The organism is Anaerovibrio lipolyticus (assembly GCF_021531495.1).
GTDB lineage: Bacteria > Bacillota > Negativicutes > Selenomonadales > Selenomonadaceae > Anaerovibrio.
In genome coordinates this window covers 1-57,671 of sequence record NZ_JADYTY010000001.1, presented here as the reverse complement: position 1 = coordinate 57,671, position 57,671 = coordinate 1, and the positions used below count along the sequence as shown (strand labels likewise).

48 protein-coding genes and 1 riboswitch (1 of these 49 running past the window's edge) are annotated in these 57,671 nt (G+C 44.6%); all 48 genes read right to left on the bottom strand.

The annotated features are described in order from the left end of the window. Positions 1-132: the 5' end (the start) of an ABC transporter ATP-binding protein gene (locus I6E26_RS00245; RefSeq protein WP_235319814.1), read on the bottom strand. The gene continues 636 nt to the left of window position 1, outside the view; only the first 132 of its 768 coding nucleotides appear in the window; its start codon is at positions 130-132; its stop codon lies off the left edge, out of view. A gap of 4 nt (positions 133-136) precedes the next feature. Further along, positions 137-1,075, bottom strand: coding sequence for an ABC transporter substrate-binding protein (locus I6E26_RS00240; RefSeq protein ID WP_235319813.1), 939 nt, complete (start codon positions 1,073-1,075; stop codon positions 137-139). 49 nt (positions 1,076-1,124) lie between these two features. After that, positions 1,125-1,985: a hypothetical protein gene (locus I6E26_RS00235; RefSeq protein ID WP_235319812.1), complete on the bottom strand. Its 861-nt coding sequence runs from the start codon at positions 1,983-1,985 to the stop codon at positions 1,125-1,127. Positions 1,986-1,997: 12 nt separating this feature from the next. Next, a complete protein-coding gene (locus tag I6E26_RS00230) occupies positions 1,998-3,050 on the bottom strand; it encodes a hypothetical protein (RefSeq protein ID WP_235319811.1) in 1,053 nt (350 codons plus the stop codon). Between the two features lie 33 nt (positions 3,051-3,083). Beyond that, positions 3,084-4,130 carry a tRNA 2-thiouridine(34) synthase MnmA gene (mnmA, locus tag I6E26_RS00225; RefSeq protein ID WP_235319810.1) on the bottom strand — a complete coding sequence of 349 codons (1,047 nt, stop codon included), beginning with the start codon at positions 4,128-4,130 and terminating at the stop codon, positions 3,084-3,086. Positions 4,131-4,337: 207 nt separating this feature from the next. After that, entirely contained in the window at positions 4,338-4,760 is a 423-nt protein-coding gene (gene ruvX, locus I6E26_RS00220; protein WP_235319809.1) for a Holliday junction resolvase RuvX, read from the bottom strand. Further along, the gene (locus I6E26_RS00215) at positions 4,760-5,008 is read right to left on the bottom strand and encodes an IreB family regulatory phosphoprotein (RefSeq protein ID WP_328227910.1); all 249 of its coding nucleotides are present in this window, start codon (positions 5,006-5,008) and stop codon (positions 4,760-4,762) included. The genes ruvX and I6E26_RS00215 overlap by 1 nt, the downstream gene beginning before the upstream one ends. Positions 5,009-5,182: 174 nt before the next feature. Continuing rightward, on the bottom strand, positions 5,183-6,988 hold the full coding sequence (aspS, locus tag I6E26_RS00210) for an aspartate--tRNA ligase (protein ID WP_235319808.1): 1,806 nt from the start codon (positions 6,986-6,988) through the stop codon (positions 5,183-5,185). A 141-nt stretch (positions 6,989-7,129) separates the two neighbouring features. After that, positions 7,130-8,383 carry a histidine--tRNA ligase gene (gene hisS, locus I6E26_RS00205; RefSeq protein ID WP_235319807.1) on the bottom strand — a complete coding sequence of 418 codons (1,254 nt, stop codon included), beginning with the start codon at positions 8,381-8,383 and terminating at the stop codon, positions 7,130-7,132. A 38-nt stretch (positions 8,384-8,421) separates the two neighbouring features. Beyond that, the gene (hemZ, locus tag I6E26_RS00200; RefSeq protein WP_235319806.1) at positions 8,422-9,990 is read right to left on the bottom strand and encodes a coproporphyrinogen dehydrogenase HemZ; all 1,569 of its coding nucleotides are present in this window, start codon (positions 9,988-9,990) and stop codon (positions 8,422-8,424) included. Beyond that, a complete protein-coding gene (locus I6E26_RS00195; RefSeq protein ID WP_235319805.1) occupies positions 9,980-10,444 on the bottom strand; it encodes a Fur family transcriptional regulator in 465 nt (154 codons plus the stop codon). The genes hemZ and I6E26_RS00195 overlap by 11 nt, the downstream gene beginning before the upstream one ends. Before the next feature lie 81 nt (positions 10,445-10,525). Beyond that, positions 10,526-11,158: an MBL fold metallo-hydrolase gene (locus tag I6E26_RS00190; protein ID WP_235319804.1), complete on the bottom strand. Its 633-nt coding sequence runs from the start codon at positions 11,156-11,158 to the stop codon at positions 10,526-10,528. Between the two features lie 65 nt (positions 11,159-11,223). Then, positions 11,224-13,515 carry a RelA/SpoT family protein gene (locus tag I6E26_RS00185; protein ID WP_235320071.1) on the bottom strand — a complete coding sequence of 764 codons (2,292 nt, stop codon included), beginning with the start codon at positions 13,513-13,515 and terminating at the stop codon, positions 11,224-11,226. Between the two features lie 115 nt (positions 13,516-13,630). Continuing rightward, on the bottom strand, positions 13,631-15,619 hold the full coding sequence (gene recJ / locus I6E26_RS00180) for a single-stranded-DNA-specific exonuclease RecJ (RefSeq protein WP_235319803.1): 1,989 nt from the start codon (positions 15,617-15,619) through the stop codon (positions 13,631-13,633). Positions 15,620-15,826: 207 nt separating this feature from the next. Then, a complete protein-coding gene (locus I6E26_RS00175) occupies positions 15,827-16,210 on the bottom strand; it encodes an addiction module toxin RelE (RefSeq protein WP_235319802.1) in 384 nt (127 codons plus the stop codon). 158 nt (positions 16,211-16,368) lie between these two features. Then, positions 16,369-17,037 carry a tRNA (N6-threonylcarbamoyladenosine(37)-N6)-methyltransferase TrmO gene (tsaA, locus tag I6E26_RS00170; RefSeq protein ID WP_235319801.1) on the bottom strand — a complete coding sequence of 223 codons (669 nt, stop codon included), beginning with the start codon at positions 17,035-17,037 and terminating at the stop codon, positions 16,369-16,371. After that, positions 17,034-17,831 carry an S-methyl-5'-thioadenosine phosphorylase gene (gene mtnP, locus I6E26_RS00165; protein WP_235319800.1) on the bottom strand — a complete coding sequence of 266 codons (798 nt, stop codon included), beginning with the start codon at positions 17,829-17,831 and terminating at the stop codon, positions 17,034-17,036. Before mtnP ends, tsaA begins: the two co-directional genes overlap by 4 nt. A 590-nt stretch (positions 17,832-18,421) precedes the next feature. Further along, complete coding sequence (locus tag I6E26_RS00160; protein WP_235320070.1) at positions 18,422-19,429, bottom strand: asparaginase; 1,008 nt, start codon at positions 19,427-19,429, stop codon at positions 18,422-18,424. A 255-nt stretch (positions 19,430-19,684) separates the two neighbouring features. Continuing rightward, a complete protein-coding gene (locus I6E26_RS00155; RefSeq protein ID WP_235320069.1) occupies positions 19,685-20,359 on the bottom strand; it encodes a DNA alkylation repair protein in 675 nt (224 codons plus the stop codon). A gap of 142 nt (positions 20,360-20,501) precedes the next feature. After that, positions 20,502-21,533, bottom strand: a complete 1,032-nt coding sequence (locus I6E26_RS00150; RefSeq protein WP_235319799.1) for an aspartate-semialdehyde dehydrogenase — start codon at positions 21,531-21,533, stop codon at positions 20,502-20,504. Between the two features lie 31 nt (positions 21,534-21,564). Continuing rightward, positions 21,565-22,356, bottom strand: coding sequence for a 4-hydroxy-tetrahydrodipicolinate reductase (dapB, locus tag I6E26_RS00145; RefSeq protein WP_235319798.1), 792 nt, complete (start codon positions 22,354-22,356; stop codon positions 21,565-21,567). A 225-nt stretch (positions 22,357-22,581) separates the two neighbouring features. Next, on the bottom strand, positions 22,582-24,918 hold the full coding sequence (locus tag I6E26_RS00140; RefSeq protein WP_235319797.1) for a bifunctional diguanylate cyclase/phosphodiesterase: 2,337 nt from the start codon (positions 24,916-24,918) through the stop codon (positions 22,582-22,584). Continuing rightward, on the bottom strand, positions 24,902-26,044 hold the full coding sequence (locus I6E26_RS00135; RefSeq protein WP_235319796.1) for a BMP family ABC transporter substrate-binding protein: 1,143 nt from the start codon (positions 26,042-26,044) through the stop codon (positions 24,902-24,904). Before I6E26_RS00135 ends, I6E26_RS00140 begins: the two co-directional genes overlap by 17 nt. A 157-nt stretch (positions 26,045-26,201) precedes the next feature. Then, positions 26,202-26,951 carry a tRNA 2-thiocytidine biosynthesis TtcA family protein gene (locus I6E26_RS00130; protein WP_235320068.1) on the bottom strand — a complete coding sequence of 250 codons (750 nt, stop codon included), beginning with the start codon at positions 26,949-26,951 and terminating at the stop codon, positions 26,202-26,204. Positions 26,952-27,005: 54 nt separating this feature from the next. Then, a complete protein-coding gene (locus I6E26_RS00125) occupies positions 27,006-27,305 on the bottom strand; it encodes a DUF1292 domain-containing protein (RefSeq protein WP_235319795.1) in 300 nt (99 codons plus the stop codon). A 69-nt stretch (positions 27,306-27,374) separates the two neighbouring features. Then, positions 27,375-28,334, bottom strand: coding sequence for an Abi family protein (locus tag I6E26_RS00120; RefSeq protein ID WP_235319794.1), 960 nt, complete (start codon positions 28,332-28,334; stop codon positions 27,375-27,377). A gap of 34 nt (positions 28,335-28,368) precedes the next feature. Then, positions 28,369-29,127 carry an NADH-quinone oxidoreductase subunit NuoB gene (gene nuoB / locus I6E26_RS00115; RefSeq protein WP_235319793.1) on the bottom strand — a complete coding sequence of 253 codons (759 nt, stop codon included), beginning with the start codon at positions 29,125-29,127 and terminating at the stop codon, positions 28,369-28,371. Between the two features lie 11 nt (positions 29,128-29,138). Next, positions 29,139-30,641 (bottom strand): hydrogenase large subunit, encoded by a 1,503-nt coding sequence (locus I6E26_RS00110; protein ID WP_328227888.1) that lies wholly within the window; start codon positions 30,639-30,641, stop codon positions 29,139-29,141. Then, positions 30,641-32,143, bottom strand: coding sequence for a proton-conducting transporter transmembrane domain-containing protein (locus I6E26_RS00100; RefSeq protein WP_235319792.1), 1,503 nt, complete (start codon positions 32,141-32,143; stop codon positions 30,641-30,643). Before I6E26_RS00100 ends, I6E26_RS00110 begins: the two co-directional genes overlap by 1 nt. A 4-nt stretch (positions 32,144-32,147) precedes the next feature. Further along, positions 32,148-32,777 (bottom strand): hydrogenase, encoded by a 630-nt coding sequence (locus I6E26_RS00095; protein ID WP_235319791.1) that lies wholly within the window; start codon positions 32,775-32,777, stop codon positions 32,148-32,150. 15 nt (positions 32,778-32,792) lie between these two features. Beyond that, positions 32,793-33,677 (bottom strand): respiratory chain complex I subunit 1 family protein, encoded by an 885-nt coding sequence (locus tag I6E26_RS00090; protein ID WP_235319790.1) that lies wholly within the window; start codon positions 33,675-33,677, stop codon positions 32,793-32,795. Next, complete coding sequence (locus I6E26_RS00085; protein WP_235319789.1) at positions 33,677-35,665, bottom strand: proton-conducting transporter transmembrane domain-containing protein; 1,989 nt, start codon at positions 35,663-35,665, stop codon at positions 33,677-33,679. The genes I6E26_RS00090 and I6E26_RS00085 overlap by 1 nt, the downstream gene beginning before the upstream one ends. Positions 35,666-35,689: 24 nt before the next feature. Continuing rightward, positions 35,690-37,027 carry a D-serine ammonia-lyase gene (locus tag I6E26_RS00080; RefSeq protein ID WP_235319788.1) on the bottom strand — a complete coding sequence of 446 codons (1,338 nt, stop codon included), beginning with the start codon at positions 37,025-37,027 and terminating at the stop codon, positions 35,690-35,692. Positions 37,028-37,129: 102 nt separating this feature from the next. Continuing rightward, positions 37,130-39,268: an EAL domain-containing protein gene (locus I6E26_RS00075; RefSeq protein ID WP_235319787.1), complete on the bottom strand. Its 2,139-nt coding sequence runs from the start codon at positions 39,266-39,268 to the stop codon at positions 37,130-37,132. A gap of 211 nt (positions 39,269-39,479) precedes the next feature. Beyond that, entirely contained in the window at positions 39,480-40,472 is a 993-nt protein-coding gene (locus I6E26_RS00070) for a sirohydrochlorin cobaltochelatase (RefSeq protein ID WP_235319786.1), read from the bottom strand. A gap of 92 nt (positions 40,473-40,564) precedes the next feature. Next, complete coding sequence (locus tag I6E26_RS00065) at positions 40,565-41,593, bottom strand: FecCD family ABC transporter permease (RefSeq protein ID WP_235319785.1); 1,029 nt, start codon at positions 41,591-41,593, stop codon at positions 40,565-40,567. After that, positions 41,590-42,447, bottom strand: coding sequence for an ABC transporter ATP-binding protein (locus I6E26_RS00060; RefSeq protein WP_235319784.1), 858 nt, complete (start codon positions 42,445-42,447; stop codon positions 41,590-41,592). The genes I6E26_RS00065 and I6E26_RS00060 overlap by 4 nt, the downstream gene beginning before the upstream one ends. Before the next feature lie 33 nt (positions 42,448-42,480). After that, positions 42,481-43,482, bottom strand: a complete 1,002-nt coding sequence (locus tag I6E26_RS00055) for an ABC transporter substrate-binding protein (RefSeq protein ID WP_235319783.1) — start codon at positions 43,480-43,482, stop codon at positions 42,481-42,483. Positions 43,483-43,632: 150 nt separating this feature from the next. Further along, positions 43,633-43,830: riboswitch (cobalamin riboswitch) on the bottom strand. A 210-nt stretch (positions 43,831-44,040) separates the two neighbouring features. After that, positions 44,041-45,642, bottom strand: a complete 1,602-nt coding sequence (pckA, locus tag I6E26_RS00050; RefSeq protein ID WP_235319782.1) for a phosphoenolpyruvate carboxykinase (ATP) — start codon at positions 45,640-45,642, stop codon at positions 44,041-44,043. A gap of 248 nt (positions 45,643-45,890) precedes the next feature. After that, positions 45,891-47,378 carry a threonine synthase gene (gene thrC / locus I6E26_RS00045; protein ID WP_235319781.1) on the bottom strand — a complete coding sequence of 496 codons (1,488 nt, stop codon included), beginning with the start codon at positions 47,376-47,378 and terminating at the stop codon, positions 45,891-45,893. A 57-nt stretch (positions 47,379-47,435) separates the two neighbouring features. Then, entirely contained in the window at positions 47,436-47,912 is a 477-nt protein-coding gene (gene ybaK / locus I6E26_RS00040) for a Cys-tRNA(Pro) deacylase (RefSeq protein WP_235319780.1), read from the bottom strand. A 178-nt stretch (positions 47,913-48,090) separates the two neighbouring features. After that, positions 48,091-49,434, bottom strand: coding sequence for a hypothetical protein (locus tag I6E26_RS00035; RefSeq protein WP_235319779.1), 1,344 nt, complete (start codon positions 49,432-49,434; stop codon positions 48,091-48,093). Positions 49,435-49,565: 131 nt separating this feature from the next. Continuing rightward, positions 49,566-50,987: a sodium:solute symporter family protein gene (locus I6E26_RS00030; RefSeq protein WP_235319778.1), complete on the bottom strand. Its 1,422-nt coding sequence runs from the start codon at positions 50,985-50,987 to the stop codon at positions 49,566-49,568. 38 nt (positions 50,988-51,025) lie between these two features. Then, the gene (nadE, locus tag I6E26_RS00025; RefSeq protein ID WP_235319777.1) at positions 51,026-52,915 is read right to left on the bottom strand and encodes an NAD(+) synthase; all 1,890 of its coding nucleotides are present in this window, start codon (positions 52,913-52,915) and stop codon (positions 51,026-51,028) included. 121 nt (positions 52,916-53,036) lie between these two features. Next, a complete protein-coding gene (locus I6E26_RS00020) occupies positions 53,037-53,240 on the bottom strand; it encodes a ferredoxin-thioredoxin reductase catalytic domain-containing protein (protein WP_235319776.1) in 204 nt (67 codons plus the stop codon). A 26-nt stretch (positions 53,241-53,266) separates the two neighbouring features. Further along, entirely contained in the window at positions 53,267-54,931 is a 1,665-nt protein-coding gene (locus I6E26_RS00015; RefSeq protein WP_328227883.1) for a ribonuclease J, read from the bottom strand. 290 nt (positions 54,932-55,221) lie between these two features. Then, the gene (locus I6E26_RS00010) at positions 55,222-55,743 is read right to left on the bottom strand and encodes a nitroreductase family protein (protein ID WP_235319775.1); all 522 of its coding nucleotides are present in this window, start codon (positions 55,741-55,743) and stop codon (positions 55,222-55,224) included. Between the two features lie 189 nt (positions 55,744-55,932). Next, positions 55,933-57,324 carry an MATE family efflux transporter gene (locus I6E26_RS00005; RefSeq protein WP_235319774.1) on the bottom strand — a complete coding sequence of 464 codons (1,392 nt, stop codon included), beginning with the start codon at positions 57,322-57,324 and terminating at the stop codon, positions 55,933-55,935. Positions 57,325-57,671: the final 347 nt, after the last annotated feature.

The following is a 57,671-nucleotide window of genomic DNA, read 5'->3' as shown; positions in this document are numbered from 1 at the left end:
TTTACCACAGCCAGATGGGCCAATAACCGCACAGGTGCCTCCATCAGGAATCTCCAGATTCACATTGGCAATGGCAGTGTACATATCACTGTCGGTTTTGTACTTTACTGATACATTTTCAACCTTAATCATAAGCTTACTTATTCAAATCTACAACAAGCTCAGCATAGCTGTAATTGCTCTTAATCAAGCCCTTCTGCTGCATCCAGTTCAGGCACTCAGTAACATCCTTTTCCTCTGGCAGACCAGCCTCCCGATATTTAGGGAATTTCAAAGCTGTCTTAGCTGCTGCTGGGAAACCACTCTTCTCAATTACCAAATCCATATATTCATCCTGTGGATGGTCATTGAGATACTGCACGGCCTTGTTATAGGCGCGATAAAAAGCTTGCAGCTCAGCCTTCTTTTCATCAACAGCCTTAGCAGTAAACATCATTACACCAGGATTAATGCCCATGGCCTCAGAATCAGTAACAAAATGACAACCGCTGGCAATGGCAATAGAGCCCATAGGCTCTGGCAAGGTAGCTGCTGCCAGCTTGCCGTTCTGCAGCATTTCCAAGCGGGTAGGAATCTGAGGAATTACCACTTTGTTCAGACTGCCCTCTGGCATATTCTGACCAGCAGTAATTCTATCCGTTACATATTCAATAATGGTATTCTTGGATACAGCCACATCCTTGCCTGCCAGGTCCTGTGGCTTCTGAGCCTTTTCATCCTTGCCAGCAATCAGCTTATAAGTACCATCGGTATAGGAAGTAACCTTTACATCAAAACCGCCGGACTTAGCAAAAGCTACCGCCAGCATATCGGAAATGGCTCCATCCAGATTACCGCTCTGAAGGGCTGCATCTCTATCCATAGCGCTCTTAAACTTCTGAATATCTACCTTCAGGCCTTCCTCAGCAAAATAGCCCTTTTCCTGGGCAATGATAATTGGCACAGAATCAATATCTGGCATAACGCCAATAGAAACCTCCTGCAACTCCTTCTTGTCCTGAGCCTGATTGCCACAGCCTGCCAAAGTGCCAAAAGCCAACAGCATGGCCATAGCCATTATTAAATACTTCTTCATAAAAAAATTTTCCTCCTTGTAGCATCGCTTATTATTCTCAGCCAAAGCCTTATTTTGCCAATAATCCCTTAAAGGATTCCAGTCCCAGAGAAGCATAATGCAAAAGGCTGTCCACCATATCCTTGTTTTCATTATAAGCCTTGCTGACATCATCCTTCATGGACTGAGCCTGCTGGCGAATGGAATCCAGATTCTCCATCTGAGCATTAACCTCATCAATAGCTGCCCCTGCAGCCTGTACTGACTGATTCAGCTCATCCAGCTTCTGCTGAGCCTGGCTGGCCTTGGCATCTGTCTCCGCAGCCTCCTTTTTCTGCTTGCCTGCATCCCCGGTAATTTTGTCTATAACCTTGCCGGCAGCAGATTTGTCCTGAGTTGTCTTACTTTGCTGTTCCTGCTGCCCCTTTAGCTTGTCCGCCAAAGACTGGGCTTCCTTCTGCTGGGCCAACAGATTTTGGTATTTTTCTTCCAAATCTGCTTTTTGCTGTTGCAAAGACTGCTTCTGACTATCTGCATCCCGCAATTGGCGAGTGGCCTGCTGATGCTGATTATCCAAAGCATCCTTCTTGGCCTGCTGTTCACTCATATAGCCAGAAAGAGCTGCACCGAAAAAGGCTGCCAGTACAAAACCAACGACCAGCAAAGCTGCCATTTTTCCTTTCCCATGAGAGCCAGTAGTTTCCACAGGCTTTTGGGGTTGATTATTATATGGTTGGTTATTGTAGGGCGGAACATTACCGTGTCTTTCCCCATTTTCAGCATATTCCTGATGGGGATTCACTACCTTGATTGGTTCCAATTCCCGTACCTTCTTGGTGTTTAACAGCTGAGTCCGCTGATCATCCATATCAGGACTAACACGAGGCAGGGGCTGAGTATGCTCCAAATTGTTCATTTTTTCATCATTCATATATATACTTCCTTATTTCACATGGGCATTAACCTGCTTGGTAAGCAGTTCTGCATCCTTTTCCAAGGTTTTGGCAATTTTCATGCTATTATCTGAAGCCCTAATGGTAGCGGCTTTTTTATCATCCATCCACTTGGCATAGTTTGCCGACGCTTCAATGTGGGCATCACAGATTTTCAATCTTAATCTGTGGAGACTGCCTGCTGCATCTGGCACCTCCATAGCCTCCAGCTCAGTCTTACGGCTTTGCCAATCTGCCACCTGCTCCTCAGAAACCTTCTTTACCTGACTGCGAATACTGTCATTTCCCAGAGTGCCCTCTGCCAAAATAGCAGTTATTTTCTGCTGGCTTTCGGCAATAACAGCATCATGCTGAGCCATAAGCTGAGAGGACTCCTCCAAATAGGTCTTAACCTGTTGCTGGCGGATGTTTTGCAGCTTTTCTATGAAATCCTTGAAATTAACAATTTCATATACCTGCCACAAGCCATCCTGCTGCTGACATAGTTCCACATCAAGGACAAATTCCTCATTGGAATCTGTCTGCAACACCCTGACCTTGGCCAGAGCTGTGCCATCTTCCTTATCCACGGCCATAGAATCCAGCTTTTGGAACTCTATAGATGGCAGACCTATCCGATTGACAATCATGTCTGCATCCACCAAGCCATTTACAGAATTATCATCGCTTTTCTGATTGATCCAGCTTCCATATTCCACATAGTTCATAACCGCTGTCCGCAGGCTTGTTACCACAGGAGTCTTGAACATTCTGCTAAGATTGCTTACAGCCTCTCTAGTATCTCCTGTAGCTGGCACCATAGCCTGAATCAAGCCATCCAGCATGTCATCACTGGCTGTATCCAGCAAATGGTCCACCGCCACGTACTTGTCCAGCTTTTCCTTGTTGTGATCACTAACAGCTTCCTGCACCATCTTTAGGGTATATTCCGGTGTTTTAGTATATATATCCACATACCAATAACCGCCGGCTGCTGCCAGCAGTACCAATACTACACCTAAAGCAATAAGACGTTTTTTTATTGATTGCATAAATCCATTCATAACAATCACCCTTTACAACACAGAACAGTATAATTAAAAACCGCCCTCAATAATGCCGCCTCCCAGTACCCGCTGGTCAATATAAAAAACTGCAGACTGACCAGGGGTAATAGCCCTGGCTGGCTCTCGGAACTCCACCTTCACCTTGCCATCTTCCTGGGGATAAAGCGTGGCTGCTGCTTCTCTGGCTCCATAGCGAATCTTTACCTTGGCTTCCATTGGCTCCCGAAGATTATCTATGGCCACCCAATTAAGCTTATCTGCTATCAAGCCCTTGGCAAAGACCTGACTGTTGTTGCCAACAATTACCTGATTTTTTTCAGCATCCAAAGCAATAACATAAAGAGGCTCCTCTGCCGCAATGCCCAAGCCCTTGCGCTGGCCCACGGTATATTGGACAATCCCTTGATGGGTGCCTAATACGTGGCCCTCTGTATCCACAATATCCCCTTTTTTGCGCAAATCTGGGCGATGCTCTAGCAAATAATCTTTATAGTTATCGGGAACAAAACAGATTTCCTGACTTTCAGGCTTATTAGCCACTGGCAGATTCCGGACTGCAGCCTCCCGGCGGGTATCTGTCTTTACCCAGCCTCCCAGGGGGGTCATAATATGAGCCAGTTGCTCCTGAGTCAGCCGGTACAGGGCATAGGCCTGATCCTTATGATCATCAGTACCCTTAGATATATCATACCTTCCTGTAGCCTCATTGTAGCCAATCTGAGCATAATGACCTGTAGCCAGATAATCACAGCCCAATTCCTTGGCCCTGCCTATCAAGCCTCCAAATTTTACATTGGGATTGCAGGCTACACAAGGATTCGGAGTTCTTCCTCTGCCGTATTCCGCAAAAAAGTAATCTATTACCTTCTGCTGAAAAAGCTCTCGAAAATTGGCAACATAATGAGGTATTGCCAAAAAATCTGCTACAGCCTTGGCATCCTGAATAGCTCCTGCCGAACAGTCGCTAAGCTCCATAGTAATACCTATAACTTCGTGGCCCTGTTCCTTCAACAAAGCCGCTGTCAGAGAACTATCTACGCCGCCGCTCATGGCAACAGCAATCTTTTTTTTCTCCATTTTTCTACCTCTACTCATATACAAATATTCACTCTATATTATACTATCAAAACAAACAATCGTCAAAAATCCCTGCATAATTTTAAAAAAAACATTCAAAGGCAATAAAAAAGGCATCCTTTTGTACAGAATGCCTAAATTATTGCAGCAATATGCTATTTTCCCCATGTTAACGGGTGCTAAGGCTCCCACTGAATAAATCTCATTTTACAATTGAGGATGGCTATCCAGCCAACCCTGGAGAATAAACACCGCTGCCATTTTGTCTACAACCTTTTTCCTTTTCTTACGGCTCATATCTGCCTCAATCAAGGAACGGGTAGCAGCCACAGTAGATAGTCGCTCATCCCAAAAAATAATCTTGGCCTCTGGCTCGATTTTTTGAATCTCGCTGCAAAATTCCTTAACAAATTCACAGCGAGGCCCCTCTGTGCCGTTCATATTTCTAGGATAGCCTGAAACAAGAATCTTTGTTTCGTAAATAGCCATCAGCTCCTGCAGTCGCTGCAAATCCGCCTCCATAGTAGTCCGACGGATGGTTTCTACCCCCTGGGCGGTCATCCCCAAAAGGTCGCTGACAGCTATGCCAATGGTTCTATCGCCTATATCAAGGCCCAATGCTCTTTCCATTAATGTTTCTCCAAATAGGAACGAACCAGCTCCTCCAAAATCTCATCCCGTTCCAGACTGCGAATCTTCTTCCTTGCATCTTCAAAGCTGGTTACATAGGTAGGATCACCACTTAGCAAATAACCAACCAGCTGGTTAATAGGATTGTAGCCCTTCTTTTCCATAGATGAACAGGTACTGCGAATAATATTCTCAGCCTTGCTTTCCTCTGTTCCAAAACGGAACATCATTGTTTCCTCGCCAACCATAGCCATCTCACCTTTCATATCATATACTTGCTCTTTCTATTATATTAACAGACTTGACTGAAAATTAACAGAAAATCTTACATTATTTTTGCTAAAGTCAGAAAAACTGCCTAATCTTATTAAAATACCCTGCCAGCAATGCCAGCAGGGTATCGTATCCCCAAGGACAGGATATTACTCCTTGTCCTCCTTATTCTTTTTCTTTACATGAGTGCGGATGGACAGCTCACGCAGCTGCTTCTCATCAACCTCAGAAGGTGCCTGAGACATAACATCAGATGCACTCTGAGTCTTAGGGAAAGCAATAACGTCGCGGATGGACTTTCTCTTTGCCATAAGCATAATGAGACGATCCAAACCAAAGGCCAAGCCGCCATGTGGTGGAGCACCATACTTAAAGGCATCCAGCATAAAGCCGAACTTGCTCTGGGCAGCCTCTGGTGTCAGGCCAATAGCCTCAAATACCTTCTCCTGTACATCGTTCTGATAGATACGGAGAGAACCGCCGCCTACCTCAACACCGTTGAGAACCATATCGTAAGCAATAGCCTTTACCCTGCCAGGATCACTGGTAAGATACTGCATATCCTCCTCACGAGGTGCAGTAAATGGATGATGCATAGCCTTCCAGCGCTTGTCCTCCTCGCTGTACTCGAACATTGGGAAGTCAACAACCCACAGGAAGCACAGCTTATCTGGATCTATCAGGCCACGACGACGACCCATCTCCAGACGAAGCTCACCCAAAGCCTGAGCCACAACCAATGGCTTATCGGCAATAACCAACAGCAAGTCGCCAGTCTTAGCACCGGTAGCCTGCTTGATATTCTCGAAAGTCTCATCAGAATAGAACTTCTTGAATGGAGATTTAATGCCTTCCTCAGTGTACTGAATCCAAGCCAAGCCCTTGGCACCATAGCCCTGTACATACTGAACCAGGCCATCAAGCTCACGACGAGGAATATTAGCATAGCCCTCTACATTGATAACCTTTACCTGACCGCCATTCTCCAGAACAGACTTGAATACTTTGAAATCAGAGCCTTTTACATGCTCGGAAATATCCATCAACTCCATGCCGAAACGCAAATCTGGCTTATCGGAACCATAGCGCTCCATAGCCTCATCCCAGGTCATACGCAGGAACTTAGCAGGAATCTCTCTATCCAGAGCCTTCTGGAAAATCTCACCCATCATACCTTCCATCATGGTGAGAATGGTTTCCTGATCTACGAAGGACATCTCAATATCCAGCTGAGTAAACTCAGGCTGACGATCTGCACGAAGATCCTCGTCACGGAAGCAGCGTACAATCTGGAAATACTTCTCCATACCAGAAATCATCAGAATCTGCTTGTAAATCTGTGGAGACTGTGGCAAAGCGTAGAACTCACCTGGATTCAAACGGCTTGGTACCAGGAAGTCACGGGCCCCCTCTGGAGTGGACTTACAAAGCATAGGAGTCTCAATCTCCAGGAAGCCATTGCGGTCAAAGTAGTCACGCATAATCTTGGTAACACGATGACGGAGCATGAGATTCCTCTGCATCTCTGGACGACGGAGATCCAGATAACGATACTTCAGACGAAGCATCTCATCAACCTCAATACCATCCTGAATGTAGAATGGAGGAGTCTTGGCAGAGTTCAGAATACGCAGCTCCTCTACCACGATCTCAATCATACCGGTTTCCATATTAGGATTTACAGTTTCCTGAGAACGGGCTCTTACATTACCACGAACAGCTACAACAAACTCATTACGAATGGTTTCAGCCTTGTGGAAAGCCTCCTCACCAATAGCTGCCTCGTCAATAACAACCTGCACCAGACCAGAGCGATCACGGAGATCCACAAAAATCAATCCACCGTGGTCACGACGACGGGAAACCCAGCCGCACAGAACTACCTCACTGCCTACATGGTCAGCTCTCAGCTCACCGCAATGATGGGAACGCTTCAAACCTTCTAAAGTATCCATCTAACTTATTCACCTCATAAAGAAATAATCTTCAAAAAATCGCGACTATTATTATATCAAATGTACATAGTCTATTACAAGATTTTTATAACAAAAATCATTAAAAGAATAAACATCTGTGCAAATGAAGGTTAAATTCCCTTAAGCCTTAATCTTCTCTGCCACCTGATTCATAGGCACCTTTGCCTGAGAACTATCCTCCATACTGCGGAGCATAACTACGCCCTCGGAGATTTCATCCTCACCAAGAATAACGCTGTACTTAGCTCCCAGTTTATTAGCCTGCTTCATCTGAGCCTTCATACTGCGGCCAGCAAAGTCCATAGCTGCAGACAAGCCCTGCTGACGCAAGCTATTCAACAGCTTGAAGCCTTCAGCCTGAGCCGTCTCTCCCAGTGCTACCACATAGGCATCTACAGAACGGTTCTTCTCTGGCAGGAGATTCTGACTTTCCAAGGCCAGCAGCAAACGCTCCAACCCGGTAGCAAAGCCAACTGCCGGCGTAGGATTGCCACCCATTTCCTCAATCAAGCCATCATAACGGCCACCGCCAGCTATCGCACTCTGAGCACCTAGAGGAGGATATTTGATTTCAAAAGCAGTCTTGGTGTAGTAATCCAAACCTCTTACTAATCTAGGATCATGAGTAAAGCTGATACCTGCACTGGTCAACAGCTCCTTCAGCTTGGCAAAATGCTCTGCACATTCCTCACAAAGACAGTCTGTAATCTTTGGTGCATCTGCCATATACGGCTTGTCGCTATCCTTCTTGCAGTCCAAAATCCGCAAAGGACTTCTCTCAAAACGGCTGCGGCAATCCTCACAAAGATCCTCCAGCTTATCCCGGAAGAAATCCTGCAGCATAGTTCTATACTTGCTGCGACACTTTGGACAGCCTACAGAATTAATGGACAATTCCAAATCCTTTAAGCCTAAGCCTTCCAGTAGGTTCATAGCCAGCAGAATAACCTCCGCATCTACAGCTGGATTGGCCTCGCCCAAAGCCTCCACACCAAATTGATGGAACTCCCGCATACGGCCAGCCTGTGGGCGGTCGTAACGGAACATGGAACCAATATAAAACAGCTTTACCAGGTTGGACTGAGCATAAAGCTTGTTCTGAAGATAGGCCCGCACAGCAGAGGCAGTATTTTCTGGCCGCAAAGTAATACTTCTCTCACCTCTATCAGTAAAGGTATACATTTCCTTGTCTACTACATCGGTACCCTCACCTATACCACGCTGAAACAGCTCTGTATGCTCAAAAATCGGCGTGCGAATCTCACTGTAGCCAAAACGACGGCACAGCTCCCGAATCTCTCCCTCCACATAATTCCAATCGCCTACTGTATCAGGCAGTATATCCTTGGTTCCACGAGGTGCATTTGTCAACATTCCTCAAATTCCTCCTGTATCTATCTATATATTATATCTTATGCTTCCCTAACAGGCTTGCCATAGGTTTCCTCCACCAAAGCCCGCCTTTTGGCCACATATATGTCTATATCCCGCTCATAGGTAAGTAAATCCTTGGCATTAAAGGCGGATTTCAGCCTATTCTCCCGAAAATCCACTACCTTGCTGGTGGCGGCACCGCCAATACCTAAGATGGTCTGATGCTCCTCCATAATCTGGATATTATACATACTTTCAGCCCCTGGCCTGCTGCAGCCTACATTCTCCATCTGTCCCCGCATATAGCCCTGACGGTAGAGATAATAAGGCTTCAATCCAGCCTGTCTTACATAATCCATAGCCACGCCGAACATTTCCCGACAGGTATCATCATCAGGCAGTTCATATTCATGGAGATTCATCTTTAACCTGGAACCTCGCTTCAAGGCCAAGGAATGAAGGGTAATATCATCCGGTGCTAAAGCCACAATCTGCTTCATGGTATCCCGAATATCCTCCACACCCTCGCCAGGCAGACCAATAATCAAATCCATATTGATTTCTGGAATACCAGCCTGACGCAAATCATGGAACATTTCCACAATGGCCTCTGGACTGTGATTACGGCCTATGCGCTTCAAGGTCTTTGGCTGCATGGTTTGAGGATTACAGCTAACTCTGGTTACACCGCAGTCCACCATAGCCTGCAGCTTGGCAGGAGACATACTATCCGGCCGCCCAGCCTCCACCGTAAACTCCACCGTATCCTGACAACGGAAGCTCTGATTAACCAGCTCCAGCATTTCCCGGAAATACATATCCGGCAAGCTGGTAGGTGTACCTCCACCTACATAGATGGATTGCACCTTGAAGCCATAATCAGCCACTATGTCCACAACCCCCTGCAAATCCTTACGAAAGGCTGTCATAAACTTGTCTATGCCCCCTCTATCCGGCAAAATATTTGCTGGAAAAGAGCAATACAGACAGCGAGTCAGACAAAAGGGAATACCTACATAAATGCTAATGGTTTTTTCATCGGTTCGAGCCAAAAAAGGCTGCTGACGAATGGCCATATCCACAATGGTAGCAGCCTTTTCCTCACTAGCCTCATAATCCTGCCGAAGACGAGCCACTACCTCATCACGGCTTAAGCCCTCTGCCAGCATCCGGTGCACAATCTTAGTAGGCCGAACCCCATGCAAAATCCCCCAAGGAGCCTCTGGAAAGTCAAATTCCTGTCTAAACAAATGGTATAGATTCAGCTTGATCAGACGATGCTTGCCTGCTTCAAAGCGCTCACTGCCTCGTCCCACCGCCTCTATTTCCATCTGATGCCTCTGACCATCCCTAGCCACATAGCTTACCTTGGTATGTACCACAGGCCATTGACCTGGCCGTTCTGTTTGAGGCAAGGTTGTTTCTCCCGCCACACTGTCTACGGTGTTTTCAATATTTAGTTCCAGTAAATCATAATCAGTCTCAACATATTCCACAGGCTCCTTGGCCAAAGCAGGCACCTCCATAGCAAAGAGATTCAGAATCTCCCGAACCACCTTTACTACCACCTGATGAGAACTGTTTAGTGTAAAATTTTTAATCAGCAAGCTTTTTCCGGCACTCCTCGCACAGGCCAAAGAACTTTACCTGATGGTCAGTTACCTTGAACCCGCATTTTTCCATAATATCTGCCTCCAAGGTATCCAGCATATCCTCAGAAAACTCCATTACCTTTTTGCATTTGGTACAAATCAGATGATGATGCTGATGGGTATTTGGCTCCGTCACATTCAGCTCATATCTGGAGCAGCCATCCCCAAATTCGATCTTCTGTAGAATATCAATATCCTTGGCACTCAATAGCTCCAATGAACGATATACGGTAGCTAGACCAATATCAGCTGACTTCTGCTTAAGAATATCATGAACCTCCTCAGCGCTTAAATGACAGCCTGGGTTATCCACAAAAACTTCCAGAACCACCTTCCGCTGATGAGTCAGCTTATAAGAACTATCTTGCAGCCTCTTTTTTAAATCATCCAATGAATACGATGATGGCATAGGGCCACCTCCTCTATCCCTAATAAAATACTTATTATTATAGCAAACTTTTCCGCTAAAAGCAAAAAGCCTCTACCTACGCTATCTTTCCTGCAAATAAGGATTGCAGCGCCGTTCTCTTCCCATACTAGTAGCTGGCCCATGACCAGGATATACCTTGGTATCATCAACCACAGACTTCAGCTTGCTCCGCACGGATTCCAGCATCTCCCGATAATCGCCCCCAGGCAAATCTGTTCTGCCTACACTGCCAGCAAAAAGAGTATCACCGCTAAAGAGACAGCCTCCTCCATATAGACAAATCCCTCCCTTGGTATGGCCAGGAGTATGCATAACCTGCAAGGAGCAGTGGCCGAATTTCACCGTATCTCCATCTTTCAACAATATTTCTGCCGGTCTTTTCCCACCAGCAAAGATACTATAAGCCGCCATTTCCTCTCTGGTAGCAGTCAGCATGGAAGCATCCTCCCCATGTATAGCCAGCTTCACCTGCAATGCATCCCGCAGAAAATCTACCGCACCTATATGATCCCAATGGCCGTGGGTATTTACAATCAAATCTACCTCAATATGATTATCACGAACATAAGCCAGAATTTCCTGACCATTATCTCCCGGATCAATAATCAAACCATGTCCAGTTTCCTCATCTTTTAGGACATAGCAATTCTCCTCAATAGGGCCTACCACCAATGTTTCAACTGAAAAACCCATTATCTCACCTCTTATTTTCCAATCTCCTGCCACCTATAAGGGCAGAAATATCCAACACTTGATTATCAGCGTCCATGCTTGGTATTGCTATTATTGTCAGTAGCAGCAAACAAAGCACGGCCTACGCTGTAAATATCCTTCAAACGACGAATCTTGGCCATTACCATAGAAATCTGAGCCGCATTATTTACCTCCAGCCCCATAATAATAGTGGAAGTCTTATTGCCCTTGTTTGCTTTGGCATTTACAGAGGATACATTTATCTTCATTTCCGCTGGCACAGACAAAATACTTGTCAGTACACCTGTGGTATCATTACAGTTGATTTCAATTTCCACTGTATAAGTCTTGTCCAAACCAACATCCCAGTTTACATCTATAACTCTGGTAGTATCCCCATCGTCAGACAGTACATTTGGACAATCTGCTCTATGAACAGACACACCTCTCCCCTTGGTAATATAACCGATAATAGGATCTCCCGGTATAGGGTTGCAACATCTAGCCAAACGAACCAGCATACCGGATTCACCCTCTACCAGAATGCCATGACTGGCCTTATTCTTCTTGGAGTTCCGGTGCTGCTGCTTGATACCCTCCAACATCTGGGTAACATCTGGAGGGGTAGCTGCCTTGATGGCCTTTTTGTGATGCTCAATGAGCTTGGCCATAACACCATTAATTGCAATACCGCCATAACCAATAGCCGCCAGCATATCTGCATCATTATTGATATTGAAGCGGAGACAGACAGAATTCAGCCATTCATCCCGCAGCAAATCCTTTGGCTCATAGCCCAGGCGCTTAGCCTCCTTTTCCAGCATATCCCGGCCTCGGATAATATTCTCTTCCCGCTTTTCTTTCTTGAACCAGGAACGAATCTTTGCTCTAGTATCAGAGGAGGCTACAATATTCAGCCAGTCCCGGCTAGGCCCATTGTTGGCTTTATTGGTAATAATAGCTACCTGATCGCCGTTCTGCAGCTTGTACTCCAAAGGTACAATCTTGCCATTAACCTTAGCACCCACACAGTGATGCCCCACTTCGGTATGAATGCGATAAGCAAAATCAATAGGCACAGAGCCCTTAGGCAGGTCTATAACATCACCATTAGGAGTAAAGACAAATACTTCATCAGAGAAAATATCCATCTTCAAGGCTTCCAAATACTCGCTAGGATCATTTACCTCATGCTGCAGATTCACCATCTGCCGCAGCCAGGAAATTTTCTTTTCATAATCATTGCCTGCTCCCACACTGCGGCCTGTCTCCTTGTATTTCCAATGAGCAGCCACACCATATTCAGAGATTTTGTGCATGGCAAAGGTACGAATCTGAATTTCCAGAGGATAACCTCTGGTCATAACCGTGGTATGGAGGGATTGATAGCCGTTGGATTTTGGCATAGCAATATAATCCTTAAACCGCCCAGGAATAGGCTTCCACATAGCGTGAATTACACCCAGTACCGCATAACAATCCTTCACATTGTGCACCAGTACCCGCACTGCAGACAAATCATAAATTTCACTAATATCCTTGTTATCTCGCTTCATTTTGCGGTAAATGCTGTAAAAATGCTTGGCTCTGCCACTAATCTCCGCCTTGATACCACTGCGTATCAACTTGGTGTGAATCTGCAAAATGGAATCCTCAATAAAACGCTGTCTTTCCTGTCGCTTCTGCTTTACCTTTTCTACCAAATCATAGTAAAACTCTGGCTCAAGATAGCGAAGGCACAAATCCTCCAGCTCCCATTTAATATTAGAAATACCCAGACGATTGGCCAACGGTGCATAAACCTCAATGGTTTCCTTGGCAATCCGCTTCTGCTTTTCCTCCTTGACAAATTTCAGGGTACGCATATTATGCAGGCGGTCAGCCAGCTTAATCATAATAACCCGAATATCCTTGGCCATAGCCAAAAACAGCTTGCGGTAATTCTCAGACTGTTGCTCCACCTTGGACTGATATTTGATTTTACCCAGCTTGGTAACTCCATCAATCAGCATGGCTACTTCTTGCCCAAAAATATCCTCCATCTGGCTCTGGGAATAGGTAGTATCCTCCACCACATCATGAAGCAGAGCCGCTGTAATGGTAGTGGCATCAATCTGTAATTCTGTAAGAATCTTGGCTACACACAGCGGATGAATAATATAATCCTCTCCTGAAGCCCGCTTCTGGCCAGCATGGGCTGCGTTAGCCAAATCATAAGCTTTCCGTATCAGTTTTACATCAGCATGGGGCTGATACTTTACCACAGCATTTATAACATCATCAATAGTAACCTCAGCCGTAGCCGATGCTACCTCCGGTATGTAGATGTTGACATTATTTTGACCTTTTTGTTCCATCATTTGAACCACCACCAACTATAACAATATATGTAGAGTATAGCACATTTATCGCCCATATGCCCTGTTTTTTCATTTTACTAGACTATGCTGCCTCCATATTAGCCAAATACAGCTAATTTTCCAACCCATTCAGCTGTCTGTAGGTAGGAGAATCCTCCAGCTTCATAGGTCCGCTGGACTGATTTAATTCCAAATATCCCTTACCATCATCCACTAATAAGCCCAGCTCCAAAAATATTTGCAAAGCTGCCTCCACATTTTCCAGTGTTGCCCGACAGCCCTGGCCTCTAGCCTGCATAGCCACCCAGGTCAAATCTGAGGACATTTTCCGCCCAGATTTCACTCTGCCCAACAAAAAGCCATATATTCCCTTAAGGAACTCCCGATTAGGCTGCATCTCCTGCTGTGCTGGCACAGGAGACTCCAAACAGCGAACCACACATTGCAGATTCCGCATATCCCGCCATTCATTAATGCCCACAGCATACACCATATCAAATCTGCTCTGGTTCACCTTGTTCAGCATTTCCGGCATATTAAAGGCAATGGCCTCCACCAAATGCCCCTTGTCTGCCACAGAGAACTTAAGATGATTGGCATCTGTTCCCTTTAGCTCACCATTAACTCCACGCAAGCCCTTACAAGCAAATAGGGGACTTTCATTGGCCATACCGCAAGGCTCCAGCAGAGAAAGCTCCTCCACCATAGACATGGTCATATCCCCAGGGGAAATCTCCATATCAATATTAAAGCTAGGAATAAACTGCTCCGGCTCCATTTGCCGCAGAGTTTCCTTGCTTAACTCTTCTCTAAAGGCATCAATCTGATTCTCCGCCACCGTCAAGCCTGCTGCCATAGCATGACCGCCAAATTGCAGTAAATGCTGTTGGCAATTCCCCAAGGCCTCAAAAAGATTAAAGCCGGGAATACTGCGGCAGGAGCCTTTACCAATCCCATCCTTAATGCTGATAACCACTGTAGGCAAATAGTATTTTTCCTGCAAAGAGGAAGCCACCAAGCCCAGAACACCATGATGCCAACCCTGACCAGCCACTACAATCACTCTGGCATTATCCATATCCACCTTGGCCAGCTGTTCCTCCGCCGCAGCCTGTATCCGATTCTTTAGCTCCTTGCGGGTATGATTCAGCTCATTGAGCCGTTCCGCCATTTGGGCAGCCTGCTCTGAGTCCTGACACAAAAGCAATTCCACACTAAGGCGGGCACTTTCCAGCCTGCCTGCCACATTGATACGAGGAGCCAGAATAAAACCTATGGCGGTACTATCAATATCCCTGCCTGCCAAGCCTGTAATATCAATCAAGGCCTTCAAGCCCACACTTTGGGTGGTGGACATTCTTTTTAGACCAGCTGCCACAATTTTGCGGTTTTCGTCTACCAGAGGCACTGCATCTGCCACCGTACCCAAGGCCACAATTTCCAGAGCCGCCTCCTCACAGGCTGGATTTGCCATTTCCTTGCCTAGAGCCTGACATAGCTTAAAGGCAATGCCTACCCCAGCCAACTCCTTGCAGGGATAAACAGAATCCTGCCTATGGGCATCCACCACAGCTACGGCCTTGGGCAGCTCCTCCCCCGGCAAATGGTGATCTGTAACTATAAAATCAATTTTCCCTGACATGGATGCAATCTCCTGCAGGGATTTGATACCGCAATCCACAGTTATAATCAGAGAAATTCCCAGATTATACAGTTTTTCCAGAGCCTCCTGATTAATGCCATAGCCTTCGGTAAATCTATTTGGTATATAGTAATCCACCAAAGCCCCCATTTTTTTCAGACATTTTAGCAATATCGTAGTGGCCGTAATACCATCAGCATCGTAGTCGCCATAAACAACTATCTGTTCCCGACTGTCTATAGCCTGACGAATCCGCTTAACCGCAGCCGCCATATCCGGCAAGAGATAAGGATCATGATAGTCCCATTTCTCTGGATGAAGGAACTCCTCCACCTTTTCCCGATTATCAATGCCCCTATTCAGCAGAACTCCTGCCAACAAAGTAGAGATACCTGTTTCTGCCGCCAAAGCCGCCGCCTGCCCTGCATCACATTTTTTTACATTCCATATCTTACGCATACAATCTCAATCCTCTATCAGACCATATTTATCAACTAAACCTTCTGAGAAAATATATTCTATATAATCTTGAAAAATCCTGCTTATTTAATAAAAAATGTAAAATTTTTCTTATGTAAGCAACAAAAAAGGAGAATTCCAGTCCAAGCTCTGCAAAATTCTCCTTTTAGATCCAGCAACTGCCTTGTGCCATTCGATAGTAATCAATTACTCTATTTCTCTAAAACCCTGGGCGCTGACATAATCATAAACCACGCCGTACTGCAGCCAATAATCCACACACTTAATAATAACATTCATCATATTGTGGGTATTCATGGCAAAATTGCTAATATCGCAAATAAGCTTTACTTCGCCAGTTCTCACATGCTGGAACTGTACAGTAACGCTATAGCGGTTGATAGACAGATGATAAACATTGTCTGTAGCCTTCTCCGCCAAGACTAATTTAGTAGGATTATCAGGATCTGGCTGCATAAAACCAAATTCCTTTAATCTCTCTATCAACTGTGGCTTGGTAGCCTTGTGAAACTCTGCATTGACTTTATCACGCTCTGCTTCCAGTTCTTTAAATAAGGGAAAACTTCTCATGACAATACATCTCCTTTTGCTTTGCATGGGGTATCAGTAAAAAACACCTAGAAAAAAAGAACATGCAACAAAAGCCTATGCTCCGTTGCATGTTCTATGGTTGTATTATATAACTGACAAACTAATTTGTCAACAAGGTTCCTTGCTAGCAGAAAAGATTATCCTTCTACGGCTACCACCTGCAAGATACCATCTGACACCTGGAATTTGATTTCCTGCCCTCCAAAGGACATACCATAAATCCGTTGGGCATCCTCCTGATAGGTAGGCCGGGGATCATTTTCCAGCACACCTAATAGGCCTGCCTGTTTTTCTGGTGGAATCTTCACCAAAAGCTCTGGAGGAAAATTTACCTGCAGCTTCCGGTTCCAGCCCTGGCCTCGAAAACCCTGAGCAGCCTCTGGATGGCTGTCCACATAGGCAAGATAAGGCTTAATATCCAATATAGGCGTACCGTTCATCAGATCCGCCCCGCTAATATGCAATACAGGTCCCTCTGGGGTATGAAGCTCTACCTTCTCCAGCTTCACACTGGACAGACCAATGGCGTTGGGACGAAAGGGAGAGCGGGTAGCAAATACCCCTACTCTGGTATTTCCGCCTAAAATAGGAGGCCTTACCGTAGGGGACCATTTGTCCCGCACTGCCTCAGAAAACTGCCAAATCAGCCATAGGTAATCAAAGCCTTCAATGCCCCGCAGAGCTGCTTCATTGCGATATTCTGGCTCAAAGACAATCCGTCCCTTCAACTCCTGTACCACATTGCTTTGGCGGGGAATGCCAAATTTGCTGTCAAAATCATTGTGCATACGGGCTATGATTTTCATAGCTTGAAACCGCCTACCCCTTCCAAGACATGGGCGCAGTCACAATTGTCCTCATCAGGATCCAATTCAGCCAGAAGAGTCATAATCAGCTTGCGGAAATTATCGCTGTTGGCAGCCATAGCATCCATAACTTCCTGATGTGTCAGCTTGGTTTCAGAAATCCCCGCAGCCATATTAGTGACCATGGAAATGGTGGCATAGCACATTTCTGCCTCCTGAGCCAAAGTAACCTCTGGTACATTGGTCATACCAGCCAAATCACCACCCAGCATAGCAAACATCTTTATCTCCGCTGGAGTTTCATAGCGAGGGCCATTGGTGCACACATAGGTGCCACCATTAATCACATGAATACCCAATCTCTTGCCAATCTCTGTAATCTGCTTTCTCAGTTCAGGGCAATATGGATCGGTAACATCCACATGAACTACCCCACGCTCACCACCTTCGTAGAAGGTGCAGACTCTATCTCTGGTAAAATCCAGGAACTGATTTGGCAGGACAAAATCTCCCAACTGCATGGCTTTATTCAAGGAACCAACAGCAGTGGTGGAAATAATTTTCCGTACCCCAAGCTTTTTCAAGGCATAAATATTGGCTCTGTAATTAATCTTATGAGGTGCAATAGAGTGATGACTGCCGTGACGAGCCAAAAAAGCCACTTCCTTACCGGCATAGGTGCCGATCTGCAAAGGCACCTCACCATAAGGAGTCTCTACAACCTCCTGTCTTACATTCTCCAACATATCTGGATCATAAACACCAGAACCACCAATAACTGCGATCTTTACCATAAAAATCCCCTTTCCTAACGCTGGTACATGGTTAATATAAAATAACCCTCTACGCTACTCTAATAAGTAAATTCTATCAAAACAGTGCATATATTGCAAACTAACATGATATTTGTGCTAAATTCTGATTTGCCGAGTTACCTATCTCCCTATGGATGTAAATATAATTCGATATGTCAAAGTTTTTCGATATACAGCCTGCGGTCATAACGACTTTTGCTCTGTCCGACTTAATGGCCCTGCCTGATAGTTTATCATGACGCAAAAGTGTCATGCCCCTCCGGCTGTTGCCGAATCATCGTGATTTTTCGATTATAAATCCCTCAATAGCGGTAATATGAACTAAATATCGCTCAGCTAGTTTTTTCTTAGGGTACTATCATTTGCTGTTCTATTTCAGTAAATACGTCAAAATTACAAACAGTGCCAAAGCGAGAAAGTGCGATGAATACACAAAATAGAAGGCATGACATATACTCTTAACAGGTATATCGATGTGCCTGGAAGAGTATATGCCATGCCTACAAAAAGTGTATAAATAAATTACCGATATGGGAGTGCTCCTGAAAGAGTACTCCCATATCGCTATATTAATATTCTAAAAACATCCTCTGCAGCTCTGCTGGCCTATTAGTGCTTAGCAGTCCCAGCTGTAATAGAATCCGAGCTTTATTTGGTGGCAAAGTATCGCTGTGTATAAATCCAGCCTCCGTCCACTGAGGTAAACCTGCTTCCACTATACCTGAATAGCTTCTCGTACTACGCACCACCGCAATCCCCTGCTGTGCCGCCTTTATAAGCACCGCCTCGGAAGCCTGATGTACACTGCCCATACCCATACCGGCATAAACAATTCCCTTGGCGCCCTTTTCTACAGCCGCCTCAGCCATTTCTCCTTTTTCTCCAGCATGACTGTAGATAATAAACACCTTTGGCAGTACAGTATCCTTATTGACAAAAAATTCACTGTCCACAGTATGCTTGCGAAGAAGCTGGGTATAAAAACGAGGCTTTCCCCCAGCCATAATCCCCAGCTTTGCCCCATTAGGCGTAGCAAAGGTAGCCAGATTTTCCGTATTGCTCTTTACCACATCCCGAGCACTAAAGATTTCATCATTCATGGCAATCATTACACCTCTGCCCTTGGCCTCAGAAGCCACAGCCAGCTTAACTGCATTGTACAAATTAGCTGGGCCATCAGCACTGATAGCGGTAGCCGGACGCATGGAGCCTGTCAATACCACCGGCTTATCACTATGAACAGTAAGATGGAGAAAATAACCTGTTTCCTCCATGGTATCAGTACCGTGGGTAATTACAATACCAGCCACATCATCCTGAGCCAATAGCTCATTGCACCTACAGGACAGCTTCAGCATAATTTCCTCAGTCATATCCTTGCTATCTATGCTGGCAATCTCCTCACCAGTAATATTGGCTACCTGCTTCAAGGCTGGTACTGCCTCCAAAAGCACCTCCACACCTAAAGCTCCTGCCTGATACCCCGTCATCTGAGTATCCGAAGCTCCAGTTCCTGCAATCGTACCTCCGGTAGCCAGTACCACCACATGAGGCAAATTATTATTATTTGCATTCATCAAAATAATTCACCTTATCTTATTGTTTTCTATATCTGGTTATCTTTCTCCAGTTTTCCGAAAACCCCATTTTCTCATATAGTTCTTGTTCTGATATACTATCATGTTTCTTAAGATATTTATCAATCAAGGCTTTAAGTTCATTTATAAGCTCTTTATACCACTGATCATTCAACATATATCTCAGTGCAATTACTACAGAAAACAAATCATTTTTTCCATTCACGATTCTATATAGTATATGCCTATGTCACTTTATCGAAGGCTTCGCAGATATTCCTTGTGTTCCGGGCTAACTCTGCGGCTTTCGAGGGCCTTCTGGATTGCCTTACGGCGAGTCCATTCCTCCATTCTCCCTTTTTGCATATAAGGCAATGCATCCTGATATTGCTTAGCTAGGGCAGTGGCAAAATACCAAGCCACCATCATACGGACGTAATATTCTTTAGAGGAAACCTCTGCCACCTTGGCCAAATACTCTCTTTGGTAAGCTCCATCATCCAGATAAAAGCTCATGAGAAAGCCAATGGCCAATCGTACAATATAGGTATCCTCACTAGCCAGCCATTGATAGATTTTCTCCAGCAGCTCAGGGAGATGCTTGCTCAAAATTTTGGGCCGCAGCATATCACAGGTGGCCCAGTTGTCTATATAAGGCAAAAATCTTTCCAATTCTCCTATACAGCTTCCATAATCCTTGCTTTCCATAATAATCAGTCCGTGAAGATTATTTTCTTCATAATAGTTATGTGGAAGCTGTTGTAGAAAATCTTCCTTCTCTGCCTCAGACAAGTCCTTAACAAATCGTCGCAGAACAGGCACCCTGATACCAATAATTTTCTCCCTAGCAATATTAGGCATTAATTTGCTATGAAAATCCCCATAGCAAACATCCTGCAGCCGAAATAATTTTTTCTTAATGTTATCCATCACACTTCCCCATCCTCTGCCAATATTATTCCCTTGCACCTAAAATCCAATTCATTCAAATATAATTATATCACAAAAGCCCTGCCAAATAGGAACCAGATTCTCTATCTGACAGGGCTTCTCTTATTTATTTGGTAATTAATTAAACCATTTCATTTTTAATCATGTACTCAGCAATCTGGAGGGCATTGAGAGCTGCACCCTTGCGAATCTGGTCACCGCATACCCAGAAATTCAAGGCATTATCGGTGGAATAATCCTTACGGATACGACCTACTTCTACATCGTCCTTGCCGGAAGTCTCCAAAGGCATTGGATAAATCTGCTCATCAGGATTATCAGTGAGGGTAACACCTGGGAATGCTGCCAGTACCTCACGAGCCTTTTCTACAGAAATCTCGTCCTCAAACTCTACGTTTACAGACTCAGCATGGCTTCTGTATACAGGAACACGAATAGTGGTAGCAGTGATTCTCATGCTATCATCATTCATGATCTTCTTGGTCTCGTCGATCATCTTCATCTCTTCCTTAGTGTAGAGATTGTCCTTGAATACATCAATCTGAGGAATCAGGTTGAAAGCAATCTGATAATGCTTAGCCAGAGATGCACCAGGCAGAATATTGGCAACTACAGGACGGCCCTCGTTAATAGCCTTTACCTGCTCCTCCAGCTCAGCCATAGCTTCCTTGCCACCACCGGATACAGCCTGATAGGTGGATACAACTACACGCTTAATCTTGGATACATTATAAAGAGGCTTCAGAGCCATAACCATAATAATGGTAGAGCAGTTAGGGTTAGCAATAATACCCTTGTGGTTGGCAATAGACTCTGGATTTACCTCTGGTACAACCAATGGTACTTCTGGGTCCATACGGAAAGCACTGGAGTTATCAATAACTACAGCACCAGCCTTTACAGCAGCAGGTGCAAAGGTCTTGCTAGCAGCGCCGCCAGCAAAAAGCGCAATATCCACACCCTTGAAGGAGTCCTCGGCAGCCTCCTCAACAGTGTACTCCTTGCCCATGAACTGAATCTTCTTACCAGCAGAACGCTTGGAAGCCAGCATCTTCAGCTCAGCAAATGGGAAATTACGCTCCTCAATCAGATTCAGAAATTCCTGACCTACAGCACCAGTAGCACCCAGAATAGCAACATTATATTTTTTCATCTATATACATCCTTTCAAATGTTAATCAATATTAATCCATGACCTTGTCCAAGCCGATTACCAGACCGGAAAGGCTGCGTACCTTTTTGCAGGCCAGGCATACACCTGGCATAAAGGACTCACGGTTCAAGGAATCATGGCGAATAGTCAAAGTCTGACCAAGACCTCCAAAGATAACCTCCTGATGAGCCACATAACCTGGCAGACGAACGCTGTGGATATGCATACCATCCACATTGGCACCTCTGGCTCCCTGCACCTTTTCGCTTTCCTCTGGATTGCCCTGCTGATGAGCAGCCCGCACCTCAGAAATCATAGCCGCAGTCTGGAGAGCTGTACCAGATGGGGCATCCAGCTTCTTGTCATGATGAAGCTCTATAATCTCCACCTCTGGCATATATTTGGCAGCCTGCTTGGCCATCAGCATCATCAGTACAGCGCCAATAGCAAAATTTGGTGCAATAAAGCATGGTGCATTGTTATCCTTTGCCAGCTGAGCCAGCTCTGCTTTGGACTCATCAGAAAGACCTGTGGTACCAATAACAGGAGATACTCCCTTCTTCAATGCCTTGACAGCATTGCCATATACCACATCTGGGCGAGTAAAGTCTACCATAACCTCTGGCTTGGTATCCTCAATGGCCTGGTCCAGATTGTCGGTGACAATTATACCGGATTTGCCCATGCCCACCATTTCACCGGCATCAATGCCGGTTTTAATATCAACAGCAGCTACTAGCTGCAGCTCCTGGTCCTCCATAACAGCCTTGACAACTGCCTGTCCCATTCTGCCGCAGGCACCGCTGACTAAAACCTTAATCAAAGCTAACGCCTCCAAACAATATATTTCTCCTCTGTGGAGATACATTTACCATAATAAAGGAAAAAAGCCAGATATGCAAGTCTTTTCCTAAAAAAATCCACTATAAAATAACAAAAGTCCATTCATCAACCACATTTTCCAGTAAACGCAAGTTATTTTTAAGGATATGTTCTGTATATTCCATAAAAATAGCAGTGAGATGGCTTCCCCTCTCACTGCTTTACTTTATACCCGCTTATGCATTTTGCTAGCAAATTCTTCTGCTGGCAATGGCTTGCTGAAATAATATCCCTGTATCATATCACAATTATATTGCCGAAGCAAATCTACTTGGAATTTTTCTTCTATACCCTCAGCTACCACTGTTCTGCCTGTATCATGGGCTGCCTTTATCATATATTTAATCAGACAGCTATCCCTTTCTGACATATCTGGCTGCCAACTGTCAAAAAAGCTTTTATCCAGTTTTAGACAGTCAATAGGCATGGAGTTGAACATACCAAGGGAAGAATAACCGCTGCCGAAATCATCCATAGCCAAGCTAAATCCGCTGGATTTAAAAATCTGAAGGAACCTTATTAACAGCTTAGAATCCACAGAAGCATCAGTTTCCAAAATCTCCAGCTGAATTAAATTGATTGGAATTTGGTATTCTGCCAGCACATCCAAAGCATACGCCAGAAAGTTATTTCCCCCCACGATATTTCGTCTAGATATATTAACAGAAATTGGCACAGCCTTGTAACCAGCATCCAGCCATTGTCTTAACTGCCGACAAGCCAGCTTCAACACATGTCTGTCCAAAATCTCCAAATTGCCGTCCCGCTCAAAAAGAGGTATAAATCTTCCCGGTGACAAGAAGCCATACTCTGGGCTTATCCAGCGAATCAAAGCCTCCGCGCCATGCAGCTCTGGCTCTGCGCCTTTGATACCATATTTAGGCTGATAGTACAGAACAAATTCGTTATTTTCTAAAGCCTGCTGGAAATTGTTCTCCAACAGTTTTTCTGTGCGAATTTTTTCTGCCAAATTGTCATCAAAAAAACGCACTCCTCCCTTGTCACTTATCTTTAACTGCTTCAAGGCGGCCCTGGCCTTGGTAAAAAAGTTTTCTGGCCAATGACTGTCTGTATCTATGAAGCTGTCCATAGCAGGCAGAGAAACCGAGCTGAGAGACAAAGTGCCCTCCCCTACATTTTCTTTGTTAATAAGATGCCAATAGGCTCCAGCAGAAAGCTGAATATTGTACTTACCTTGGGCACAGTCTCCGGCCTGAATCTTCTCTATCAATTCCTTTAGACGGCTTTCTACCTTTTCCTTGCTCACATCCCAGCTCACCAGACAGAAAAGACCTCCATCTCCGATATAGCATTGTTCCTGCTTTAACAGCTGGCTTTTTAGTATTTCGCTTACCTGGCGGAGTACATTATGACCGAAGGACACGCCTAGCAGCTCATTAATGGTTTTCATACCACGAATATTTAATATAGATACACAAAGGGAGCTATGCTTATTTTCAATTTCTCTCAGCATATCCCTTTTGTATTTTTCTTTATTATACAAGCCAGTCAAGGTATCAATATAAGCCAGATTATAAATCTCCTGGCCATGCTTAACCTGCCGCATTTCTGTAATACCATAGCCAAATAGCAAAATGATCAACAGTATCCCTGTTACAGCAGTGGCATTGTTCAGCACCCCGTTAATGCGTTCTTGAATCACCTCCATAGACAGTACATTCAGTATATAGAGGTTGTCTACCGTATCCAAGGGCATACAGGCAATATAGACCTGTCTCCCATCAGGCAGGGTAACTCTCTCCACTCCAGATTTGTCCTGACGAATCTTGGTGTAGAGGTTCCGCATATCCTCTGGTGCCTCTGGCTGCTGCCAATCATGGAGTCGAATGCCTATTTGCTCCGCCAGCTCCTGATCCTTGGCCCTAACGAACACTGTGCCCTCAGAATTAATAATAAAGCTTTCATCAGGATTGATATTGGACTGTTCGTTAAACAACGTCTGAAGATTAGTCATATCCATAGTGGCGTAAAGACTGCCCAAAATCCTATCATCTTTTACCACAGGCACGGAAAATACTACAGCATTAACATCCCCCAGCGCGGTATTTGGCATATAAACAATTTTTTGGCTGCCATGCAGAGATTCCCTGATGCCGACAAAATGTCTTAACTGTAAATCCGGGCCTACAAGGCCTCGACCATAAATATTAATTAAGCCAGCATGATTAAACTCATTGGTTAGCAGTCTTTTATCCAAATCCAATTCCTGCAAGGACTGGCCTTTGCTAATTTTGTTAGCAGCATCATCAGCAATGGTTTCCATATTGCGAAAAATAACCTCTAGCTGGCCATCTACCTTAAAACGGTTCTGCTCTACAATGCTTAGCATTTCTATCTGAACATTGTTTACCAGCAAAACAGAAATCCGCTGGCGAAACAGGAACAGAATTACCAAGGAAACCAGCACCAGTAGAAGTCCGGCGAAAACAATCCGCTTCATGGCAAGAGCACGAATTTTAGTTTTTTCATTTGTTTGTTCCATCACTGCTGCCCTCCGTTCCCTTTACCAGCCAATTCATCTTCTGAATCAAATATTTATCCGAAAGGGCTTCTCCCTCCTTCACCATCAGCCTTCCATCCTGACTATATATTGGCCCATAAAATACATCCCAACTGCCAGACATAATAGCATTCCTAGTGGAGTCTATAATCGCTAGCTGTTGACTGGAAAGTGTTCCAGCTCTAGGAGGAGTAATCTTAATAACATTATTATTCAAGCTAGAATAATATATACGACTAGTAAATCTGCCGTCAATACATTCCTTAATCAATTTGGTATAGAACTGCTTCCAATCCCATACAGCAGCGGTCAGCATAGTATAGGGGAATTTTTCCATATTGTCATAATGATAGCCAATTCCCTCAGCCCCCATAGTCTGAGCCACCTCCAATAGCTGGCTGCTATTCTGATGATAAGCCACTATATCTACAGGAACATCCTCCAATAGCTTCTGGGTAACTTCCTTTTCCTTTTCTGGTGTGTCCCAGCTATCTGTCCAACGCACATGAACTACGGCCTGGGGATTTACCTTTTGCGCCCCTAGGGTAAAGGCATTGATTCCCCGTATAACTTCCACAATGGGCATGGCAGCCACAAAGCCTATATGATTGGTTTTGGTACGCATACCTGCAGCCATGCCGCTAAGGTATCTAGCCTGATACATACGACCAAAATAAACAGAAACATTAGGTGCGGTTTCTGTACCTGCACAATGAAAGAAATAAATATCCGGATGCTGCTGAGCCAAATTAATAATGCCTTCGCCATAACCAAAGCTGGTGGCAAATATCTCCCGACAGCCTTCCTCAATCAATTCTTCTACGGCGATGCGAATTGCTTCATTATCATTGTCCGGCACAAAGGTCCTGTAATGTATCTTTACCCCCAGCTCCTTAGCAGCCTCCTCAAATCCCTCATAATGAGACTGGTTCCAGCCTGCATCGTAAATGGTACTATCTATCAGCACCCCTACATTATATAGCCGTTCATCCTCATGAACCTTTTCTGTATCCAAAAGAGAATCCTTATACAAGAAAGCTATTATCATCAGCAAGACAATGGCTGCAATTACGATTCCATACTGCTTGCTCCACCAAGATTTTTGCATATCTATTCCTCCCGCCCAGCATATCAACATCTTTATCTTTTATTATAACCTAAAACCATGTGTATGTGTCAATATTTCCAAATTATCTGGCAAATAAAAAGTGCCAAAGCACTTTTAGCTTTGACACCTCTGCTGTCCAGATATTATTTGAGATATTTTATTGTTGCTTTCCGTACATATAGCTGAAATACTGCTTTTGCATTTCCTTACGGGTTTTGGCCGGAGCCCACAGCTCTCCTATGGCATCCTGCCGCATGGCTGCCGCCAGATGACTGTAGAGCTGAGGATTGTCCTGACTTATTTCCTGAATCAAGTCCTTAACCTTCTGACGAATGGTATGTCCATCATAAGGGCAAGGCGAGGGTACAGGCTCAAAGCCATGATACTGAATTGCCTCTCGTATTTCCGCTTCTCGGAAGTACACCAAGGGACGAATAACCGTCAAATCCATTTTGTCCAAATAGGTCTTGGGAGTAAAGGTATGAAGCTGTCCTGAATACAGAAGCCCCATGAAAAAGGTTTCCACTGCATCATCATGGTGATGAGCGTAGGCTACCTTGTTGCACCCCTGCTCCTTGGCATAGCGGTTTACGGCACCTCGACGGAAAAAAGCACAGGTATAGCAAGGATCCTTGCCTCCCTGATTCTCAATCGTACCAGCAATATCCACAGGAAAAGAAGCAAAGGGAATCCCCAGCTCCTCCATAAAGCCTCGAATACGCTCTGTATCAAAATCCTCTGAAAACATGGGATTAATAGTAAGCGCCTGTAGCTGAAAATTCTTTTTCAGCCGTTTTTGCATCATGGCCATAGCATATGCCATAAAAATACTATCCTTGCCGCCAGAGATGCCTAGAAGGATTTTATCCCCTTCCTCAATAAGCTCAAACTCAGTAATAGCCCGCATCAGCTTGCTAAAATAAAGCTGGGGCAATACAAATTTCTTTGTGGTCACTGTCTTTTACTCAGCTTCCTCAGCATCGCAAAGCTCGTTATAAACAGCCTGAACCTTTTCAAATTCCTCATCAGTAGGATCTACATATTCATCCTCGCCGTTTTCGTCCTTCACAATCTTGGCGATGATAACATTCTCTTCCTCATCAAAGCTTTCATCATTCTCAACATTAAGGCCTACCAGCAGAGCAAAATCCACACCATCTACAGGAATAATCATTTCCTGCTGATAATACAGGGAATTACCTGCATCATCCTGAAACTCTACTACAATGTTTTCCTCGTCCATAATCTCTTCATTTGCCATAATAACACCTCATTTTCTAAAGTTATATATTAATCTCTAATTTGATTGTACCCTAAAGCCTATTGCCTGTCAAAACATTAAATCTTCAGTAGGAGTTCCAGCCAGATTTTTGCTACGGTAATAGCTAACCACCTTGGTCATAAAATCCAAAGCTGTCTTAACCACAGGATTCCCTTCAAAATAATCAATATGACGGGAGAATCTATTATTTACCAACAGATAAAGAACCTCCAGCCGCTTGATGCGCTCCTTCTGACTGGTAACAATCTGGTCAAAGACCTCCAGAGTAGTTACAAAATCATAAAGGAAAGGTACACACAGCTTGGTACTGCGCATGGAGGAACCAATGCCAGGAATCTCAGCCACGATGCGGCAGATTTCTTCATCCTTTACCTCCTGCTGACCAGACTGAGTAGCCCGCAAATCATGCAGGAGACAGTTGTTATGGGCAATACTATTGCGGATATTTCGGACAGAGTAAAAATAATCTGACTCCACATGCTTTTGATTGTATTTGCTATAGTAGAAATCATATAGCACAATCAAATTGGTAAAGGTTAATACCTCAATAATATTCCATACGGCAAAATTTCCTTTATATTTGTTAATCAAACCAGCAGTATAAGGAGCCTTCTGCCGTTCAATCTCCCGGCCCAGCCAAGGATGCTTTTTCAAAAGCTCCGCCACAATCTTGTAGCCATCCTCCCGCTTATTTTTCTCTAGGGAAGCCAGCAAATTGATTTTGGCATAATGCTCCACATCCATAACAATGGAGAACATGACTCGCCGTAGATAGATATCCAGCAGGGACAGCTCCTTAAGATAAGCAAAGTCCAGATTCACATACTGACCTGCCTTATCCCCTGTAGTACATTTGGTATAGTTATTGGCGTAGAACTTCAGACGAAAATAATAGGTATGACTGGCTAAAAACTTCTTGGCCTCTTTTTCGTCAATCATCTCAAATTTAATGCCCTTGCTTTTCATCTGCTGAATCTGTCCATCTATGCTAAATTTCTCTCTAGGCATAGTCACACCTCCTTATATTGCTTTCATCAAAAAATTATTTATGCTTTAACTTTTCTGCCAGCATATCCGCTGCCGCCAGCATGCCCACAATCATGGCAGATGGTCTTGGCGGACAGCCAGGTACATACAAATCCACTGGCACCACCTGGTCAGCAGCACCTACTACTGCATATGTATCTCCATAGGTTTCACCGCCAGCTGCACAAGCACCACAGGCCATAACCAGCCTTGGCTCCGGCATAGCCTCATAGCTCATACGGAGAGCCTGCTCCAGATTGCGGGTTACTACACCTGTTACCATCAGCATATCTGCATGGCGTGGCGAAGCTACAAAGGCTACACCATAACGATGCAAATCATAATATGGATTGCTCATGGCACCCATTTCAAAGTCACAGGCATTACAAGAACCTGCATCCAGATGGCGGACATGAAGAGAACGGCCCAGCTTCTGCTTTAATACCTCTGCCACAGCCTCCTGACCAGCCTCTAAAAGATAAGGCATAGCATCCTTGCTGGAATGATGGAGAACATCGCCCTCCTTGCCCTCCTGCAGAGCAATAGAAGCACAGGCCTCTACGCATTTACCACAGAAAAGACATTTTTTATAATCAATTTTGTAGCTATCGCCCTGAACCTGAAAAGCACCTACAGGACACACAGACTGACAATGCTCCAGCATTTCTGGAGAACCATTGCCCTCAATAGTTCCCCGAAATCTTTCGCTGCCCTCAAGGGAAATCTGCTCGGTGGCAATTTTGTCACGAAAAATTCTTTCCAATACCTTAAACACAGCTCTCCCCCTTATCTATCAATACAAGCATAGCAAAGCTCAAAGCTCTTATTTATCAACGGAAAATCAGGAATAATATCCCCCTGCACCGCAATGGTCAGGGCAGGCCAGTTAGGATAGGAAGCACTGCGGACAAAGAGGCGGTCAATTCGTCCCTCATTATCCAAGGCCACATACTGGAAATTGCTGCCACGAGCAGATTCACAGATACCCCAGCCTTCTCCCTTACCAGAAGTCAGCTCCACCTTAAGCTCCATACCGTGACAATTCCGCAGCATATCCAAAAGCTTATCCATCATTTCAAAGGAAGCAGACAGCTCACCGATACGCACCAAAAGGCGGGCAGCCACATCTCCCATAGTCATGGTATATGGTTCAAAGCCCAGCTCAGGGTAAACGCCATAGGCAAAATCCTTACGGCTGTCATGAGCATAGCCGCTGGCTCTAGCTCCTATCCCAACCATAGCCAAATCCTTGGCTGTCTGATTGCGGATAATACCAGTAGTACGGACACGATTTTGGAAGTTCTCCTGCTCTCGGAACATGGCCGCCAAATCCTCCACACCCTGAGCCGTAGCATCCATAACCTCATGGATATGCTCAATAAGCTCTGGAGTAATATCCTGACGAACTCCTCCCGGTACAATAACCCCTCGGAGGAATCTATTGCCAGCCACAGCTTCACAAAGCCGCATCAGCTGTTCTTTCAGTCTGCTGCCCAGACTAATAGCAGGATTGAAACCTACACCTGCTGGCATATTGCCCAAATCACCTACATGATTGGTAATACGCTCCAGCTCTGAAAGCAAGGTGCGGATAATCTCTGCCCTGCGAGGTACAGCAACTCCTGCCGCCTTCTCCACAGCCTGACAAAAACTCCAGGTATTGGCCACACTGCAGGCCCCACAAATACGCTCCACAATATGGAGAGCTTCCTCTGGAGTTTTACCCTCTACAGCCTTTTCAATCCCTCGATGAGTAAAGAACAACTTGGCATCAAGCTGCAGCATAGCCTCGCCAGCCTGACTGAAACGGAAATGGCCTGGCTCAATAATACCGGCATGAATAGGGCCTACAGGCACCTGAAACAGTCCTTGTCCCTTGGCGGTGCGGATTTTGAATTTACGCTCCCCCCGTACCTTGGCATTAACAGCCACTGACTTACGAAGAGGATGAAAATCCTCTGGAAAGCTTTCATGAAGCACCAAGGGACGCAAATCCGGATGTCCCTCTGGCACCAAGCCAAACATATCATGGATTTCCCGCTCATACCAGGCAGCTGCTGGAATAGCATGGGTAAGACTCTCATAGCTAAGAGGCCCCTCTGCTGAGAATACACCCTTTACAATATGTACATCCCTTTTTTCAGGCACTTCAAAACAACAATAAATGGCATAGCCTGCTCCATTTAAGGTTTCATCTCGGCCAAACATAGCGGTGAGAGGGTGCTTGCCCTGCTCATATACTTGCAGAGCCGCAGCCAGCAATTCTTCTGATGAAACAACCTGCTGCATTAGTAAACACCTCCCAGAACAATCTGTGCTGCATGCTGCAGCAGAGTATTCAATACATCAATCTGGCCAAGTCCTGCACTAGCTACACAGCTAAAGAGCAACAGACCAGCCAAGGTCAGGGAATCTACCACCCCAAAAAGCTCTATAGCATGCTTGCGCTTGGACTGACCGCCAAACATACGCATAACGTGGTAGAGAATGCCAATCAGCATACCAGCTAGCAGTACCAGCATCAAAATACCCAGCCAAGGATGTTCTGACTGGAAGAAACCAAAGACTATAAAGAATTTGCTAAAGAAGATACCAAAAGGAGGCATACCCAGAATGCCTACAATGCCCAACAGCCAGAACAATGCTGTTCTAGGAGTTTGGCTCATCATACCATGAATACGCATCATATTTTTGGTGCCAAATTCCTCCATAATAGTGCCTGCTGTATAGAACAAGGAATATTTCACCAAAGCATGGTTAAACATATGCAGCAGCATAGCCTGAGCCGCCATAGGCACAAAAAATCCCAAGGCAGCCATCATCAGACCAAAGTTTTCCATAGAGGAATAGGCCAGCATACGCTTTACATCTCTCTGTACCAGCACAAAAGGCACTGCCATAGCTACGGTAAATAAACCAAAGAACAGACACAGCCCGCTGACAAAATCCACCCCGATAGCTGGCAAAAGAATAATCATATTGCGAATCAGGGCATAAATTGCACAGATACACAGAGCACCAGACAAAAGGCCACTGGTCAAGGCTGGAGCCTCGGAATGGGCATCTGGCAGCCAGGCATGCATAGGAGCCAAGCCAATCTTGGTGCCATAGCCTACAAAAAGGAAGCAGAAAGCCAGCTTAGCCATACCGGTGTCAATATTATCCACATGCTGAGCCAGATACAGCCAATCCAAAGGGTTGGTATTGCCTACACAGGTCAACTGGATATAATAAACCAGAATAGTTCCCAGCAAAGCCAAACAAATACCTACGGTACATACCATAACATATTTCCAGGCTGCCTCCAAAGAGGTGCGGGTAAACTTAAAGGCCACCAGCAAGGCAGATACCAAGGTAGTTGCCTCAATGGCTACCCACATTAGGCCCAGATTGTTGACAACAACTACCCCCAACATAATCCAGACAAACATATGAGAAAGAGCATAAAAACGCCCCTCCAATCGGCCGAAGCGCCGGAGATAGCCATAACGCTTGTTGGTATCTCTATCCAAATAGGCTTTACTGGTCCAAGCAAAGGCCAGATACAAGGTGCCAATAATCAAAAGCATCCAAACGCTTAGAGCGTCCAAATACAGATATTCATCCCTATAAGGAGAATTTACATCAAAATTTAATACCAACTGCACCAATACTACAAAAACAACTGTGGCTGTAATACGGTTCAGCCAATGCAGTCCATCCTTGGGCAGTAAATTGGTTGCCGAAATCAAACTGAAGATTACAGGCAACGCCAGGATGATATATATAAGATCACTTATACTAAGATTCATTTCATTACCCTTTCAGTTTTTTCATTACACTGGTATCAGTAGTCATAAAGGAAAGACGCATTCTGGAGGTAAGGATTACCAATACTACTACCGCAATCAGCACATCCAAAAATACACCTAGCTCCACCACCAAAGGCAATCCCTGAGTTAGCAAAAGTCCTAAGAGATAAATACCATTTTCCAGTGTAATCAGGCCTACAATCTGAATAATGGCTCTTTTACGCAGAACCATCATGGAAAGGCCTGTCATAATCATCAGAATAGAAGCCGCAACAATATCCCGCCCAGCAGAGCCTGGCAGTAATCTCTCTACCAAGGCATAGCCCAGCACCAAAAACAAAGCGGCAGCCATAGTGGAATAATTAACATTACTCTCAGACAATATCTCCCGCTCATTGGTCAGCTTGCCTACCAGATGGAGAACAGCTCCTGGAATGAAAATAACCTTTACCGCCAAGGTCAAAAGACCTGGCACAAATGCATGAAACCCGCTGCTATAGGAAAGTCCCAGCCAGAAGCAGGCACAGGCAATAATCAAAGACTGGCTGGCCATACAAATAACCGCCCGTCGCAAATCCGTAATTCTGGTTTGGAGAAAAACAACGAGAACCAGAAAAACAACTAAATAATCCATATCTTCCAGTCCTCCTTATTCTGCAATAATAGCCAAAAGCAGCAGCACAATAGCTGCCCCCATATATACCCGCACCTTGAACAATCTCATCTTATTGTTGAGAATCTCCACCAGGCCAATCAATACTGCCCCAAAGAGAATCTTAACTGCCAAAGGTACAGCCAAAGGCAGATACAAGGCACCAAAAAGTGTCAGGAAAACCATTACCTTCAGCATACTGCCCAAATGAATCAAGGTAAGCAAAGGACCAGAATATTCCAAGGTCATGCCCTCATGAATCATAGTCAGCTCCAGATGGGTATCAGGATTGTCCACTGGCAGGCGGCTATTCTCAGCCAAAATAACCAGGAAAAAGGCTACACAGGCCAAAGCAGCGGAAACTGTAAAATAAGCTCCATCATAGTCAATAACCATGCCAGAAAGGGTGGTACTATGGTAGCGCAGACTGTTAATCAAAATAGCCAGCATCACCGCAGGCTCCACCAAAACAGAAACATAGACCTCACGGGAGCCACCCATGCCGCCAAAGGCGGTAGCAGCATCCATAGAGGACAAGCACATAAAGAAGCGGCCTAAAGCCAGAATATAAACAAAAATAAAGGCATCACTAATGCTAATCTGGCCAGCCAAAAAGCCTGGCAGCATAGAGGCTGCCAAAAAGCTGGTAATAAAATACACAGCAGGAGCCACTACAAAAATAATGCTGGTATACGGTGTGAGAATAGTAGGCTTCTTCCACCATTTGGCCAAATCAAAATACTCCTGCAACACGCTGGCGCCCTGTCTTTTCTGCAAAAATGCCTTTACTTTATTAATAACACCTGCAATAAGAGGAGCAAAGGCCAAAAGCAGCAGCGCCTGCACAATATTCAGCGCCAGCCCCTGAAAAACATAGCCCATTACATAACCCCCCATATTAAAACAAATATCATAGCAATCATTGTGTAGCCAATATACAGGCTGACACTGCCTTCCTGAATATGCCTAAAGGCCGAGGATGAGCTAATCATCCAAGTCTGGATAGGCTTGTAAAGCTTTTCGGTAAACAAATCAGGAATCTCCAGATGTACCTGCAGCTTGCGGCCGAAATAATCATGGTCCTTGCGAATATACTCAGTACGACGCTGAGAATTCAAAATGGAGTCAAAGGCTCGGCGCAAAGGCTTGCTAAAGCCTGTAGCACTGTACTGCTGACGCTCAGTAGGCACAGTACCGCAATTCCAAGTAACCTCACGGCGCTGGAAGCCACCGCCAAAGCAGGCCACCGCAATAGCTACAGCCAAAGTGATTACCAAGGTTACAGCCAAAATAATCACAGGACTGTAAATAGCATAGTGACCGCTGCCACCCCACATAATGCCCAAAGGATTACCCATAGGAGCAGTCATAGGGCCTGCCACCAGCATCTGCATAGTATTTACCACTGAATCTGGCAGAATACCTACGGCCACCACCAGAACAGCAGCAATACCCATGCCCAGCAGCATAAAGAAAGGCTGCTCATGAGCCTTGTCTACAATATGGCTTCTAGCTCGGCCCAAGAAGGCGGTAGCATAAAGGCGGACAAAACATCCCAATGCAGTAGCACCAGTCAGGCCCAATAAAATAAAGGACAGCACCACCAAAAGCCTCAGCTCTGGCGTACCTGCCTGCTGAGCCAGAGTAATAAAGCTCTGCAGTACCAGCCACTCACCTACAAGACCACTGGTAAAAGGCAGGGAGGATAATGCCATAGCACCTATCAAAGTGAAAAATGCAGTATATGGCATTTTTTTCAAAAGACCACCCATTTTTTCTATATTTTTACTGCCAGTGGCATGCATAACTGCACCAGCACTCATAAACATCAAGCCCTTCATCAGGCTATGACTAAAGGCGTGAACAGTAGCAGCCGTAAAAGCTACAATAGCCAAAGGCATCAGATGCATGGCCATAAGCAGCATACCACAGCCAAAGGCACCAAAAATAATGCCCATATTCTCTACAGAAGAATAGGCCAAAATTCTTTTCATATCCACTTCCATAGTGGCATAAAGCACTCCCAGAAAAGCAGACAGCAAGCCTACAATCATGACAATCAGGCCATACCAGATATTATCCATACCAATGAACTGGAAAGCAAAACGTCCAAAACCATAGAGAGCCACCTTCAGCATAACACCACTCATAAGAGCAGATACATGGCTAGGTGCCGCTGGATGAGCATTAGGCAGCCAGGTATGGAGAGGCATCAAACCTGATTTGAGAGCAAAACCAGCAAAGGCACAGCCAAAAGCAATATGCTTCAGGGAACCATCCAAAGTATTCTGCATCATATCCACAAAGGAAAAGCTGGCAGAATGACTGCCTAAAAGATAAAAGGCCACCAGAATAGCTGCAGTGCCCAAATGAGTCATGACCATATACTGATAGGCTGCTGATACGGTTTCCTTTCGGTCAGCCTCATGGTTAACCAGCAGGAAGGATACCAAAGCCATAATCTCCCAGGCCACGATAAAGGTAAAGGCATCTCCGGCAATCAGCACTGCCACAATGGAAAGGAGGAAAAGATTCCACAAGCCAGTTAAGGCCCGAATCCGGCTGCCCCGGTAGCCCTTGGCATAATCTAAAGCATAAATGCTGATAAAGAAACCGGCAATACCTGTAATTGCTAAAAATACACTACTCCAGCCATCAGCTGCCAGAGAATAGCTTCCCCAGTCTGTGTCTACCAGCAGTCCGCCTACAGGCATAACAAGATAGCAGATACTTATAACAGCCACCATGCCGCTGGCAATGATGGCACAAGCTGTACCTGCATAATGTGCGGTCATTTCCAGCTTGTGAGGCCAGATAATGGTCATTGTTCCCAGCAAGTAAATCAGCAGGGAACATAGTAATAAATCCATTTTGTCAACTCCTAAATGATTACATTATTTTTTATGTATAAGCTGCTCTTTTTCCCCCTCTGGCACCAGGCTTCCCCCGGTGGCCCAAATAATATGAGTAGCTCTTTCCATACGTCTATTAAGATTGTTATCGTATCTGTATTCATCCATAACCGCAGAATGTCCCATGCACACAGGGCCGTGAATGGCAGCACAGGCACTTGGCTCCAGGAAGATACCCTCCTCCTGCCACAGAAGCTTCATATAGTCAAAAATACGCTTATCCTTAATGGTAAAACTGCCACTAAGGAAAGGCATAATATATTCTCCAATAAAGCCAGAGGAACGCCCTACAGCCAAGCCATCCGCCACAGTATTGCCAGAAAGGCCGATATCCTGCACGGAAATATTGTTGAACAGGCCTGTAACCATGCCCAACAGCATACAAGGTGCCTGAGTTGGCTCAATAAAGAAGCAATGTACATTTTCACCGAAAATCTGCTTCAGACCAAAGGTAATACCACCTGGAGCACCACCTACACCACAAGGCAGGTATACAAAGAGAGGATGCTCCTTATCCACCACAATATGCTCATGCTCCAGCTGAGGCAGCAGCATCTTAGCCGCTACGGCATAACCCAAAAACAGCTCATGGGAATTTTCATCGTCAATGAAATAACTATCCTCATCCTGCTGAGATTCAGCCCGGCCCATTTTTACTGCTTCATTGTAGTCCCCATGATATTCCATTACAGTAACGCCCTTGCTGCGGAGAAGCTCCTTTTTCCATTCCTTGGCCTCAGCAGACATATGAACAATAGTCTGATAGCCCAGGGCAGCACCTACAATGCCTACAGCCAGGCCCAAATTACCGGTGGAACCTACCTGCAGCTTCTGGGTAGCAAAGAACTCCTTGGCCTCGCTGTCTGCCAGCTTGGTGTAATCATCCTCATAACCAATGAGTATACCATGCTCAACAGCCAACTTTTCAGTGTGTTTCAACACCTCATAAATACCGCCTCTAGCCTTAACAGAGCCTGCCACTGCCAAATGGCTGTCCATCTTCATCATCAGCCGGCCCTTGATATCAGCACCAATACGAGAATTATTCAAGGCCCGCTTCAGCTTGGATACCTCCACCAAATCCGAGTCAATCATACCATTACGATCCTCTGTTTCTGGAAACAGCAGCCGCATAAGAGGCGCAAAACGGCGCAGTCTGGCATAGGCTGAATCTATATCTGACATGGTCAAGGCTGAACGAAGAACCGCATCGTCATTATTCATCTTCATGGGGTTGGACCATTCCACCTCAATGGCATTTCTAATATCAGTCAGAAGAATCTCCCGACGCTCTAAGGATGAAAGGCTGTCTATTTCCATGGTAAAACCCTCCTAAGTATATAAATAATTTTTTGCACAAAAAGAAAATCGCGGAATCATAAGATTCCACGATAAATATTATACATAATCCTAAGCTTTGATTCAACTATGTTTCTTTAAATAATCTACAAATTCTTTCTCTGGTAAAGGCTTGGAGTAATAATAGCCCTGTACATAGTCACAGCCCATACTCATCAAACGCTGCCGCTGCTCCTCGGTCTCTACGCCCTCAGAAAGCACCCGCAGATTCATATTCTTGCACATATCAATGATATATTGCATCATCTTATCATTATTTTCATTTTGCTTCTGGCGGATAAAGCCCATATCCAGCTTTACCACATCAATATCCATATGGCCAAACATGCTGAGAGAAGAATATCCTGTGCCAAAATCATCCAACTCTACCACAAAGCCCTCCTTATGCAAGGCATTAACATTTTTGATAACCATTTCAGGATTATCAATATAGGCAGACTCTGTAATTTCAATATGAATATCCTTAGGCTCCAGATTGTATTTCTTTATCAAAGGTGTGAGCAGCTCTTCCCCATGAAAATAAATAAAATCCTTCCGGGAAATGTTCAGAGAAACAGGCACAGTTTTCAGCTGCTGCTTTTTCCATCGCTCCATAGCTGCACAGGATTCCTCCCATACATAATAATCCATATGGGACACAAAGCCATTTTCCTCAAAAATAGGCACAAAATCTGCTGGAGACATAAAGCCGTACTTAGGATGAATCCAACGCACCAAAGCCTCTGCGCCCACCAGCTTGCCTGTTCGAATATTATGCTTTGGCTGATACCACACCTGGAATTGATGCTTGGTAATAGCCTCCTCCATGTTTTCCAGTATCTGCTGGCTCTTTAATGCCCTACTGCGAAGGGATTCATCATATACCTTTACTCGCTGCTTATAAACATTCTTTATCTTATCCAAAGCCATAACAGCTCTATCACACATAACGCTTACTGGCAGATTGTGATCAACCCGCTCGTAAATGCCAAACTTCTGCATAAAAGGAGGCAGTCCGGCCTTCACCTGCTCATATTCATGAAATTCCTCTACCTGCTGTTCCACCAGCTTCTGATGGATATTCACCGTATGAGGCAGCAGCTGTACAAAGGTGGCATCATCCAAGCGGCCAAAAATATTCCGCTCAAATTCACTGACATCGTGATTCTGAGCTACATAGCGAAGAATGGCCTCTCCCTGATTGGTGCCATATTGTTCGTTAATATTGGCCAGATTTACCACGTGAGTACATACCAAATCAAATTCCTCATCAGGATATTTGGCCAGTACATGCTCCGCCATATGCATAAAATAGTCACGAGTATAGCAATTGGTCTGATTATCCAAGCGAAGAATATTCAGCATAACAGTTTTTTCATGCAAAGCAATAGCCCGCTGAATACGGCTCAGCAATACATCTGGGTTAAATGGCTTGGCCACAAAATCCGTAGCGCCATCCTTAAGGCATTCTGCCTCCTCCTCAGGCGTGCTGTCACTGGTTAACACCAACACAGGAATCATATTGAGAATCTCATCCTTCTGAAATTCCTGCAGGAAAGTATAGCCATCCATAATAGGCATATTCAAATCCAACAGAATGGCACTGATTTCGGTGCTATGCTTGCGAAGATAGTCCAAAGCCTCCTGACCATTGGCCAGCTCCATAGTCTTATAATATCTATCCAAAAAATAGCTTAGTGTGGTACGCTGCAACTCCGAATCATCCACGATTAGGATTGTTTTGTCCCCCACCAACTGTTTTTCCTTAAGGGAAAGCTTGGCTTCCTTGTCCAGCTCCCTTTGGTGTTCCTCGTTAATATCCCGGACACAGATAACAATGCCTCTGTGCTTATTATTGTACTCACGGCTAGGAATAACCTCCAGCATATCCCAGCGATAACGGCCCCCTTTGGCCCGCCGATAGGTTATGCTTAAATATTCCTTCCCATCATCCAGAAGCTGTCTCATTTTGTCCAAGTCAAAAAATTCCGCAAACTCCCTGGCATCCTCAGCATAAACCAAACCAGAAGAGGTAAGGTATTCCGTCAGACTTTGAATATCAAAATCTCTTTTCTCCAACAGTGCCTTGATACCCTGCTCGCTGGTCTGAATACAATGATAGGAGCCATCTCCCAAATCCACATATATAATAGTATGATATACCTTGCGTATTACCTGTAGAATATCATCTATTTCCTTCGTGTTCAGCATTTCTGAAGTCATCAATACTCCACCTGCCCCCTCAAAATATTCTATACACCATCTACCCCACACTCACTTATATTTTATACTGATTTAACAAATTTAGCAATGAATAAGTACAAAATAATTCCATAGAAAAATGGATACCAGCCTTTGGGGCTAATATCCATCTTTCCTGTCCCATATATCTTATCTAATGTCCACTAGAAGATAAGCATTCGTACAACCAATCTTATTTTTCCAGAGCTTCCCAAGCATCGTTAGCCCGCTTTACAAATACATCACGAACAGCCTGGTTCTCGCCAATACCGTGAATGTAAGGAACTACCTCAATGCCCTCAGACTTCAGAATGGACTTGTGGGAATCTTCCTCGTCACCAGCCATATCATTGTTTGCATGGTCGCCAGCAACCATCATGAATGGCATAATGGTAACCTTCTTAATCTTCTGAGCCTTCAGCTTTGGAATAATGGTTTCCAGGCTTGGCCAACCCTCTACAGTCTCAATGAATACATTGTTGTAGCCCATTTCATGCAGCTTAGCCTGAATTACAGAATAGTAAGCATTGCTGATGTTTGGGGTACCATGAGCCATGATAACAATGCCCTCGCCCTTCTTGGTCTTAGGGAACTGAGTAGCCAGAGCCTGCAAAGTCTCAGTTACATCATCATCCTGTCCCTCCTGGCCCTGCCAATACATCAGTGGAGTGCCCAAGGTCATCTTCTTGAAGTTCTGCTTGTAGCCATTGAATACACCAAGGTCATAATCATACTCCATACCAGGAATAACATCCAAGGTAGTCAGAGCAACACGGGTATAGCCCTCAGCCTTCAGCTGATCCAAAGCTTCCTCAGGAGTTGGGAAGGTAATGCCTTCGTTAGCCTTTACGCGATCAATGATAATATGGGAAGTATAAGCAGTAACTACCTTTACACCAGGATGTGCAGCCTTGATGCCCTCAACTGTTGCATCAATAGTCTTAGCACGGGTGTCAGTGAAAGTGGTGCCGAAGGTCATAACAACGATGGCATCCTTGTTAGCCAGATTCTGCAGAGCAGGGTTCTCATAGGTACGTACACCCATCTGAGAAGCAGCCAGCAAAGCAGGAGTAGCAGTCTTTACCTCTGGGTTCAGCTCATAACCAGCCTCGGTAGGAGCTACATTGGTAGAGAAAACGGCACCAACTGCAACAGCAGCTACAAAAAATTTTTTCCAGTTCTTCATAAAAGAAATCCCCCTTAAAAATAAGAATTGTATTGTAATACCTTTACTTTAAGGCTTATTACCATGTTAAATCCCATACATTTCATTACATATTATTTATCTAAATTGCTGTTTTTTCGGAGCAAGTAGAGGAAATATGGCGTACCTAGGAAGGCTGTCATAATGCCTACATTTACCTCATGCTTTTCTATCAAAACCCTACCGAGAGAATCACAGAACAGCAGGAATACTCCTCCAGCCACAATACTAGCCGGCAAAAGATATTTGTGATTTGGCCCTACCAGCATTCGCATCATGTGAGGAATTATTAATCCCACAAAGCCAATGCTGCCGCTGATACACACGCTGGTAGCTGTAGTCATAGCAGACACCAAAAGGAGAATCAAACGATATCTGCCTACTGGCATACCTACAGCCTTGGCTTCTGCCTCACCCAGGGCAAGAATATTTAGATGCCTTGCCATTAGCAGCATAATACCAATACCTAAGGTAATAGGACCAATTCCCATCAGCACATGCTCCCAGCGACGATAATCAAGACTACCTACAGTCCAGAAAAGGTACTGCTGCAGTTTGTATTCATCCATAACCACCAGCATGGCTGCCGTTATGGCTCCCAGCAGCATACCTACCACTACGCCAGATAAAAGCAAGGTCAGCACTGGAATCCTGCCGTTACGGCTAGCCAAACCAATGGTAATCAGTACCGCTGCAATGGCTCCTACAAAAGCAAAAGCCGGCATAGCAAACATATTAACTGCATTAACTCCCAACGTAATGGCTAATACGGCACCTACAGTGGCACCACTGGAAACACCAATAATGCCGGGATCAGCCAAAGGATTGCTAAACAACCCCTGTAATATGGTTCCTGAGGCGGCCAGGCCAGCCCCTACCATAAATCCCACCAGAGTTCTGGGAGAACGAATAAACATCAACACAGCCTCCTGCTGAGCAGAAATCTGCACATCCTCCAACACAGGCAATCCTAGCTGGTGACAAAACCATGCTGCTACCTGCACAAAGCTCAAATCATATTGGCCTGCTGAGAGAGAAAAAGCAAAGGTAAATACCACCAGAGCTGCTAATATGCCGGCTACCAGTTTGCGATGATATGTCATAGAGCCTCACCGCCCTTCTGATAATCTACACCAATAATGGTATCTAAAAGCTCCCTCTTGGCAGAAGTCAATGGCAGCTCCTCTGTATAGATATCTGCATGGCCGGTTTCCAGATTCCGTCTGGCATGAATAGCAGTGCCATAACCTGCCGAAAGCAATTCATCTGTCAGCACCTGCTGAGGAGCAGCATCTGCCAAGACATTTCCCTGCTTCAACAGCATGAGACGACTGCAATATCTATCCGCCAAATTCAGCTCATGAACTACCATGACTACAGTTTTGCCTCTAGCTGACAGCTCTCGGCAAAAGCGGAAGATTTGCTCCTGATAAAACAAATCCAAACCAGCAGCTGGCTCATCCAGAAACAACACCGGTGTCTGCTGAGCCAATACCTTGGCCAACAGCACCCTTTGTCTTTGTCCGCCAGACAAAGCCCGTATAGGCCTCTCTGCCATATCCAATACATCTGTATATTTCATACATGCTTCAATGATACGGTCATCCTCATCTCCCTGCTGCTGCCACCATTTTTTATATGGATAGCGGCCAGCCATAACCATATCCCGCACTGTATAATCAAAGGTCAGCTCTACCTGCTGCTGCAGATAGGCAATTTTTCTGGCCAGCTCCCGCTGAGAATAATCCTGAACCCTGCGGTCCGCCAGTAAAATCTCTCCCTTATCAAAAGGTAGGAAGCCTCGCATGGATTTCAGCAAGGTGCTTTTGCCAGCACCATTCTTGCCTATAATCCCTACAAAATCTCCTGCCTGAATGGAAAAATTCAAATCGTGAAGAATCCTCTCTCCCTTGTCATAACCAACTGTTACATCATTTACCTGAATAATAGTTTTCATGCTATCTTCCTCGCTGTACTATCATTCAGTATCTTAGTCTACTGCGGAGAGGTGCTGCTGATCTTCCAGCTTAAACTCATCTCCGTAGACGGTATAGGCTATTTCCTGTACAGCAAAGCAGAAATCCTGAGATGCAGAATATATATAAGAATCCCTTGGCTCCTTGATGCTGCCGCTCTGAATAGCTTTCATCTGCTGCAGAGCAGGGTCCTTCAAGTATTTGTCACGGAATTTCTGAATATCAAATGTTCCGTGGGCAGTATAGGTTGGCAGGAAGATAATATCCGGATTCATCTGCACCATCATTTCCTTGGTAAGCTTGTCTCCCCGCTTTAAACCATATTCAGAAAGGCAGTTGGTTACACCTGCCAGCTGACAAGCATCATCATAAATACAATCCTTACCGCCGTAGTTGCTCATCAGTGAAATCAGCAGAACCCTTTTCCGCTGATCCTGGGGAATCTTGTCTACCTTGGCCTTGATTTCAGCCAACTTGCTGTCCATCATGGAGATAAGCTTTTCCCCTCGTTCTGGTTCTCCCACAGCCTTGGACATCAGGGTAATATTATCTCGAATATCCTGCAAGCACTTTGGCCCCTTCATAACTACTACCTTGATACCCATATTACGCAGGGAATCAACATAGTCAATATCTCCCCAGTCTGGAGCAATAACCAAATCTGGCTCCATAGCCAAAATTTCCTCTACCTTGGGATGACGCACCTTGTTAGGAATATTCTTACCCAGCTCAGCGATATTGGAGCTGATAGGATCATCCACTAGATTATTAGCGCAAACCACCCGCTCTGGCTTTACCAGTCCCAACAAAATATCATCTGTGCTGAGAGTCATGCTGACTATCCTGGTTGGCTTTTGGTCAAAATCTACCTCAACTCCCTGATCATCTACTACCTTGTAACTGCTTGCCGACTGCTGAGACTTATTACTGCCACAGCCTGCTACAAATAGCATAGATACAAGCAACATAGCCAAAGCTGCCAGCGTCAAGGAAAGATTGTTTCTAAATTTGTTCATTGTTTTACCTCGCTCCTTTTCCTGCCAATCGCAAAAAAGGCTTTTCCCTCCAAGCAGAAAGAAAAGCCATACCTTCATAGCCTATTGGCTACAAATCCCCTTCCCATCGCTCGCAGGTCCAGCAAAGACAGCCATGGGCAATCTTTGCTAACGGTGATTGTTAAGCAGGCAATTCTTCTGGCTTAGGTTCATTGCTTCTCTGCGCCTTCCCAGGACGTATCCCAGTGACATAAATTATGCAGAGTTGCTCCCCTTACAGCGGCGGGACCGCATCGGCTTGTACCGATTTTCTTATTAAGTCTCTTGTCCCTAAAAGGGACACGCGACACCTGCTCCACTTATTAACTTTTGGGTAGTCATGCATTTGTACTACCAATTTATTCATAGTATATGCCGAAAAAAGACATTTGTCAATGCAGTTTATAATTATGTTCACAATGCATAATTGTCATTACCAAAGCCTAACAACAGCTTCTTACAGCATAATTTTCCACACAAAAAGGACGCCGTCGAAACAGCGTCCTAAATGTATTAGCTTGTACAGATAAGAATCTGATATTACAGCTGAGGACCAGCAGCAACCAGAGCCTTACCAGCCTCGTTACCAGTGTACTTGCCGAAGTTCTTGATGAAGCGGGCAGCCAAGTCCTTAGCCTTAGCATCCCACTCAGCAGGATCTGCATAGGTGTCGCGAGGATCCAGAATCTTAGGATCTACACCTGGCAGCTCGGTAGGTACCTCGAAGTCAAACATAGGAATCTTCTTAGTAGGAGCCTCATTTACTGCACCGGAGAGGATTGCATCAATGATACCACGGGTATCCTTGATGGAGATACGCTTGCCGGTACCGTTCCAACCAGTATTAACCAGATATGCCTTTGCATTGTTAGCCTTCATCTTCTTTACCAGCTCCTTACCGTACTTGGTAGGATGGAGCTCCAGGAATGCCTGGCCGAAGCAAGCGGAGAAGGTAGGAGTAGGCTCAGTAATGCCACGCTCAGTACCAGCCAGCTTAGCGGTAAAGCCGGAGAGGAAGTAATACTGGGTCTGCTCTGGAGTCAGTATGGAAACTGGAGGCAGAACACCAAATGCATCAGCGGACAGGAAGATTACATTCTTCGCAGCAGGTGCAGAGGAACCTGGCTGAATGTTTCTGATGTGCTCAATAGGGTAAGATACGCGAGTGTTCTCGGTAGTGCTCTTGTCAGCAAAATCGATCTTGCCATTCTCATCAACAGTTACGTTCTCCAAGAGAGCGTTTCTCTTGATAGCGCCATAGATATCAGGCTCGGACTTAGGATCCAAGTTGATTACCTTAGCATAGCAGCCACCCTCGAAGTTGAATACGCCGTTGTCGTCCCAACCATGCTCGTCATCACCGATGAGCTTACGCTTTGGATCAGTGGACAGAGTAGTCTTACCAGTACCGGACAGACCGAAGAAGATAGCAGTGTTCTTGCCTTCCATGTCGCAGTTAGCGGAGCAGTGCATAGCAGCAATACCCTTCAGTGGCAGGAAGTAGTTCATCATGGAGAACATACCCTTCTTCATCTCACCGCCATACCAAGTGTTAATGATAACCTGCTCCTTGGAGGTGGTGTTGAAAGCTACGCAGGTCTCAGAATTGAGGCCCAGTTCCTTATAGTTAGTAACCTTAGCCTTGGAAGCGTTGTAAACAACGAAATCAGGCTCGAAGTTCTCCAGCTCCTCTGCAGTTGGCTGAATGAACATATTGGTTACGAAATGAGCCTGCCAAGCAACCTCAACGATGAAACGAACTGCCATACGAGTGTCGTGGTTAGCACCGCAGAATGCATCTACAACGAACAGTCTCTTGTTGGACAGCTCCTTCTTTGCCAGATCCTTAACAGTTGCCCAAACGTCCTCGCTCATAGGATGGTTATCGTTCTTGTACTCGTCGGAAGTCCACCATACAGTGTCCTTGGAGTTCTCATCCATAACGATGTACTTATCCTTAGGAGAACGGCCAGTATAGATACCAGTCTTTACATTAACAGCACCCAGCTCAGTCTCTTTGCCTACCTCGTAGCCCTCAAGACCAGCCTTAGTCTCTTCCTCAAACAATAACTCGTAAGAAGGATTGTGGACAATCTCAGTAACACCAGTAATGCCATACTTGCTCAAATCAACGTTTGCCATTTTGCTATCAACCTCTTTCTTTTTATCCTGCAACGACACCCTGTATGAACTTGGAAAGGATGAACCAACATTCCTGTTATACCTGGGATACATTGCTAAAATACTTGATTTTCGGCGGTTTTTCTCACAACCAGCCTTCATGTATATGGTATAAGATTTTGCTAATTTTGTCAAAGATTATTTAGAATTATTTCTACATTAATATCGCTTATTGTTCTATTAATGCATTATGATATCATACGATTTAGTTATTCTGCCTTGGCAAAAGCCTCTACAGCCTTCTCCATTGCGGTTTTCTCCACTACTACGCTATGGCGTACCTGAGCATCTTTCAAAGCTGCCAGACCTGCTGGAATAGGGAAGCTATTCATAGCCTGAAGCTTGTCCAGCAGTTGGAATTCATCCAAGCCATCAACGGACTGGCCCAAGGCAGTCAGTACGCTTTCATTGAATTTATAAGGGCTGGCAGTGGATACTACTATCATTGGCTCCTGATGGCCCTGAGACATATAGTCCTCTGCACTTCTCCATGCTACAGCAGTATGAGTATCTGCAATATAATGGTTTTTGCCATAAACCTCATTTATGGTATCCATAGTTTTGGCATCATCTGCCCAATCACAGCCAAAGACAGCCTGAATCTTGGCCAAAACCTCTGCCCCTACATCATATCGTCCCTTTTCTGCCAGCTCCTGCATCCACTTAGCCACCTGAGCAGCATCATCAGTAACATGATAAAGCAGTCTCTCCAGATTGCTGGAAATCAGAATATCCATAGATGGACTGATGGTTTTGTAGAAATCACGGTTCCGGTCATAAACACCGGTTTTCAAGAAATCAGTCAAAACATTATTGGTATTGGACGCACAAATCAGCTTGGCCACAGGCAAACCCATGCGCATTGCATAATAGCCTGCCAGAATATCACCAAAGTTGCCAGTTGGCACTGTAAAGCTGATTTTATCCCCAGCCTTGATTTTGCCAGCCTTCAGCAAATCTGCATAGGCACTAAAGTAGTAAACAATCTGAGGTACCAGGCGGCCCCAGTTAATGGAGTTGGCAGAGGACAGAGATACACCAGCCTCATTCAATTTTTCGTTAAATTCCTTGTGGCTGAAAATCGCCTTAACACCGCTTTGAGCATCATCAAAATTACCCTTTACAGCAGTAACAGCTACATTATTTCCCTGCTGAGTTACCATCTGGAGACGCTGAATACGGCTAACACCATTTTCTGGATAGAAAACAATTATCTTGGTCTGGTCTACATCCCGGAACCCCTCCAAGGCTGCTTTGCCAGTATCACCAGAGGTGGCAACCAAAATCAAAACCTGATTCTTCTCCCCTGTTTTCTTCAGGGCAGTGGACAAAAGCTGAGGCAGCAGCTGAAGGGCCATATCCTTGAAAGCGCTGGTAGGACCATGCCAAAGCTCCAGCACAGAAAGATCGTCCATAATATTCAGAGGGGCTACAGCCTTATCGTCAAATTTGCCGTTGCCATAGGCTCTTTCTACACAGCCGGTAATCTCTTCCTGAGTATAGTCTGTCAAAAAGCAGCTGAGAACCTTTACAGCCCGCTGCTGATAGCTTAAATCAGACAGGCTCTGAATAAACTCCATATCTACCTGAGGAATAGACTCTGGTACAAACAAACCACCATCCTTGGCCAGACCAGCAATAATAGCCTGGGCAGATGTCATATTCTGATTATTTCCTCTTGTGCTGATGTACTTCATTGTTTTCACTCCTATATTGTATTAAAGAATTTTCTAGTCTTGGGACAGAAAATCATTTTAGCGGATAAGCTTCGCCACAGTGGCATTAACTGCCTTTATTAAATCATCTGGGGAAAGGATAAGCTGCTGGCCACGTATGCCGGCGCTGATGGCAATCCGGTCAAAATCATGACAAGATTCATTCAGATAGACAGGATAGTTCTTTTTGGCTCCTAAAGGAGAACAGCCTCCTCGGATATAACCAGTCAAGCCCAATACCTCTTTTAGATGTACCATTTCCACTCGCTTGTTGCCAGAGGCGGCCGCCAAGGCCTTCATGTCCAGCTCCCCGTCACCAGGAATGCAAGCCATAAGCACGCCATTCTTATCACCTCGGCATACCAAGGTCTTAAAGACCATCTTTACATCCATGCCAGCAGAGGCTGCCACATGTATGGCGCTTAAATCATCCAAATCAACTTCATATTCCTTAATTTCATAAGATATCTTCAATCTATCCAAAATGCGGGCTGCATTGGTCTTTTTGTTTTTCATAATACAATTTGTCCTTTCCCAGAAAACATAAATCCATGTTAGTATAACACAATTATCTAAAAATGTGAACACCCTGCCCTATTTTTTTACACAAAAATACCTCCAAAGCAGCAGATTTTGCTATTTAATCCGTCTACTTTAGAGGTATTACATTACTTACCAGCAGAGTTTATTTTTTTTAGCCTTTGTAAGCTGATACGGTTGGCACCTTATCGCTGTCTAGGAGACTAGGAATACTGTCAACATCTGCACCGTTATTTTGACTGCCTCCCACAGGGTAATTAGCCGCTCTCACAAGAGCATCATCTTTGTTACGTAAGCTTTTTGCCGTTGTCTGAGCCACCGCTGCTCTATCAATAACAGGGCCTACTACAGCCTCCAATTTTGCCTTATTGTCAGCCCATTTTTTCTGAGCCTCATTAATTTTTTCCTTGGATTTAGCCAATCTGCCATTCCAAACCGCCTCGTTGTACACCGGCCGTCTCTGCTTCTTGGGGACAGGCTCCTTGGCTTTTTCCTTAGCTGTATTCATATCCTGAGTCTGGGAAGCCAAATCGTAATAACTGTCCATAAGTTCATAAAACAGATCTTTCCGCTCCTTGATTAGCTGGTTTAAATATCCACCTGCCACTGGCACCTTCAATTCCTCCAGCTGCTGGTCCGATTCCTTCATAATCTTCCGAGCCTCAATCATCCAATCCATATCCCGCTCTGGATGGGCCTCCCGCAGCTCATCCAGCTTTTCCTGAGTAGATGTAAGAATACTGCGTACCTTTTCCTTGTATCGGATAAAATCTCTGTCATTCTGCTTCAACAGCAATTCAGCATATTCCTGATAATTTTCAATATCATAGAGCTTCCAGCTGCCATCCTCCTGCCTTCTAAGCTTCAGCTTCAATACAAAGGTATCCCCTAAGTTAGGCTCATATACTCTAACGCCAGCGGTTACGATAGTATCAGTTGCCGCTTCCTGAGCAGCTTTGGTTTCCTCATGGACATTTTCCTCATCCCGCTCATGGCCAAGTACATACTTATTTAGCAAGGATATGCCCATAGACAACATCTTGTCCGTTATACTTTGCTCCTTAACATTTTCCTGACCAGGAGGAGGATCTCTGTATATGTAATCCAGACTACGGAAGCTGACAGATCTAAAACCTATCCTATCCTCCAAAGCAGATTCAGGAGTTATTTTTTCCCTATCCTGCCACTTGCCATTTTGAACATAATTCAGAAAATCCTCCTGACAATAGCTGGCAAAGCTGCCATCTGCTATCTTGCCATAAGCAGGATCATTTTTGTCAACCAACTGTGCCAATTTGCCGTTGTTTAGCTTGAAAAGTCCATCCAAATCTACTCTGTTCTTCAGTTCCTCTACATCCCCAGACTGCATAGCCTTCTGCATAGCCCTAATAGAGTATGTAGGCGTATAAATATAGAACTTAAAGTAAAATACTCCTGCCAGACATCCTATCAAAATCTCCAACAGCAAACCAATTATCACGGCTTTTTTAACGGTCATTCCATCACCTGCTTTTATCTGCTCTCTGCATAAAGTATGCAACACATATATTACAGCAAGCCCCTATCAGAGATTGCCACCATCCTTGAAGATATAATTATCCGTACATGTCATTCTAACATAAAACCAGATTATTGTACACTACTATTATAACTAGATGTATTTATAGTGTTCCCCATAGGATGCCACCGTTTTTGATAACCAATAACCATCATAACCGCACTTATAGCCAGCCCGATGTAGAGAGGCTCCACCGGCAATTTCACCCACAACCCCAAGGCTATGGGTACAATAGTGCTGGCTACAATAGAAGCATAAGCCCATTTTTTTGCAATACTGCGAGGGTAAAAAATAGCAAAGGTCAAAGGCAAAAATACTCCGCCCCCCCGCATGGCCATAGAAAGAAAATTCCAGAAAAGCACCTGGGAATCCAAATTGCCAATAGCAATCAGACAGGCTGCAGCCATTACAGCCAGTACCACCAAACGCAAGGTATAAAGCAGTTTTTTACCACTGCCCAGATCAATGCTGCGACCAATAATATCTCTGGTCAGCATAGTGCCTATACCAAGGGACAAGCCTCCTATGGAGCCAATAAGGCTTAGCATAATACCGCCCAGAGCAATCCCTGCCAACACCGTACCCTGATGTTCCAGCAAATAGATAGGCAGTACCAATACTGGCACTACATCTGGCTCCAACACATGCATGTACATACCAATAGCTACAGAAGGCAGACCCACCGGAATCACAATAGCTGCCGCTGCAAAAGCTCCAAGGGAAGCCACCTTGGGACTAGAAGCAGAGAAAAAACACTGTATATAGGTCTGGGTACAGATAACTCCCACTACCATAGAAAAAAGCTTAGAAAAGCTGCTGCCTATACCTGTATTAAACATATTCCACCAGTAATCCGGAGGCAAAATCTGCTGAAAATCCGGCCTGCCATGAAGATACATAAAGGCACTGGCCCCTGCCACAAACAGACTAAGCCAAATAACCAGCATTTTCAAGATACCACCTACTCCAGTGCTTTTGATGCCCCCAAAGAAAATATAGGCTGCCACCAGCAGGCAGAGAATCACAGCTCCCAGCTCAACGGATACATTAAGCACAGCGGAAAGAATCTGAATCCCTGGCAGACAACTGGCTACCACGCTAAAGAGAATCCCTAGAGAGGAAATAATCCCCACGGATTCTGCTGCCTTATTGCCATAATTCCGTTTAAGGTACTGAGGAATAGTTTCCAACCCTGTAGCCCGCAGCTTGCCTGCATAAAAAAGTCCCATGAGAATAAAGGCTATACCAGAGCCAAGAGTAAACCACCAGGCAGACAGCCCCATACTGTAGGCCAGCTGAGCAGTTCCCACGGTGGCTCCCCCTCCTACTACAGTACCAGCAATACTGCCTGCAACCAGAGGCACCCCTGCACTGCGACCACCCAAGCTATAACCCTCCGCAGATTTTACCGACCTGGCAGAATAAATTCCTCCACCTATAACCAATGCAACTGTCAGCAGCATAATGATTAGATGTTCTATTGTCAATTCCATGCCTTTAGCCTTCTCTCAATGTATTTACCAAATAAAAGTTACTCCTGTAACAGCTTTGCCTTTAATCGTCTATAGGCCCTGGTATAATATATCCCATTCTGAGCCTCTCGATGGTCGAAGCCATAGGCTCTCCTGCTGACAGCCACAATAGGCGGTGCCTGAATGCGTTTAGCTATAGACATACCGCAGAACTGGCGCCACCAACGCTCCAAATCAGCAATAAAATCTGCTGCTGTAGGGAAATACTTAGCCACCAAGCCCTGCTGACAGCCAATTTTTTCCTCCAATACCCCATCAGCATACCATTGCAGAATATCTGCCGGAGCAGCTTTTTGCCACTTCTCCACAAAGCTGCGGAAAAGATAATCATGATATGGATATTTGATAGGATCACCCAAACCCTCATCCACATTCTGAGCATTGGACAGCTCTGCACTAGGCACAATATCAATAGTGGCCTGAGGTACTACCTCACGACCATATACCACCTGATTCATATATCTAGCCAAATCATATACCTGATGCTTCCACAAATCCGCTAAAGCGCACAGGAAGCCTGACTGGTCGCCATAAAGTGTGGAATACCCTACGGTAGTTTCTGCCTTATTGGCATTGCAGGTAAAGCCGCCCCCAAAGGCTGCTGCTGCTCCTGCCAAAACTCTGGCACTGCGATCTCTAGCCTGAATATTTTCTGCCACAAAGGAGGACACCTGTAAGTTAAACTTACTGCCATCCTTTAGGAAAGTAACAGGGATATGTTCTATCTGGTCTATGGTATGATCCACTGACTCCTGAATAGGCATAATGGTGTAATTACAGCCTAGGTTTACCGCCAGCTCTTGAGCCAATCCCTTGGTGGTTGCAGAATTATAAACACTTGGCATATTAACCAACAAAACCTTTTCCGGCCCCAGGATATGGGCATATAAGGCCGCAGCCACGGCTGAATCTATACCACCGGAGATACCAATAACCACTTTATCCATATGGATATCCGCCAAGAACTCCTTAACCGCATATTCAATAGCAGTAAAAATATGGGCAATATCTGGCTTTTTTTCCCGCTGGAACTTCGGCATGGCCTGAATTTTATCCAATTCATAAATCCCCATACCCTGCTGATATTTAGGCAGACAGTCCACCATTAGTCCTTGACCATTATACAAGGTACTGGAGCCATCAAAGGTGTATACAGTCTTGCCATTGTTCTGAATCCCCACATTATTTACATAAAACAAAGGTACACCGGCTGCCTTAGCCTGTTTACCAAAAACCCGATGCCGCTTGCCGTTTTTACCCAGAGTATACGGAGAAGCAGAAATATTTACCAGCATATCTACTCCCTGACGGGTTAATATTTCCACTGGTGCCAGATTGTAATCCTCGCTCCAGCCATCCTCACACAGAAAACCACCAATATTATAATCCTGTCCTTTGATAGTCAAAGGTACTGTACCTATAAGCTTGGTTGCCTGAGTACCCATTTCCTCTGCCAACTGTTTCAGGCCAAAAAAATATCTAGTATCATCAAACTCACGATAGTTTGGCATCAGAGTTTTTATGACATATGGATATGGCATATTCCTTGGCTGAACCAATTTGCCCTGCCATGCCGTAAACAAGGCATTGTACTTCCGTACTCGGCCGTCATAATTTTTCTTCTCCCAATCCACAGCCACATTACCAAAAATAATGGCAATATCCTGAGAAGCATTGATAATATCCTGACCACATTCCTCACAATCCTTCAAGAAAGCATATTGCTCCCAGGTATCCCCTAAAAGATAGCCTGGCACAGCCATCTCTGGAAAGATAATCAAATCTGCCCCTTGCTCCTTGGCCTGAGCAATCATGGTTAACATATTTTCTGTGTTTTCTGATGGATGTCCCGGCTGAACCTTCAGCTGAGCTGTAACAATCTTCAACATCTGCAGCACCTCTTAATTAAATTTACACTGAAATATTATACCAGCATTTGATTTTTTAGACAAAAAAATCTGCCTGCTAAAGCTAATTCCCAGGGACTAACTCTAACAGGCAGCCTTGCCTTTACTCTTTTAAAGATTTGTAATAGAGGCGACAATGACAAAAGCCTTCAAACTCCGGATCTGCAATCTGATCCCGAAACTCCTTACACATACATTTATTGTCCTCTATACGGGCAATTCTGCAAGGGCAATATCCATCCTTTTTGGCCAGACCATCCTTAATCGTCTTTACCACCTTAGCATCAGGGTTAAGTAGGATTTTCATATGGACCACCTCCTATTTACTTTTATTTATACTTCCATAATAATAGGCAGAATCATTGGACGACGGCGGGTACGCTCGAAAATAAAACGGCCCAAAGCATCACGCATAGCGGATTTCAGAGCAGCCCATTCGGTAATACCCTCTTCCTCACAGTGACAGAGCGCCTCCTCTACGCGGATTTTTACATCCTCCATCAGTTCCTCAGACTCACGCACATAAACAAAGCCTCGGGATACAATATCCGGCCCTGCTACTACAGTGCCAGTGCCCTTATCCATAGTTACTACTATAATGATAATACCATCCTGGGATAGCTGACGGCGATCCCGCAGAACAATATTACCTACATCGCCTACACCTAAGCCATCAACCAGTACGCGGCCAGAGGTTACACGGCCAGCCACATAGCCCTTATCTCTAGTAAATTCCAGAATCTGGCCATTTTCGCCAATAAAGATATGATCCTTTGGCATGCCCAGTTCAGCTGCCAGCTTGGCATGCTTCACCAGATGACGATACTCACCATGAACAGGAATAAAGAATCTTGGCTGTACCAGATTATGCATCAGCTTCAGTTCTTCCTGACTAGCATGACCTGATACGTGAATACCATTCTCCCGGCCATATACTACATTAGCTCCCAGCTTCAGCAAATTGTCAATAGTACGAGAAACCAACTTTTCATTACCTGGAATTGGAGTAGCAGAAATAATAACTGTATCTCCTGGCACTATGCCAACCTTGCGATGGTCAGACTGGGACATACGAGTCAGAGCGGACATTGGCTCTCCCTGACTGCCTGTAGTAATAATAACCACCTGATCCATAGGATAGTTACCGATATTGTCAATATCTATCAGTGTTCCCTCTGGAGCATTAATATAGCCCAGGTCCAGAGAAATATTCACTACATTTACCATACTGCGGCCCAATACAGCCACCTTTCTCTTGTATCGTACCGCAGTGTTGATAATCTGCTGAATACGATGAACATTAGAGGAGAAAGTAGCCACAATAATACGGGAACGGGCACCATGAAAAGCCTTATCAAAGGCTGCGCCAACAGTGCTTTCACTTGGAGTATGCCCCGCTCTCTCTGCATTGGTGCTGTCTGCCATCATCAGGAGAACGCCCTTCTTGCCCAGCTCAGAGAAACGGCGGAAATCCGTCATTTTACCGTCAATAGGAGTATAGTCCAGCTTAAAGTCACCCGTATGAACAATGGTGCCCATAGGGGTATTAATAGCCAAACCTACAGCATCAGGAATACTATGGTTCACACGAATAAAGTTTACATGGAAACAGCCTGCTCTAATGGTATCACCCTGCATTACAGTACGTAAATTGCTGGAATCTACACCATTTTCCCGCAGTCGTCCCTCCAAAATCCCCAAAGTAAGACGAGTACCATAGACAGGTACGTTAATTTGCTTCAGTACATAGGGCAGTGCACCAATATGATCCTCATGTCCGTGAGTCAGCACAATAGCCCGAATCTTGTCCCGATTTTCCACCAGATAGGAAATATCAGGAATAACCAGATCAATACCCAGCATCTCCTCATCTGGGAACATCAGGCCAGCATCGATAAGCAGTATTTCATCTCCGTACCGCACTACAGTCATGTTCTTACCGATTTCGCCTAAGCCACCCAGAGGGATAATTTGTAATTTTTGTTTTTCTCTTGCCAAAAATCACACCTCCACATTTATATTAATTTTTATTATAACCTATTTAACCATGCAACTCATGGTATGCAAAACATTTTTCTCTAAGTCAAACCGTCCAATTATCCAAATTCGCAAAAAATGCATAACAAAATACAGTGTGTACACCGGCCACCCATCTCCTGTCCGCTATCTTCCCTAACAGAAAACTTCTCAGTGACCGCCACACTGAGCACAAAAACTCCTTTAAAAATTGATCCGTTCTGCTCATTACATGTAATTATAACATATATAACGGGCAAATGTAAACAGATTTACCATTCATCAAAATGAACTCTGTCGCTTTCATAGAGATCCCGTTCCTCATTATCCGGTTCTTTGGCATAGCCTAGAGCCAAAATAGAATGAGGCACAATGTTCTCCGGCAAAGCCATCAGCTCCTTGACCTCCTGCACTCTATCCTCACAAGGCCAACAGCCCAGCCATACACTGCCAATGCCCAAATCCTGAGCAGCTAATACCATATTCTGGGTAGCAATAGAGGCATCAATAACCCAATACTCTGGAGCCTCCGGCAAGGCCCGCTCCAAATCACCACACACTAAAATGCCCAAAGCAGCTCCTCTAAGTGGTCCTGCATAAAGACCATTAGCTACAGACAGCTTCCCCAGCAGTTCCTTGTTGCGAATGACTACAAAGGACCACATTCTCTTGTTCATACAGCTAGGACCGCTCATGCCCGCTGTAAGAATCTTCTTAATATCCTCAAAGGTAATCCCCTCATCAGTAAACTCTCTTACACTTTTTCTTGTAGCCATTGCCTTTAATGTTTCCATATTCTGTACCTCTATTCAACGCATAATAATCAACTTATTCCACTATCAAATATTGTTGAAACCCATTTATCTTATAGGTAGAATTTTCTTAGAATTAATAATTCAACATATTCTTCATATATCTTAATTATAGCTTTTTTTGGCAAATATGTCCATATAAGACAAAACGCGGTGGAAAAATTAGACATTTCAATGCAGCAGCGTTTTCATATCATAACGCAGGCGCAACAAAATGACAAAGGCACTGACCAGTACCCCCGCATCAAGGCTCAACCAATAAGAATACAAACCTATATTGAAACCATAGTCCAAAATATAACCCACCGGCAGACAGATAAGCCAATAAGCTATTCCAGAAGCAATCAGTGTTGCGTTAACATCCTTCATGCCACGGGTAATTCCCTGACAAGGTGCACTAAGCATATCCCCCATCTGCCAGATGCAAGCCAGCAAAATAAGCTGGGCCACCAATTCCGTAACCATAACATCATTTGAATACAGGGCAGCAATCTGATGACAAGCAAAAATTTCAATTATGATATAAACAATTCCTATAGTACAGCTCATTTCAAGGCAAATCTTAATATAATCCCTGACAGCCTGATAATTTTTACCGCCATATTCATAACCGATTAGAATAGTAGCCGCCATAGAAAATCCCATAGGAACCATATAAATCAATGTGGAAAAATTTACTGCTGCCTGATGGGCAGCCAATGCCGTTGTACCGAATTTTGCCACCAAGAATGCTGTAATAGAAAACACACTTGTTTCTAGCATAATGGACAGTCCCAAAGGTATGCCGATACGCAGATATTCCAGATAAGAAATTGACTTAGTATTATTTATCTGTACAGTTGCCTTTTCTGATGTTTCATACCGAGAAGTTCCAAAGGCAAAAATTCCATACTCCTTAAACGGCGAACGCCGGCAGACGTTATATACATACATAAATAAAATCAGCCAATATGTAGCTGATGTAGTAATACCAGCCCCGGCTCCGCCAAACTCAGGCACGCCAAAAGCGCCAAAAATAAAGCAATAATTCAACAGTGCATTAACTGGCAGGGCAAACAGAAAAATTTTCATACTAAGGGTTGTGTGTCCCAAAGTATCCACAAAGGAGCGTAAAAGCACACTGGCGAAAATAGCCGGTACACCAAAGGCTATAGCGATCAGATACCCTATAGCAACATCATACACCCTGGATTCCAGTCCTATATTGCCTAACAGCAAAGGCACAAGCGTAATACCAGCCGACAGCAAAATCACATCAAAGACAAAACCAAGGCATAGCCCTTTGCGGACTACAGCCGTCACCTCTGTCTTGCCACCCTTCCCCAGTAGATTAGCAATCAAAGGCATAGCTGCCATCAAAATTCCCGAAACACTCGTTAGGACAATCATCCAGAGATTGCTACCAGCTGCCACGCCAGCCAAATCCGCCGCACCATACTTGCCTGACATAGCCGTATCAAAAAAATTCATCCCCACAATTGCCGCCTGAGAAGTAATAATCGGCAACATCAAAGCCAGCAATCTCCGAATCATTGGCCTGCTTCTTTTCTTAAAAATCAACATAATATCTCCTAAATTTTATCTCCTTACAATCCTTTTGCGAAAAATATTATAACAGATAATGACAAACACCGCAAAATAATGAACGACAAAACAAAATCCAATATGATAAGCATCATAACGGATGTGCTCAACCAGCATTATTACTGACTTTATACAGAATTTCTGCATAAAGCGCATATTAGAGCTTTAAATTTGACAATAAAAAATTTTGAAAATATTTTTGTGTTTATTTATTGAACTTTTGTATTTTGCTACAGAACTTTCTAATTTTTAGTCATAGCTGCATTAGAATTCTTATCATTTGTGCGCATAAGAAATACATATTTACACTATGTACAGACTTTTAT

Coding starts and splice junctions, on each gene's coding strand:
- I6E26_RS00085 (WP_235319789.1), bottom strand. CDS start 35,665: ATGGATTTATTACTATGTTCCCTGCTGATTTACTTGCTGGGAACAATG.
- I6E26_RS00055 (WP_235319783.1), bottom strand. CDS start 43,482: ATGAACAAATTTAGAAACAATCTTTCCTTGACGCTGGCAGCTTTGGCT.
- I6E26_RS00240 (WP_235319813.1), bottom strand. CDS start 1,075: ATGAAGAAGTATTTAATAATGGCTATGGCCATGCTGTTGGCTTTTGGC.
- hisS (WP_235319807.1), bottom strand. CDS start 8,383: ATGTTGACAAATGCACCTCGTGGAACCAAGGATATACTGCCTGATACA.
- I6E26_RS00135 (WP_235319796.1), bottom strand. CDS start 26,044: ATGCAAAAATCTTGGTGGAGCAAGCAGTATGGAATCGTAATTGCAGCC.
- recJ (WP_235319803.1), bottom strand. CDS start 15,619: ATGCGTAAGATATGGAATGTAAAAAAATGTGATGCAGGGCAGGCGGCG.
- I6E26_RS00230 (WP_235319811.1), bottom strand. CDS start 3,050: ATGAATGGATTTATGCAATCAATAAAAAAACGTCTTATTGCTTTAGGT.
- I6E26_RS00100 (WP_235319792.1), bottom strand. CDS start 32,143: ATGAATCTTAGTATAAGTGATCTTATATATATCATCCTGGCGTTGCCT.
- I6E26_RS00080 (WP_235319788.1), bottom strand. CDS start 37,027: ATGGAAATAGACAGCCTTTCATCCTTAGAGCGTCGGGAGATTCTTCTG.
- I6E26_RS00190 (WP_235319804.1), bottom strand. CDS start 11,158: ATGGGTTTTTCAGTTGAAACATTGGTGGTAGGCCCTATTGAGGAGAAT.
- mnmA (WP_235319810.1), bottom strand. CDS start 4,130: ATGGAGAAAAAAAAGATTGCTGTTGCCATGAGCGGCGGCGTAGATAGT.
- I6E26_RS00130 (WP_235320068.1), bottom strand. CDS start 26,951: ATGCGGGCTATTACTGAGTTTGAGCTTATTGAGGAAGGGGATAAAATC.
- I6E26_RS00065 (WP_235319785.1), bottom strand. CDS start 41,593: ATGACATATCATCGCAAACTGGTAGCCGGCATATTAGCAGCTCTGGTG.
- aspS (WP_235319808.1), bottom strand. CDS start 6,988: ATGGATACTTTAGAAGGTTTGAAGCGTTCCCATCATTGCGGTGAGCTG.
- I6E26_RS00160 (WP_235320070.1), bottom strand. CDS start 19,429: ATGAATGCAAATAATAATAATTTGCCTCATGTGGTGGTACTGGCTACC.
- I6E26_RS00120 (WP_235319794.1), bottom strand. CDS start 28,334: ATGCCTAGAGAGAAATTTAGCATAGATGGACAGATTCAGCAGATGAAA.
- I6E26_RS00195 (WP_235319805.1), bottom strand. CDS start 10,444: ATGCCATCATCGTATTCATTGGATGATTTAAAAAAGAGGCTGCAAGAT.
- I6E26_RS00175 (WP_235319802.1), bottom strand. CDS start 16,210: ATGAGAAGTTTTCCCTTATTTAAAGAACTGGAAGCAGAGCGTGATAAA.
- I6E26_RS00060 (WP_235319784.1), bottom strand. CDS start 42,447: ATGAAAACTATTATTCAGGTAAATGATGTAACAGTTGGTTATGACAAG.
- I6E26_RS00150 (WP_235319799.1), bottom strand. CDS start 21,533: ATGAAAAAATATAATGTTGCTATTCTGGGTGCTACTGGTGCTGTAGGT.
- tsaA (WP_235319801.1), bottom strand. CDS start 17,037: ATGAAAATCATAGCCCGTATGCACAATGATTTTGACAGCAAATTTGGC.
- I6E26_RS00155 (WP_235320069.1), bottom strand. CDS start 20,359: ATGGATAACATTAAGAAAAAATTATTTCGGCTGCAGGATGTTTGCTAT.
- I6E26_RS00215 (WP_328227910.1), bottom strand. CDS start 5,008: ATGGTTGGCGAGGAAACAATGATGTTCCGTTTTGGAACAGAGGAAAGC.
- I6E26_RS00140 (WP_235319797.1), bottom strand. CDS start 24,918: ATGGAACAAACAAATGAAAAAACTAAAATTCGTGCTCTTGCCATGAAG.
- ybaK (WP_235319780.1), bottom strand. CDS start 47,912: ATGAAAAACAAAAAGACCAATGCAGCCCGCATTTTGGATAGATTGAAG.
- I6E26_RS00090 (WP_235319790.1), bottom strand. CDS start 33,677: ATGGGCTATGTTTTTCAGGGGCTGGCGCTGAATATTGTGCAGGCGCTG.
- I6E26_RS00075 (WP_235319787.1), bottom strand. CDS start 39,268: ATGACTTCAGAAATGCTGAACACGAAGGAAATAGATGATATTCTACAG.
- I6E26_RS00030 (WP_235319778.1), bottom strand. CDS start 50,987: ATGGAATTGACAATAGAACATCTAATCATTATGCTGCTGACAGTTGCA.
- pckA (WP_235319782.1), bottom strand. CDS start 45,642: ATGGCAAACGTTGATTTGAGCAAGTATGGCATTACTGGTGTTACTGAG.
- I6E26_RS00010 (WP_235319775.1), bottom strand. CDS start 55,743: ATGGAAACATTAAAGGCAATGGCTACAAGAAAAAGTGTAAGAGAGTTT.
- I6E26_RS00070 (WP_235319786.1), bottom strand. CDS start 40,472: ATGAAGAACTGGAAAAAATTTTTTGTAGCTGCTGTTGCAGTTGGTGCC.
- thrC (WP_235319781.1), bottom strand. CDS start 47,378: ATGAAGTACATCAGCACAAGAGGAAATAATCAGAATATGACATCTGCC.
- I6E26_RS00185 (WP_235320071.1), bottom strand. CDS start 13,515: ATGGAACAAAAAGGTCAAAATAATGTCAACATCTACATACCGGAGGTA.
- I6E26_RS00125 (WP_235319795.1), bottom strand. CDS start 27,305: ATGGCAAATGAAGAGATTATGGACGAGGAAAACATTGTAGTAGAGTTT.
- I6E26_RS00035 (WP_235319779.1), bottom strand. CDS start 49,434: ATGACCGTTAAAAAAGCCGTGATAATTGGTTTGCTGTTGGAGATTTTG.
- I6E26_RS00005 (WP_235319774.1), bottom strand. CDS start 57,324: ATGTTGATTTTTAAGAAAAGAAGCAGGCCAATGATTCGGAGATTGCTG.
- I6E26_RS00110 (WP_328227888.1), bottom strand. CDS start 30,641: ATGCAGCAGGTTGTTTCATCAGAAGAATTGCTGGCTGCGGCTCTGCAA.
- I6E26_RS00235 (WP_235319812.1), bottom strand. CDS start 1,985: ATGAATGATGAAAAAATGAACAATTTGGAGCATACTCAGCCCCTGCCT.
- I6E26_RS00095 (WP_235319791.1), bottom strand. CDS start 32,777: ATGGATTATTTAGTTGTTTTTCTGGTTCTCGTTGTTTTTCTCCAAACC.
- mtnP (WP_235319800.1), bottom strand. CDS start 17,831: ATGGTAAAGATCGCAGTTATTGGTGGTTCTGGTGTTTATGATCCAGAT.
- nadE (WP_235319777.1), bottom strand. CDS start 52,915: ATGTTGAAGATTGTTACAGCTCAGCTGAAGGTTCAGCCGGGACATCCA.
- I6E26_RS00020 (WP_235319776.1), bottom strand. CDS start 53,240: ATGAAAATCCTACTTAACCCTGATGCTAAGGTGGTAAAGACGATTAAG.
- ruvX (WP_235319809.1), bottom strand. CDS start 4,760: ATGGAAAGAGCATTGGGCCTTGATATAGGCGATAGAACCATTGGCATA.